This is a genomic window from Micromonospora sp. NPDC004540 (assembly GCF_040610095.1).
Taxonomy (GTDB): Bacteria; Actinomycetota; Actinomycetes; order Mycobacteriales; family Micromonosporaceae; genus Micromonospora.
In genome coordinates this window covers 1-52,754 of record NZ_JBEXLR010000036.1, presented here as the reverse complement: position 1 = coordinate 52,754, position 52,754 = coordinate 1, and the positions used below count along the sequence as shown (strand labels likewise).

Here is a 52,754-nt window from a genome sequence, read left to right as displayed (position 1 = left end):
ACCCGCCGTTCGGGACGACCAACTGGGGCGATGAGGAACTCGGGCACGACCCCCGCTGGATCGTCGGCACCACCCCGCGTACCGAACCTGAGCTCACCGTGCCGGTGACCTGGCGGCCGGTGGGGTCGGTGAGGCGGATCAGGTCGGCGCTGACCAACAGGGTCGCCGGGCGGCCGGCGGCGCCCCGGATCGGGCGCGGGTCGTCCCGGACCACCAGCTCGGCGGTGACCAGGGTCCGCTCCGCCACGAGCGCCCGCACGGGGGCGGCGTCGCGGACCGCGATGCGGGCGGCGGTGGCGGTCGCGCCGCAGACCACCCCGAGCAGCACGGCGACCGCGATCCAGCCGTAGCGGCGGACCGGGCCGGCCGGGGGGCCGAGCAGGCCACCCAGGTGCGCGCCGGTGAGCAGCGCCAGGCCGGCGGCGACGGCGGCCAGCGTGGCGCTCGCCGTCACGGTGGCGTGCAGGCCGGCCAGTGCGGCGAGCCAGGCGGCCACGGCCAGCCCGGCCAGCCGCAGGTCGGGCACTCCCCCGTCGACCACGCTGCCGTCGACGTCGCGGGGCGGCTCGGCGGTGTTCACACCGTCACCAGTTCCTTGAGCTGTTCGTAGCGGGCGTCGCCGATGCCGTCGACCTGCCGCAGGTCGGAGACCGAGCGGAACCCGCCGTGCTGCTCGCGGTGGTCGAGGATCCGCTGGGCGAGCACCGGGCCGACGCCGGGCAGCGCGTCGAGCTCGGCCAGGGTGGCGGTGTTCAGGTTGACCGGGCCGCCTCCCGGCGCCGCGCCGCCGGCCGCGGGTCCGCCGCCTCCTGCCGAGGGACCGGCCTGGCCGGGTGGGGCGGTGACGCCCACCAGGATCAGTTCGCCGTCGGTGACCTTGCGGGCCGGGTTGAGCAGGGCGACGTCGACGCCGGGCAGCGCGCCGCCGGCCGCCTCGATGGCGTCGGCCACCCGCGCGCCGGCCGGGAGACGGACGAGGCCGGGGCGGCGCACCTTGCCGGCCAGCGCCACCACCACCTGACCGGCCGAGCCGGTGGGCGCGGGCACGGAGGTCTCCGGTGCGGCGACCTCCGCGACCGGGCGGACCGGCTCGGCCTGCGGTCGGGACCGCCAGGCCCAGACTGCCGCGACCAGGACCACCACGGCAGCCACCACCGCGAGGGCGCGGACGCCTCGCCGGCCAGGATCGAAGGCGCCCGGCCCGGGCAGCCGGGACGCCAGGGATCGCTGCCCACCACCGGCATCGTCGGCAGCGGTCGGTGGCGCCTCGTCAGTCGGACTCGCCAACGGCCACCTCTCGCCGGTGCCGGGGCCCGGGCCCACCGGATCGGGCTCGGACGCAGAGCCAGCCGCACGCTCGGGCACCGGCGCCCGGACCGCTCTGAGTTGTTGAGGATCAGGAGAGGAAGCCCGCGCGGGCCATGGAGGGCCAGGCTCTACCTCCCGACCTGGCCGGAGGCCCGCCGGCATGGCGGCACGGCCGGGCGGGGCGAGACCGTCGACCGGCTCGAACAGCCGGGACAACCGCCGCCGCACCGTCTTCTCCTCGTCGTCTGGCACGGTCGGAAGCTACGGCGTCGCAGGGCAGCCAGGCCCGGCCCCAAAGCTCGCCTGTGGACGACGAACTGCCCTGTGGACGAACCGCTGATCGTCCCCCAACTGTGCTAGCAGGCCGGTGGCAGCTCCCGAGCGAGGCGACGTGCATCGTCGGGTGACTGCAGCCGTGGCAGAGAACGGGCCGAGTTGACGCGGCGCGTGGCCAAGGCGATCAAGACGAAGGCTCAGGCAGCCCTAATGGCTCCAGGGGCTCGACGATTTCAGCACTCGTCCGGGTCCGTGCCCCGCGCTTGGTGCGGCCGGTGGACCTTGATCCACGCTTCGACGTCCTCTACCAACCACACCGCTCCCCCGGCCAGCCGATCGAAGGGCTCGGGAAAGTCGGGCCGGCTCGTGATCTGCACGACGCGGGCGCGGGACACCTGGAGGCGCTCCTGTAGCTCGGCGCTGCCGTACAGCCTGCGGACCATGCATCGACGCTATGCAACCCGAAACTGTTATATATGACAGCTGTCATACTTGACACTGACGGGTACGACAGGGAACGGTCTTACATGAGCCCGCACAGACAGCAGCCGGGCGGGCGGGCTCCCAGTAAGCGGTCCGGCTACCTGATCAGGGATCGGTGGCCGGACCTGCCCCTTCCTGGAGTTAGTCATGATCGAGCGGGAAGCGCCACGATCGGAGTGGGTCCCCGAGTTGGCGAAGCGAATCATCCGGCGGCACTGGATCCTGGGCCACTGCGAGCGATGCCAGGGGCAGACCGAACCGTGCGGGTCGCTGCGGTGGGCCCGCGACCGGATCAAGGCGCGCCGCCTGGCCGACAACCAGCCCGACCGGTATTGAGCGGGACGCCCCGCCGCGACTCTGCGGCGGGGCGGGCAGTTGCGGCTGCCACTGACCGCGGGCAAAGCGGGTGATCGCCCCGCCACGGGACGATCCACAGTGCTCAGTCTGCCTCCGGGTCCAGGCCGAGCGCCGCGCGACCCCCGTCGACCGGCAGGGTCACCCCGTTGACGAAGGCCGCTCCCGGCGACAGCAGGAAGGCGACCACCTCGGCGACCTCACCGGTACGCCCGATCCGGCCCACCGGGTGCAGCCGGGCCAGTTCCGCCTCGACCCGGTCCGCCTCGACCGGCTCCAGGCCGGCCAGGAAGGCGCTGTGCCGCTCGGTGCGGATCGACCCGAGGGCGACCGCGTTGGTGCGGATCCCCCGGCCGCCGTAGTCCACGGCCAGCGCCCGGGTCAGCCCCTCGACGGCGGCCTTGGCGGTGGCGTACGGCAGGGCGCCCGGCACCGCCCGGCGGGCCTGGTGGGAGGAGACGTTGACGATCGCGCCGCCGGCGCCGGCGGCCAGGAACCGGCGTACGGCGGTGGCGGCGCCGACCACGGCGGGGCGCAGGTTGGCGGCGATCAGGTCGAACACCTCCCCCGCCGGCGCGCGGTGCAGGGCGGCGTCCCGGAACACGGCGGCGTTGTTGACCCAGCCGGCGAGCGGGGCGGCCGCCTCGGCGAGGTCGGCGGCCCGCCCGGTGACCTCCTCGTCGGCGGCGTCGCCGAGCACGGGGCGCAGCCGGTCGGCGAACGGGTGCCCGGCCAACCAGTCCAGCGCGGCCTCGTCCCGCTCGACCACGACCACCGTGCCGCCGTCGGCCGCCAGCCGCTCGACGATCGCCCGCCCGACACCCCGGCCCCCGCCGGTGACCACGTAGGACCCGGCGGCCGCCCGGCCACCGGCGGACACGGTCATGCGCGCCGGTGGACGACGACGCAGGCGAGGCCGGGGCCTGCGTGCGCGGCGACGACCGCTCCCGCCTCGGAGACGTACGTGTCGTGCAGCCGGTCGCCCAGCCGCTCGGTCAGCGCCGCCAGCAACTGTTCGGCGCGCTGCGGTGCGGCGAGGTGGTGCACGGCGAGGTCGACCTCGGCGTCACCGGCCGCCTCGACCGCCAGGTCGACCAGGCGCGCGACGCCCCGGCTGGCGGTACGGACCTTGTCCCGCACCACGATCGTGCCGTCCGGCATGTGCATGATCGGCTTGACCGAGAGGGCGGTGCCGAGCAGCGCCTCGGCCGCGTTGATCCGGCCGCCCCGGCGGAGGAACTCCAGGGTGTCGACGTAGAAGAAGATGGTGGTCCGGTCGACGGCGTCGAGCGCCGCCCGGCGTACCCCGGACAGGTCCGCGCCCCCGGCGGCGGCCGCGGCGGCGGCGAGCACCGGGAAGCCCAGGCCCATGCCGGTGGAGCGGCTGTCGACCACGGTGACCCGGTCGTCGCCGACCTCGGCGGCGGCCAGCCGGGCCGCCTCCACGGTGCCGGAGAGCTCGGCGGAGAGGTGCACCGAGGCAACCCCGTCGGCGCCGGCGGCGAGCAGGTCCCGGTAGACCTGCGCGAACTGTTCCGGGGCCGGCCGGGAGGTGCTCACGGTGACCCGCCGGCCGCTGAGCACGCGGGTGGCGTCCTCCGGGAACGTCTCGACGCCTTCAAGGCCCTCCGCGCCGTTGAGCACGACGGTCAGCGGGACGACGGTGAGCCGGTGCGCGCGGACCAGCTCGGGTGGCAGGTAGGCGGTGGAGTCGGTGACGACCGCGACGGGCATGCCCGGCACGCTAGCCGATGTGACGGCGGCGCGCCGGGGCCGAACGGCTCAGACCGCGTCGGTGAGTGCGGGCTGGGTGATCAGCCCGACGTTGTGCGCCCGCAGGTGCCAGCCCGGGGAGGTCCGCCGCTGCACGCCGTCGTCGTGGCGCAGCTCGGTCCAGTGGCAGTTGGCCAGCGACCCGACGCTGCGCAGCACCGCGTGATCCCAGCCGAGCAGGTGCCCGACGCCCTGCCGGGCGCCGCCGCCGTGCGTGGCCACCACCACGGTGCCGCCGACGGCCAGGTCGGCCGCCTCCTGGAACGCGGCGCCGAGCCGCTTGCCCAGGTCGTCGAGGCTCTCGATGCCCGCGCCGGGGTCGGGGTCGCCGGCCCGCCAGCGGGCGTACTCGTCGGGGAAGCGCTCGGCGACCTCGGTGAGGGCGAGGCCCTGCCATTGGCCGAAGTGCCGTTCGCGCAGCCGGGCGTCGGAGCGGACCGGCAGCCCGGTCAGCGCGGCGAGCGCGGCGGCGGTGTCGGCGGCCCGGCGCAGGTCACTGGCGACGATGGCGTCCGGGCGCAGCGCGGCCAGCACCGGCGCGGCGACCCGGGCCTGCTCGCGGCCGAGGTCGTTGAGCGGCACGTCGGTCTGCCCCTGGACCCGGCCGGCGGCGTTCCAGTCGGTGTTGCCGTGCCGCCAGATGATCAGGCGGGTCATTCCGCGGCGGCGGTGCCGGCGGCCGAGTCGGCGAGGTCCCGGTCCACGAACGGGATCTGCGGGCAGTCCTTCCAGAGCCGGTCGAGGGCGTAGAACTCGCGCTCCTCGGTGTGCTGCACGTGGACCACGATGTCGACGTAGTCGAGCAGCACCCAGCGGCCGCCCCGCTCGCCCTCGCGGCGGACCGGCTTGGCCTTCTCCGGCAGCTCCAGCAGGCGCTCCTCGATGGCGTCGACGATGGCAAGCACCTGACGCTCGTTCGGAGCGGCGGCCAGCAGGAACGCGTCGGTGATCGCGAGCTGGTCGCCCACGTCGATGATGACGATGTCCTGCGCCTTCTTGTCGGCCGCGGCCTGGGCGGCGGCCATCGCCAGCTCGTGCGCGCGTTCGGAAACTGTCACCGTTCTCCTTCGATCAACCGTGCGACCCTCCAAGCCTCTCACACCCGTCGGGGCGACGACTTGTGAGTTCTGGTCGATTACGCGGACAAACGCCCACGTTCCGGGCGGAATCACCGCTGATACAGCCGCCGTTTGGCGATGTACTGCACCACACCGTCCGGTATCAGGTACCAGACCGGTTCGCCCCGGGCCACCCGGGCTCGGCAGTCGGTCGAGGAGATCGCCATCGCGGGCACCTGCACCAGGCTGACCGAGTCGGCGGGCAGGTGCTTGTCGGAGAGCTCGAAGCCGGGGCGGGTCACCCCGATGAAGTGGGCCAGTTCGAGGACCTCGTCCAGGTCCTTCCAGGAAAGGATGCGCTCCAGGGCGTCGGCGCCGGTGATGAAGAAGAGCTGCACCTTCGGGCCGTACTCGGCCTGGAGGTCGCGCAGGGTGTCGACGGTGTAGGTCGGGCCGCCCCGGTCGATGTCGACCCGGCTGACCTGGAAGCGGGGGTTGGAGGCGGTCGCGATCACCGTCATGAGGTAGCGGTCCTCGGCCGAGCTGACCGGTTCGTCCGCCTTCTGCCACGGCTGCCCGGTGGGGACGAACACCACCTCGTCCAGGCCGAACCGATCCGCCACCTCGCTGGCGGCCACCAGGTGCCCGTGGTGGATGGGGTCGAAGGTGCCGCCCATGATCCCGATCCGCCGGATGTCTTCCTCCACCCCGCGATCGTAGGCCGGGGCCCGCCGAGGGGCCGCTGGGGCCGCCGGGCCGTCCCAGGGACCGCACCGGGCAGGGGGGCTACGCCCCGCCCGGCGCGGTCACCGCGTCAGGCGCCCGCGGCGGCCACCGCCGTCCTGGCGACCAGGGCACGGCGCAGGTCGTCGTCCAGGTCGACGACCCGCCGGCGCAGCCCCGGCGTGAGGTCGTCGCGGGCCAGCAGCGCCGCGGCCAGTTCCCGGGTGGGCTGGGCCACGGCGTAGCGGGGGAAGGCCAGGGTGGCGACCCGGTCGGCCGTCCAGGGGGTACGCAGCCGCGCGGCGGCCGGCATGTCGGCGAAGTATCGCTCGACGTAGCCGGCGGTCAGCTCGGCCTGCTCGGGCTGCCAGAAACCCTCCGCCGTCGCCTCGACAAGGCGGTTGGAGAGTTCGGTGTTGCGGGTGACGATCTCCCAGGCGGCCCGCTTGGCGTCGGCGTCGGGCAGCGCGGCCCGACAGCTCGCGGCCCGCTCCGCCCCGGTGGCGCTGCGGTCGGCCGCTGCCTCGGCGGCGATCTCGGGCTCGCCGGCCGCGCCGAGCACCACCAGCCGGTGCAGCAGGGCCCAGCGCAGGTCGGCGTCGACCGCCAGCCCCTCCGGCACGCCCTCGCCGGCCAGCCAGCCGGCGAGCAGCCCGGTGTCGGTGGTGGCCTCGATCAGCCCGCGGGCCGCGGCGAGTTGCAGCGAGCCGGCGGCCGGGGCGCCGGCCAGCAGCGTGGCGCAGGCCCCGGCGATGCGGAGCAGGGCCGCGTCCCGGGCCAGCGGGTCCAGGTAGCGGTCGACCAGGTTGCGGCTGAGGCTGAGCACGTCCTCCGCGATGATCACCTCGGTCTCGGCCGGCAGCGCCGCCGCGATGAGCGAGACCACCGAGGTCACCGGCCGTTCGCCGTCGGTGGCCGCGTCCAGCGCCTCACCCCAGAGCAGTGCCCGGGCCAGCGGGTCGGCCAGCCCCGGGAGCACCATGGGCACCGCGTCCGCCGAGGCGGAGTCGAGCCGGATCTTGGCGAAGGTGAGGTCACCGGCGTTGGGCAGCAGCAGGCCGGTGGCCGGCTGCCCGACCAGCTCGGCCAGCACGGTGCGGCCCTGGTCGGCGGCCGGGTCGAGGTCGACCTCGAAGCGGTGCGCCGGGGCGTCGGGGGCGTGGCGGGCCACGCCGATGCGGTGCGGGCGCAGCACCGGGTACGCCTCCGGCGCGGTCTGCACCACCGCCGCCTCGGCCCACCGGCCGTCGGCGTCCACCGCGGTCTCCATCCGCAGCGTGTTGACCTGTGGGCGGCGCAGCCAGCGCTCGGCCCAGTCGGCCAGGTCCCGCCCGCCGGCGGCGCTGAGGCTCTCGAGCAGGTCGGCGAGGGTGGCGTTGCCGAAACGGTGCTTGGCGAAGTGGGCGTTCAGGCCGGCCAGGAAGGGCTCGTCGCCGACCCAGGCGACCAGCTGGCGCAGCACGCTGGCACCCTTGGCGTAGGAGATGCCGTCGAAGTTGAGCAGCGCCTGGGCGGCGTCGGCCACCTCCTCGGGGGCCACGGGGTGGGTGGAGGGGCGCTGGTCGGCCGCGTAGCCCCAGGCCTTGCGGCGCATGGCGAAAGTGGTCCACGCCCCGGTGAACCGGGTGGCCTCGGCGGTCACCCGGGTGCCCAGGTACTCCGCGAAGGACTCGTTCAGCCAGAGGTCGTCCCACCAGCGCATCGTGACCAGGTCGCCGAACCACATGTGCGCCATCTCGTGCGCGATGGTGGTGGCCCGCAGCTCCCGCTGCGTGTCGGTGACCGCCGAGCGGAAGATGTAGTCGTCGCGCAGGGTCACCAGGCCCGGGTTCTCCATGGCGCCGGCGTTGAACTCGGGGACGAACGCCTGGTCGTACTTGCCGAACGGGTAGCGCTCGGCGAAGAGCTGGTGGAACCGGTCGAGGCACTGCCGGGTGACGGTGAAGATCTCGTCGGCGTCGGCGTCCAGGTGGGCGGCCAGGGACTTCCGGCAGTAGACGGCGAGCGGGATGCCGTCGTGCTCGTCCTGCCGGACGTGCCAGGGGCCGGCGATCAGCGTGACGAAGTAGGTGGCCAGCGGCGCGGTCGGCGCGAACTCCCAGCGCCCCGGCGCCGGCCGGTCGGCGACCTGGCCGTTGGCGGCCACCGTCCACTCCGGCGGGGCGGTGACCGAGAGGGTCACCGGGGCCTTGAGGTCGGGCTGGTCGAACGCGGCGAAGATGCGCTGCACGTCGTCGAGAAAGGACATGGCGTAGAGGTAGGTCTCGCCGTCGGCCGGGTCGACGAAGCGGTGCATCCCCTCGCCGGTGTTGGAGTAGGCCATCTCGGCGCTGACCGTCAGCGTGTTGGTCGCGGCCAGCCCGGTCAGCGGCAGGCTGTTGTCGTGCAGCAGGGCCGGGTCGAGGTCCTGGTCGTTGAGGCGCACCCCGAGCAGTCGCAGGGGTTTGACCTCGGCGAAGGTCTCGGTGCCGGGGGTCGCCCGGAACCGGATGGTGACGGTCGAGCGGAACCGCTCGGCGTCGCCGGTCAGGTCGAGGTCCACCTGGTAGGACTCGACGGTAATCAACGCGCCACGCGCGGTCGCCTCTACACGGGTCAGGCTCGGCATCCGCTTATCCTGCCCGATGGGGTCCGAGCGGGCTCCCCCGTGGCGCGTGGCGATGGAGGAACAACGATGGGTCAGCACCCCAAGGGCGATTTCGACCTGTCTCGGGCGGTCTGGCAGCGGGCCGAGGGCGACACGTCCGACAGCGCGGTCGAGGTGGCCTTCGTCGGCGACCTGATCGGGATGCGCAACTCGGCCGAGCCGGACGGCCCGGTGCTGGTCTTCACCCAGGACGAGTGGGACGCCTTCGTGGCGGGCGCCCAGGACGGCGAGTTCGACCTGGACTGAGCCGGGGCGGTCAGTCACCGTCGCCCCAGCCGAGCCCGCCCGGACCGGGCGCGTGGTGGAAGCCCGGGTGGCCGGCCACGTCCGCGCAGCGCTCGCCGTCGGGGCCGACCGCCCCGCAGAAGAGCCGCTCCGCGCGGTGCCAGGCGTCGGCCGGGGAGAGCGCCGCCGCGCCGAGCGCCAGCTCCGGGCGGAGCAGGCCGAGCGCCTCGGCGTAGGCGACGGCCAGCTCGCGCGCGGTGGCCGGGTCGGCGGCCTCGAAGCCGAGGTGCACGGTGAAGTGCCGGGGCGGCCGGGCCGCGGCGCGCCGGGCCGGCGCGATCAGTGGCTCCTCCCGGTCGCCGCGCCGCAGCCCGGCCACCGCCCGCCGGTGCCGCCAGTGTGCCGGCCTGTTGTCCCGCATCCGTCCTCCCCGTCGCCGACGGCCGCCCCGCCGGAGTCGCACCGGCGGGCGGGACCGGCCGCCGCCGGCCCCGCCCCGAACACAACCAGCTTCTCCGCGCCCTGGGAGGGGCCAGCTTCCGCGCTCGACGCCGGCCCCTCCCCCCCCGGCGCGCCGGCTCCGCATGCGCGCGGGACGAGCGGGAGTGGCGCGGGTGCGCCGGCGGCGCGGGCGCGCGGAGCCGGGCCGGAGGATTCGCCTGCGCCGGCCCGGGTAGGTAGCGCAGCGACCGTGCAGGGTCGCCGAGCCGCGTCAGGAGCAGCAGATGAGCACCATCCCCAGCGACCGCAGCCCGGAGAGCACGCTGGCGTTCCTCCGCGAGGGCTACCGATTCGTCGGCGCGCGCTGCGCCCGCCTCGGCACCGACATCTTCCAGACCCGGCTGCTGCTGGAACCGACCATCTGCCTGCGCGGCCGCCCGGCCGCCGAGCTGTTCTACGACACCGAGCGCTTCGTCCGGCGCGGCGCCATGCCGATGCGCGGGCAGCGCACCCTGACGGGGGTCGGCGGCGTCCAGGGCCTCGACGGCACGGCGCACCGGACCCGCAAGGCGATGTTCATGTCGATCATGACGCCGGCGGCGATCCGCCACCTCGGGCAGCTCTTCGAGGACGAGTGGCGGGCCCGGATCCCGGCCTGGGCCGAGGCGGGGCCGGTGGTGCTCTACGACGAGGTGGCCCGGATGCTGACCCGGGCGATCTGGGCCTGGTCCGGAGTGCCGCTGGCGGACTCCGACGTGCCCCGCCGGACCGCCGAGATGCACGCGATGATCGAGGGGCCGGCCTCGGTCGGGCCCCGGTACTGGCGGGGCCTGGTCGGCCGCCGCCGCGCCGAGCGGTGGGCCGGCGACCTGGTCGAGCGGGTGCGCTCCGGCGCGCTGCCCGCGCCCGAGGGCAGCGCGCTGCGGGTCATCGCCGCGCACCGGGACGAGCGGGGGAACCTGCTGCCCCGCCGGATCGCCGCGGTGGAACTGCTCAACGTGCTCCGCCCGACGGTCGCCGTGGACCGGTTCGTGGTCTTCGCCGCGCTGGCGCTGCACGACCACCCGCACTGGCGGGACCGGGTCCGCGGCGACGACGCGGCCGCCGAGAGCTTCGTGCAGGAGGTACGGCGCTACTACCCCCTCTTCCCGGTCGCCGCGGCCCGGGTCCGACGCTCGTTCGAGTGGCAGGGGTACGCCTTCCCGCAGGGCCGGCGGGTGCTGCTCGACCTCTACGGCACCAACCACCACCCGCAGCTCTGGCCGGAGCCGGAGCGGTTCCGGCCGGAGCGGTTCGAGGGCTGGCGGGGTGACCCGTTCGGGCTGGTCCCGCAGGGCGGCGGAGACCACTTCACCGGTCACCGCTGCCCCGGCGAGTGGCTCACCATCGAGCTGCTGAAACGGGCGGTCGGCAACCTCACCGGGTCGATGAGCTACCGGGTGCCGCCGCAGGACCTGGCCCTGGACCTCGGCCGGATGCCCGCGCTGCCGCCCAGCGGCCTCGTCATCGACGGGGTACGCCGAACCGCGTGATCACCGCGCCACCGCGAACCGCAGGTCGGTGATCTGCCCCGAGTCGTCGCAGCGGGTCTTGCGGAGCGCCACCGGGCCGAGGTCGGGGCTGTCGAAAAGGCGTACGCCACCGCCGAGCAGCACCGGCACGAGGTGCACGACCAGCTCGTCGAGGAGCCCGGCCCGGATGCACTGCCGCGCCACGTCCGCTCCGAACACGCCCACGTCCCGGTCGCCGGCCGCTTTTCGGGCGAGGTCGGCGGCCTTCCCGACGTCACCGGAGAGGAACGTGACCCCCTTGAGGGGTTCGGCCGGCCGGTTGGTCAGCACGAAGACCGGCCCGGACCAGGCCCCGCCGTAGATCGCACGGGCCCCCGCGCCGGGCCGGTTGCCCAGCTCCAAGCCGCGCCGGCCGGAGAGGATCGCGCCGGTGCGGTGCATGGTCTCCGCACCGAGCGGGCCGGCGGAGCCGAAGCCGAACATCCATTCCACCGAGTCGTCCGGCGGGGCGATGAACCCGTCCAGCGACATGGTGACGTGCCAGATCATCCGCGCCATCGCGCCTCCTCGCGCCGCCCGCCCACACCGGACGGGGCCGGCGCCAGTCTCACCCGGGGGTGCGACAGGCGGTCACTCCGCGACCACGAGCGCCTGCCGGGCGGCCTGCTTCATCCGGGTGCGCAGCCACTTGAGCTGGGTCCCCGCCGGCCACCACCACGGCGACCGCGCTGCCGCCGAAGGCCCGCGCGGCGGGCCGGGACGGCGTCTCATCGATCTCGGCGGGCATACGGATGCTGTACCCCGCCCCGGGATTTCGAATCGACGCGCGTCCCGGTGCTCCCGCGCCCGGTCAGGCCGCCTGCGGGTGCAGCACGGTCCGCAGGCAGCCCTCCTCCTTCTTCTGGAAGATCTCGTAGCCCCGGGCCCCCTGTTCGAGGGACATCGGGTGGGTGGCCAGGTAGCCCGGGTCGATCTCGCCGATCGCGATCCGGTCCAGCAGCATCGGGATGTAGCGCTGGGCGTGCATCTGCCCCATCCGCAGCACCAGCGCCTTGTTCATGGCCGCGCCGAGCGGGAACTTGTCGACCAGGCCGCCGTACACCCCGACGATGCTCACCGTGCCGCCCTTGCGGCACGCCATGATCGCCTGCCGGACCGAGGTCGGCCGGTCGGTCTGCAGCCGGGCCGTCTGCTTCGCGACGTCGTACGCGTAGGTCGGCCCGACGTCGTGCGACTCCATGCCGACCGCCTCGATGCAGGCGTCCGGCCCGCGCCCGGCGGTCAGCTCGCGCAGCGCCTCCAGCACGTCGGTCTCCGCGTAGTTGATCGTCTCCACGCCCAGTCGCTGGGTGGCGGTGGCCAGCCGTTCCGGCAGCCGGTCGATGACGATGACCCGCTCGGCACCGAGGATCTGCGCGGACCGGGCCGCCATCTGCCCCACCCCGCCGGCGCCCCAGACGGCGACCACCTCGCCGCCCTTGAGGCCGCAGAAGTCGGCCGCCATCCAGCCGGTCGGCATGGCGTCGGCGGCGAACACCACCGAGTCGTCCGGCACCCCGTCCGGCACGGTGAACGCGCCGACGTCGCCGAAGGGCACCCGGATGTACTCGGCGTGGCTGCCGGAGTAGCCGCCGGCCGCGTGCGAGTAGCCGAGGATGCCGGCCGGCGAGTGGCCCCAGAGCTTCTCGGTGAAGACCGGCTGCGGGTTGGAGTTGTCGCAGAGCGAGTACTGCTCGGTGCGGCAGTACCAGCAGCCGCCGCAGGCCACCACCGAGCCGACCACCACCCGGTCCCCGACCTTGATCCGCTGCACGTCGGGGCCGGTCTCCACCACCTCGCCCATGAACTCGTGGCCGAGGATGTCCCCCTCCCGCATCGCCGGCAGGTACCCGTTGATCAGGTGCAGGTCGGAGCCGCAGACGCTGCTGGCCCGCACCTTGACGATGATGTCGCCGGCCGCGCGGATGGTCGGCTCCGGCACGTCGCGCACGGCCAGCCGGCCGACGCCCTCCCAGCACAGCGCCCTCACGGCCGGCCTCCCGCCATCAGCTTCTCCCGGATCCGGTCGGTCGCCTCCTCCTGCTTCGGGCTGCGCCCCGATGGGTCGTGCCGGGTGTCCAGCACCTGGCCGGTCTCGATCAGCGACTTGATCCGGCGCAGGGCGCTGCGCAGCGCGAGGTCCGGGTCGTCCCCGCCGGCCAGGCCGAGCGCCCGGCGGATCGGGCCGGACCGCCAGCGCAGGTCGGCGCGGATCTCGGTGCCCCGGTCCTGCGGTGCGGGCGCCAGCACGACCCGTCCCTGCTGCGCCACCGGTCCCTCGGTGACCCGCCAGCTCAGCCGGCCCGGGCCGTCGACGGTGATCTCGGCCCGCCACTCGGTGCCGCCGCCGGCCGGGTCGCTCGCCACGCAGCGCCACCGGTTGTCGTCGAGCTGCTCGAGTGTCGCCCACTCGGCGAGCCCCCGGTCCAGCCGTGCCCGGTCGGTCCAGAAGCCGATCACCGCCTCCATGGGCCGGTCCACCGTGATCCCCCGGTGGACGACGTACCAGCCGTCCGCCCGGTCGGGTTGGTGCCGGCGCCGGCGCCGGGCCACCACCCGGCCGATCCCGAGCGCGGTGACCGTGGCGGCGCCGGCCAGCGCCCATCTCCTCGCGTTGCTGCTCATCACGTCTCCTCCACCGGGGCGCCTCGGACCGCCCGCATCCCGGAGCGCTACCCGGCGCGGCGGCATCGAAACGGCAAAACGGTTTGATCGCCCAAATTTCGGGCACGCTGCCGGCCACCCTGCCAGACCGGAGAGGGGCATGCGTGGCCTTTGACCCGAGCGAGCACGGCCCGCACCTGCCGGCCGGCCGCCACCGCGGGGCGTTCGCCCGCCCCGACGCCGGCGCAGCGTCCACGCCGGACCGCCTCCCGCTGGCGTACGTCCTGCCGCTGCGCGCGACCGGCGACACCGGCCTCGCCGAGCTGACCGGCTACCTGCGCGAGCTGAGCCGCTGGGTGGACGTGATCGTGGTCGACGGCTCGCCACCGGAGCCGTTCGCCCGGCACGCCGCCGCCTGGCGGGGGCTGGTCCGGCACGCCCCGCCCGATCCCGCGCTGCGCGGGTGCAACGGCACGGCGCTCGGCGTGCTGACCGGGGTCGCGCTGGCCCGCCACGAGCACGTCGTGATCGCCGACGACGACGTCCGGTACGACCTCGCGGGGCTGCGCGCCGTGCACGGGCTGCTCGACCGGGTGGACCTGGTCCGGCCGCAGCACCACTTCGACCCGCTGCCCTGGCCCGCCTGGCGGGACACCGGCCGGACACTGCTGCACCGGGCGCTCGGCGGGGACCGGCCGGGCACCCTCGCGGTGCGCCGCAGCACCTTCCTGGCCATGGGCGGCTACGACCCGGACGTGCTCCTCGCGCACCTGGAGCTGGTCCGGACGGTCCGCGCGTACGGCGGCGTCACGGCCACCCCCGCCTGGCTGTACGTGCGCCGGCTACCGCCGACGGCCGCGCGGGCGCGCCGGCAGTGGGCGTACGACGAGCTGGCCCGGCCGCGGCCGCTGCTGGCCGCGCTGGCGGTGCTGCCGGCCGCGGCGGCCGCGCTCGCCGCCCGCCGGCCGGGCCTGCTGCTACGGGCCGGGGTGGCGACGGTGGCCGTGGCCGAGCTGGGCCGGCGACGGGCCGGCGGGGCCCGGGTCTTCCCGGCGCACACCGCACTCGCGGCACCGGTCTGGCTGCTGGAACGCGGGGTCCGCGCCTGGCTCGCCGCGGGCCGGCGGCTGCGCGGCGGGAGGCCCGACGCGGAGGCCCACCCGGTCGCGCACTCCACCCGAACGCTGCGCCGGCGGCTCGCCGAGCGCCGCCCCGACGACCTGGTGCTCTGGGTGGAGACCGGCGCCGCGCCGGCCCCGGCACCGGTGGAGCGGCTGGCGCGCTGAGCCGACGCCCCGCACGCGAACAGCTCGCGGCCACTCCCCGGCGTGCTGCCGGAAGTGGCCGCGAGCTGCGGCGTACGGGTGTCCCGGTCAGTACCGCACCTGGTCGCGGGACTGCTGCGCGGTGTCCTTGACGTCCTGCGCGGCGGACTTCGTGTCGTCCTTGACCGCGTGCACGGCGTCCTGCGCGGTGGCCTTCACCGACTCGGTGGCGTGCTGCGCCGGCTCGCGCAGCTCCTCCTTCAGCTCGCCGGCGACCTCGCTCAGCTTCTCCTTCACCACACCGCCGTGCTCGGCGGCCTTCTCCTTGACCTGCGCGGCGACCTGCTGCTCGCGGCGCGTGGCCGGGATCAGCGAGGAGACCAGCATGCCGACGCCGAAGGCGATCACGCCGGCGGCGATCGGGTTGCCCTCGGACTTCTCCCGCAGCACCTGCGGCGCCCGGTGGGCGGCGTCGCCGACGGTCGAGGCGGCGGCGTGCGCCTTGTCGCCGACCGTGGACGCCGCCGAGGAGGCGTGGTCGCCCACCGAGTTGGCGGCGTGACCGGTGCTGTGGCCGAGGTCCGATGCGGTTCCCATCACCTTGTCCTTCACGTTCGTCAGCGCGCTGCGGACGCGCTGCTTGCGGTCGTCGACGATGCGGCTCGGGCTGACCTTGTACGCCAGGGCGTCCACGTCCGAGCTCAGGTTGGTGCGAGTGGCTTCGATCTCCCGGCGGATCTGGTCGGGATCGGTGCTCATCGGGTGACTCCCTCCGGGTGCGGCTTGAGCGCGTCGGGGATGCGCTGCACGCTGTCGTTGGTCTGCTTGAGGCCGCGGATCCGCTCGGCGTTCTTCTTGGCCATCGAGTAGAGGACCGCGGCGATCACGGCCCAGATCACGGCCACGATCAGCGCGGCCAGGCCCGAATCCATCACGTTGTCCAGGAACTGCCACAGCGCGATGGAGACGAAGAGCGCCACCATGTAGCCACCGAAGCCGGCGCCGCCGAAGAGGCCGGCGGCCTTGCCCGCCTTTTTCCCCTCCTGGCGGATCTCGGCCTTGGCCAGCTCGACCTCCTGGCGCATCAGCGTGGAGAGGTCCGTGGTGACCTGACGCATCAGCTCGCCGATGGAGCTGCCCCGGACCTCGTCCGCGGTGTGCGGCGCGCCCGCCGCCTGGTAGCCGGAGTCCAGTCCGGACCCCTGCGTCGGCATGCTCATGCCGTCGCCTCCCTTCTGCCGTTCAGGCCGGTCACGGACGGTTGACGCCGCTCGACGGCACGCCCGGCAGGGGGTCGGTCCGGCTCGGCGGGGGCAGCGGCTGCCCGGTGCCACCCTCCGGGTCGGCCCAGGTGTTCGGGGCGCCGCCGCCCGGGTAGGTCGCGCCCGGCGCGGAGTAGCCCGGGTCCGGCTCGGCGTACGTGCCGGGGGTCGGGTCGAGGTAGCCGCCCGGCGGCACCTGCTCCGGCACCGCCCGCGAGGTCGGGATGACCGCGGTCCGGTCCGGGTCGTACGACGACCGGACGCCGTCGGCGCCGTCGCCGACCGCCGCGATGTTCCGGGTCAGCCGGCCGGCGACCACGCCGAGCAGGGCGGCGCCGACCAGGAAGGTGCCCGGGTTGCGGCGGGCGTAGCTCTTCACCTCGTTGAGCAGGTCGCCCGGCTCGCGCTGCTCCAGCCAGCCGGCCACGCCGTGCACCCGGTCGGCGGCCTGGTGGGCCAGTTCGGTGACCGGACCGCCGCTGCCGCCGTTCTGCGCCATCGAGCGCACTTCCTCGGCCAGCGACCGCAGCCCGCTCGCCGCGCGCTGCTGCTGCTGGCTGGTCTGGGCGGTGACCTGGTTGCGGGCCTCGCCGTAGAGGTTGCGGGCCTGGCGCTTGGCCTCGCCGACGACCTCCTGGCCCTGTTCCTTGGCGGTCTGGGCGACCGTGCCGCCCGCGTTGGCGGCCTCGTTGCCGACCTGGCGGGCCTGGTCACGGACCCCGCCGCCGTTGGTCGACTCGGACGTGCCGGACGTGGATGAGAGATCGTAAGTCATGATGTCCCTTCCGCTCGGAGTTCGTAGCGGTTGTGCTCGGGGGATCACGCCGACGTTGCTGTCGGCGTGTCGAATTCCCTACCCCCCGTCGCCGGGTCCATGCCTGATTCGTCATTTCTCTGCGGAAGCGGCCCGTGCCGGTCACACAATGGAGGGTCTGCCCGCCCGGGCGGCGGGAAGCTCCACGGAGGTGACAGCGATGGCACGTGACGTGCGCGGACGCGCCGGGGCCCGGCCCCGGCCGCCGATCCAGAAGGTCGCCCTCGCCGTGTCCGCCGTCTTCGTGCTGATCGGTGTGCTCGGCTTCGTCCCCGGCTTCACCACCCACTACGGCGACCTGCGGTTCGCCGGCCACCACTCCGAGGCGAAGCTCATCGGCCTGTTCCAGGTGTCGATCCTGCACAACCTGCTGCACCTGCTCTTCGGCCTGGTCGGCCTGGTGCTGGCCCGCCGGATCGCCGGGGCACGGCTGTTCCTGGCCGGTGGCGGCGCGGCCTACCTGGGCCTCTGGCTCTACGGCTTCGGCATCGACCGGAAGACCGCGGCGAACTTCGTGCCGTTCAACGACGCCGACAACTGGCTGCACCTCTTCCTCGGCTTCGGCATGCTCGCCCTGGGCCTGCTGCTCAACAACGAGGTGGGCACCGGCGGGCGGCCGGACACCCCCTTCGACCGGCCCTGACCGGCCCGGTCACCCGATCGGGCGGGGTCGGCCGCGACACACCGGCACGGCGTTTGCCCGATCAGCGCCGGGGGCACCAGGACCACCACGGGGAGTGACCCCGGCGGGACGAGGAGGTCCGGCGATGCCACGGTGGTTGCGCGACAACGCGCTCTCGGTCGCCATGCTCGGCGCGTTCGTGGTCTTCCTGTTGTTGCAGAGCGTGTTCGGCTGGCAGGTGCACAACGAGGAGCTGGCGGAGTACGGCGCCGCGCCGCTGAGCTGGTGGACGTACCTGGGCACCGGGCACTTCGCCGAGGCGGTCTTCGAGAACTGGGAGTCGGAGTTCCTCCAGATGGGCGGCTACGTGCTGCTCACCGCGTACCTGGTGCAGAGGGGCTCGGCCGAGTCGAAGCCCGAGGGCCAGACGGACCGGCCCGAGGACGACCCCCGGCACGGCACCCCGGACTCCCCCTGGCCGGTGCGGGCCAGCGGCCTGCCGCTGGTGATCTACCGGAACAGCCTCTCCATCGCGCTGTTCATGATCTTCGCGGGCTCGTTCCTCGGGCACCTGTTCGGCGGCGTGGCCGCCTACAACGAGGAGCAGGCGCTGCAGAGCGGGGCCGCACCGATCAGCGCCTGGCAGTTCCTGGGCACCAGCGACTTCTGGTTCCAGTCGATGCAGAACTGGCAGAGCGAGTTCCTCGCCGTGGGCGTGCTCATCCTGCTCAGCATCGTGCTGCGGCAGCACGCCAGCCCCGAGTCCAAGCCGGTCACCGCGGCGCACGCCGAGACCGGGGCGTAGCGGTCCGCTCAGGCGGCGACCGGCAGGCGCTTGGCGAAGCAGACGCTGTACGGGTTGTCCACGTACTCGCCGTACACCGGGATGGGCTGGTAGCCGCAGGACCGGTAGAGCCCGATGGCGGCCGGCAGGTAGGCGCCGGTCTCCAGGCAGACCCTGGTGTGCCCCTGCCGGAACGCCAGCTCCTCCAGGGCGGCCAGCAGCTGCCGGGCGATCCCCCGCCCCCGGTACGCCGGCCGGACGTACATCCGCTTCAGCTCGCCGGTGTCGGCGTCGAGGGCCTGGAGGCCACCGCAGGCGACCGCCCGACCGCCCTCGACCACCGCCAGGTAGCGGATGTCGTCGTGGGTGATCGTCGCCTGCCCGTCCAGGCCGCCGTCGGCCTCGCGCAGCTCGCGCTGCTGGGCGGTGACCAGGGCGGCGATCTCGGGATCGGTGGCGGGACGGGATTCGATCAGCATCCCGTCACGGTAGGTCGGCCGGATTTCACGGAGGTTTCCGGCCAACGTCCCGAACACGGACGGAGCGGAACTACTCCCAGTCCTCGTCGTCGGCGTCGTCCTGCGGGGCGGCCGCCTCCATCTCGTCCGCCGGACGCACCCGGCGCGCCTTGCGGGCGGCCAGCCGCTCGGCGGCGGAGGCGCGGGTCGACTTGTCCTCCAGCCGGACGTCGGTGCCCCGGTTGCCGGGGACGAAGTCGACCCCGGCGTAGAGGGTGGGCTGCCAGTCGAACTCCCGGTCGCCGATCCGGACCAGGTCGCCCGCCTGGGCGCCGGCCTTGGCCAGCTTCTCCTCCACGCCGAGTCGGGCCAGCCGGTCGGCCAGGTAGCCCACCGCCTCGTCGTTGTCGAAGTTCGTCTGCTTGACCCAGCGCTCCGGCCGGTTGCCCCGGACGGTGAAGGAGCCGTCCTCCTCCGCCTCGATGGTGAAGCCGGCGTCGTCGACCGCCTTCGGGCGGATCACGATTCGCGTCGGCTCGGCCGGCGGCGCGGCCCGGCGGGCCTGGTCGACCAGCTCGGCCATCGCGTACGTCAGCTCTCGCAGCCCCTCGCGGGTGGCGGTGGAGACGTCGAACACCCGGAAGCCGCGGGCCTCCAGGTCGGGCCGGACGATGTCGGCGAGATCCCGCCCGTCCGGCACGTCGATCTTGTTGAGCGCGACCAGCCGGGGGCGCTCGGCCAAGCCCCCGTACTGGGTCAGCTCGGACTCGATGGCGTCGATGTCGGCGAGCGGGTCCCGGCCCGGCTCCAGCGTCGCCGTGTCGACCACGTGCACCAGCACGGCGCAGCGCTCGACGTGGCGGAGGAATTCCAGGCCCAGCCCCCGGCCGGTGGCCGCGCCCGGGATCAGCCCCGGCACGTCGGCGACCGTGAAGGTGTGGTTGTCCACCCGGACGACGCCCAGGTTGGGCACGAGCGTGGTGAACGGGTAGTCGGCGATCTTCGGCTTGGCGGCGGAGATCACCGAGATCAGCGAGGACTTCCCGGCGGAGGGGAAGCCCACCAGGCCGACGTCGGCGACGCTCTTGAGCTCCAGCACGACGTCGAGCCGGTCGCCGGGCTCGCCCAGCTCGGCGAAGCCGGGGGCCTTGCGCCGGGCGTTCGCCAGCGAGGCGTTGCCCCGGCCACCGCGCCCGCCCCGGGCCGCCTCGAAGGTGGTGCCCGCGCCGACCAGGTCGGCCAGCACCTCACCGTCGAGGGTCTGCACCACGGTGCCGTTCGGCACCTTGATGATCAGGTCGTGGCCGTTGGCGCCGTCCCGGTTCGAGCCGGCACCGCCCTTGCCGTTCTCGGCCTTCATGTGCGGGCGGAAGTGGAAGTCGAGCAGCGTGGTCACCTGCGGGTCGACGACCAGCGAGACGCTGCCGCCGTGCCCACCGTTGCCGCCGTCGGGGCCACCGAACGGCTTGAACTTCTCCCGGTGGATGGAGACACAGCCGTGCCCGCCGTCGCCGGCCTGCATGTGCAGGACGACCCGGTCAACGAACGTCGTCACGACGCAATCCTTCCAGCGGGGCACGCCCCCGCGCGAGAAAAGACGAAGCGGGCCGGGACACGAGGTCCGCGGCCCGCTTCGCCGGAAAATTACTGCTGCGGCACGATGCTGACGGTCTTGCGACCGCGCTTGGTGCCGAACTGGACCGAGCCGGCGGCCAGCGCGAACAGCGTGTCGTCGCCGCCACGGCCGACCAGGTCACCGGGGTGGAACTTGGTGCCACGCTGACGGATGAGGATCTCACCCGCGCTGACGACCTGACCACCGAAGCGCTTCACGCCGAGCCGCTGGGCCGCGGAATCGCGACCGTTACGCGAGCTGGACGCACCCTTTTTGTGAGCCATTGGAGGACGACCTACTTCCCGCTGGAGATGCCGGTCACCTTGACCTGGGTCAGCGGCTGGCGGTGACCCTGGCGCTTGTGGTAGCCGGTCTTGTTCTTGAACTTGTGGATCCGGATCTTCGGGCCCTTGGTGTGCGCGGCGATCTCGCCGGACACCGCGACCTTGGCAAGCTTCGTCGCGTCGGTCACCAGGTCGTCACCGTCGACGAGGAGCACCGCGGTGAGCTTCACCGCGTCGCCGGGGGCACCGGCGAGCTTCTCGACCTCGATCACGTCGCCCTCGGCGACCTTGTACTGCTTGCCGCCGGTCTTGACGATCGCGTACATCGGAGGCGGACTCCCTGTCGTTGAGGCTGCTAGCGTCTTTTACCCACCGTTACCGGTCGGTCGTTCCCACGGCGTCTCGCCGGGAGCCGTGACACCGGCAGCGCGGGCACGCGGGAACTCGGCACACCAAAGTGCGCCGCAGGCAAGCGTACGCCATACCCGGCCCGCCACCCAAACCGGGCCGCCGATCAGGCCCGACAGCGCTCGTCGAGCCGCCCCTGGAGCCGGTCGGCCAGCTTCAGCACGTACGTCTGCACCGCGGCGGAGCCGGCCTGCTCCGCCCGCGCGCAGACGCGCGTGTCGCCGGTGGCGGTCGGGGCGGGGGTGGCCGCAGTGGGAGGTGGGGCCGGCGGGGGTCGACGGACACGGCAGGGCCCCTGCCCCGGACTCTGTTGCCGGTGCAGGGGCCCCTGCCAAACGTCGTGCAGGTCAGCGGCTCACGGCCGGGTACGCCGCCGGGCGCCGCCGCGCCGGGACCGCCGGCGGGCGGTGCCGGTCTCGGCGCCCTCCTCGTCCCCCTCGCCGAGGGCGTCCGGGTCGTCCGCGGCGGCCAGCCGGGCCGAGTCGCCCTGCTGGCTGTCCGCGACCGCCGGGGCCGCCGCCGTCTCCGCCTCGTAGCGGGACAGGTCGTAGCCCTGGGTGTCGTAGTAGTCGTCCTGGCTGTCGACCACCTCGGCGACGACCTTCTCCGGCGCGGCCGGGGTCGGCTGCTCGGCGGCCTCCGCGGCGGGCTTCTCCGGGGCGGCCTTGCGGCCCCGGCGCCGGCCCTTCTCCTCGGTGGCGGGGGTGGTGACGGCCGAGGCGACCGCCTTGACCTTCTCCCCCGCGCCACCGCCACGCGGCTTCTCCGGCACCGGCTCGGTGTGGATGATGACGCCCCGGCCCTTGCAGCACTCGCAGGTCTCGCTGAACGCCTCCAGCAGGCCCGCGCCGATCCGCTTGCGGGTCATCTGCACCAGGCCGAGCGACGTGATCTCGGTGACCTGGTGCTTGGTGCGGTCCCGGCCCAGGCACTCGGTGAGCCGGCGCAGCACCAGCTCCCGGTTCGACTCCAGCACCATGTCGATGAAGTCGATCACCACGATGCCGCCGAGGTCGCGCAGCCGGAGCTGGCGCACGATCTCCTCGGCCGCCTCCAGGTTGTTCCGGGTGACCGTCTCCTCGAGGTTGCCCCCGGAGCCGGTGTACTTGCCGGTGTTGACGTCGATGACGGTCATCGCCTCGGTCCGGTCGATGACCAACGAGCCGCCCGAGGGGAGGAAGACCTTCCGGTCCAGCCCCTTGAGGATCTGCTCGTCGATCCGGTATTCGGCGAAGACGTCGGTGGTGCCGGCGTGCCGGCGCAGCCGGGCCACGAGGTCCGGCGAGACGTGCGACAGGTAGGACTCCACCAGGTCGTACGCCGACTCGCCCTCGATGACCAGCTCGCGGAAGTCCTCGTTGAACAGGTCCCGCACCACCCGGATGACCAGGTCGGGCTCCTCGTAGAGCAGCACCGGGGCGCCACCCTCGGCCGCCTTGGCCTGGATCTCCTCCCACTGCGCCTGGAGCCGCTTGACGTCCCGGGCCAACTCGTCCTCGCTGGCGCCCTCGGCGGCGGTCCGGACGATCACCCCGGCGCCGTCCGGCACCAGCTTCTTGAGGATGTCCCGCAGCCGCTTCCGCTCGGTGTCCGGCAGCTTGCGGCTGATGCCGGAGGCGTTGCCGTGCGGCACGTAGACCAGGTGCCGGCCGGAGAGCGCGATGTGGCTCGTGAGCCGGGCGCCCTTGTGCCCGATCGGGTCCTTGGTGACCTGCACCAGCACCGAGTCGCCGGACCGGAGCGCCTGCTCGATCGAGCGGGCCCGGCCCTCCAGGCCGGTGGTGTCCCAGTTGACCTCGCCGGCGTAGAGCACGGCGTTGCGGCCGCGCCCGATGTCGACGAAGGCCGCCTCCATGCTGGGCAGGACGTTCTGCACCTTGCCCAGGTAGACGTTGCCGGCCATGGTGCCGGACGAGTTGCGGGTCACGTAGTGCTCGACCAGCACGCCGTCCTCGAGGACCGCGATCTGGGTCCGGTCGCCCCGCTGGCGGACGGCCATCACCCGGTCGACCGCCTCCCGGCGGGCCAGGAACTCCGACTCGCTGAGGATCGGCGGGCGGGTACGCCGCTGCTCGCGACCGTCCCGGCGGCGCTGCCGCTTGGCCTCCAGCCGGGTCGAGCCGGAGACGCCCTGTACCTCGTCGACGGCCTTGCGCGGCTCGCGGATCTTGACGACGGTGGGCACGCCGTCCTCGGCGGCGGTCTCCGCCTCGCCCGCGCCCCGACGGCGGCGCCGACGGCGGCGACGGGTCATCCCCTCGCCCTCGGCCTCCTCCTCGTCCTCGACCTCCGCGGCCTCGGCCTCGGCGGACTCGGCCCGGACGGCCTCCTCGGCCTCCTCGTCCTCCGCCTCCTCGACGCCCCGACCGCGGCCGCGGCCCCGGCGGCCGCGACGACGACGGCGACGGATGGCCGCCTCGTCCTCGTCCTCCTCCGCCTCGGCGATCTCCTCGGCCTCGACGGTCGGCTCCTCCTCGACCTCGACCTCGACCTCGGCCGGCTCGGCCTCGCGGCGGCCGCGCCGGCGGCGCCGGCCGGTCTCCGCCGGCTCCTCGACCGGCTCCTCGGCGACCGGGTAGGTGACCCGGACGACCGGGGCCTCCTCGGGCTGGGGAGGCATGAACAGGACGGTCGGCGCGGACAGTGCGGCCCGGCGGCGACGGGTGGTCGGCGCGGGCTCCTCGGCCGGCTCCTCGGTCGGGCCCGGCACGGCCGCGCCCGGCGACACCTCACCGGTCCGGTCCTCCGGACCGCCGGCACGGGCCAGGCTCGCCTGGTCGTCCGGGGTCGGCTCGTCCTCGGCGTCCTCGCCGACCGCGTCCTCGGGCGCACGCTCGGCGGGCGCCGGGGCGGCCGGCGGCTCGACGTCGGCCTGCGGCTCGGCGACCGCGTGCGGCTCGACCCCCGGACCGGCGGCCTCGGCGGGCGCCTCGGTCGGCGACTCGTCCGCGGCGGCCTCGACGGGCGGCGGGGTGGTCTTGCGGCGGCGGGTACGGGTCACCTTGACCGGCGGCACCACCTCGTCGGAGGCGGCCTCCACCCCGGCCGCGGCCACCGGCTCCTCGGCCGCCTTGGCGGGGGTCGCCTTGCGCCGCCGCCGGGTCTTCGGCGCGGCCTCCAACTCCCCGGCGACCGGGGCGAACACCTCGGCCTGCGGCGACTCGCCGGTGCCGGTCGCCGCGGTCGGCGCCTCGACCGGCGCGTCGATCTGCTCCGGCTGGTTCAGCGGCGCGGCCTTGCGGCGGCTGGCCCGCTTGCGGGCCGGCGGCTTGGTCTCGGCGGTGCTGTCGGTGCTGCTGCTGGCGGTCGCCTCGGCCGGCTCTGCGCCGGTCCGTTCGCCGCCCTCGGGCTCGTTCTCGAGCATGGACGTTCTCCAGTTCTGGCTTCCCCGGGCGCGGGTGAGCGCTGCCACGCAGGGTCGCCGCAAAAGGTGTTTCCGCCGGGCGCGCAGGTGCGCGACCGCCGAAGTCTGCCTGCCAGAACGCTGACCGTCGGTCAGCGCTCTCCGATGGCTGCCCCGTCGCGATCCGCGTCCAACGGATCCACGATCTCGCCCTGCGCGGTCAGCGTGCCCTGCGCCAGCCGGATCACCCTCGGGGAGACCGGCGGCTCCAGGTCGGCCACCACGCGGAGGCCGGAAAGGACGTCATCGGGTCGTACGGAGGGGGTGACCTGCCGCACGACCAGTTCGAGTATCGCACACGGTACGGCCGTCGCCCCGGAAGGCGTCTGGGACGGCGGCAGCGCATCGATGGCGATGACCGCGGCGCGGGCGTCGAAGGTGCGCCGCCCCTGCTTGGTCATCCGCTCGACCTGGATCTCCCCGGCGGCCGTGAACGCGCTCACCGCCCGCTCCAGCGTGGCGGGGTCGACCTCGGGCAGCTCGATCCGCCACCGGGACGCCTCGATCCGGTCGGCCAGGCTGCCGCCGGTGGCCTCCACCGCGTCCAGCACGTCGAGCCCGGGCGACAGGGCGGCGTCCAGGGCCGCCCGCAGCTGCGCCGGTTCGACCGGCTCGCGCAGGCCGATCTCCAGGTATTCCGCCTCGCTGGCCACCCCGGTGGGCGCGGCGGAGGCGTACGAGATCTTCGGGTGCGGGGTGAAGCCCTGGGAGAAGGCGATCGGCACGCCGGCCCGGCGCAGCGCGCGCTCGAAGGCCCGGGCGAAGTCCCGGTGCGAGGTGAACCGCAGCGGTCCACGCTTGGCGTACCGGATCCGGACCCGCTGGACGACCGGCGCCTGGCCGCCCTCGGGTTGAGGCTTTCTGGCGATCGTGAGCTCCTCGGCTGTGCCTTCGTGTCCGTCCCATCCTGGCGCAGCGGCCGGCAGGACCCGCAGCCGGGGCGGCGGGACCGGCCGGACGAACCGGCTGGAACCGGTCAGCGAGGCGATCCCCGCCCCGCCCGGAGACGACGGTGGCCGGCCGGTGACGCGCAGGTCACCCGGCCGGCCACCACGGTTTTCAGGACCGGTTCCCGCCCGGCGGCGGGTACGTCCCCGGCGGCGGCGGAAGGTGCCCGGGCGGCGGGGCGTACGGGTTGACGCCCGGCGGGGCCGGGGCACCCGGCGGGGCGTGGTGGCCGGCCGGGACGGGCGGAGTGCCGTAGCCGCCCCCGGCGCCCTGGTCGAGCAGGTCGTCCGGGACGGCGGCGGCCCGGGCCGCCTCGCGGCGGTAGCGACGCCGGTTCCAGATCAGGAACACCACGAGCGCCACCAGCACCACCAGCGCCACGGCGATGCCGATGCCGATCACCATGACCTGCTGGTCCGTGGGCCCGCCCCGGTCGCCGTGCTCGGTGACGTCGAAGTCGTCGTCCTCCGCCGCCTGCGGCGGGGCCGGGCTGGCCGCGGCCGGTTCGAGCAGCGGGTTCGTCGAGACCGCCGGCACCTTGGCGGTCAGCGCCGCCACCGCGTCGATCCGGCCGAAGCCGTACTGCGGGTCGCGGCCGGGCGGGCCGGCGTCCCGGGCGGTGCGGATGATCCGGTTGATCACGTCGGGGGCGGAGAGGTCCGGATACTTCGACCGGATCAGCGCCGCGATGCCGGAGACGATCGCGGTGGCGTCGGAGGTGCCGTCACCCCAGCCGTAGCCGTGGTCCGGGCCCGCGTTGTAGATGGCGTCGCCGGGTGCGGCCACCACGGCCTCGGGTCCTTGCGCCGAGCCCGACCAGAAGCGCCCGCCCCGGGTGGTGCCGGTCACCGCGATCACCCCGCGGACGTTGGCCGGGCTGGTCACGTCGACCTCGCCCTTGGCCGTGTTGCCCGCGGCGGCCACCACCACCACGTCCCGGTCCAGGGCGTATTTGATCGCGGACTCCTCGTCGGCGGAGGCCGCGCCCATGGCGCCGTAGGACAGGTTGACGACCTTGGCGCCACCGTCGACAGCCATTCGGATGCCCTGGGCCGACGCCGCCTCGCTGACCTCGCCGTCGCCCGGCTTCGTCTTGATCGGCAGGATCCGCACGCCGGGCGCGATGCCGGTCACCCCGTCCGGACCGGCGTTCTTCGCCGCGATGATGCCGGCCATGTGGGTGCCGTGGCCGTCCACGTCGGAGCGTCCGTCGCCGGCGGCGCCGTAGCTGCGGCGACCGGGGAGCACCTGACCGGCGAGTTCCGGATGGGTGGCGTCGACACCGCTGTCCACCACGGCGACGGTGACCCCGCGCCCGGTGGAGAGCCGGTGCACCTGGTCGATGCGCAGCTCGTCCAGATACCACTGCTCGGCCCGTCGCGGCGCGGCGGCCGCCGGTTGGGCGGCCCCCAGCACCATGAGCCCGGCCAGCAGGCCGGCCGCGACCGGTCGGAGCGCGCCCACGTGCAACCTCATCCGTCCGTCCTCAGCGCAGGATGCCCGGGGACGCGGCGTCACCGCTGCCCCACGGATCGTCGTCCTCAGTCAACCACGACGAGTGCTCGGAGCCGCTGCCGCCGTGCCCGCCGCCGCCGTGCCCGCCCATCATCCCGCCGCCCATCATGCCGGCGCCGCCGCGCAGGCCGCCCGCGCCCGCGCCGCTCGCGTTGCGCAGCGCGCTGGCCGCGCTGGTCATCGGGGGCACCTTGCCGTTGCCGCCGCCGACCATGCCGGGGATGCCGCCCATGCCCATGGCGCCGGCCGCGCCGAGACCGCCGCCACCGATGCCGCCGGCCGAGCCGACACCGGCCCCGCCACCGCCGAAGCCGCCGCCTGCGCCGCCGAGCCCTGCGGAGTTGACGCCGCCACCGAGACCGCCGGTGCCGCCGTAGCCACCGCCGATGGTGCTCGGCCCGCCGGCGCCGGCGAGGCCGCTGCCGTAGTCGTGGTCGCCGGTGCCCGGGTAGCCGGCGCCGGTGGACGGCGGGGTGTAGGTGCCGGCGCCGCCGCTGCCCCCGCCGCCGAAGTCGGGACCGCCCGTGGTGGGCGGGGGCGTCAGGGATCCGCCGCCGAAGGAGCCGCCGCCACCACCGCCGCCGACGCCGGTGCTGCCGAGGGAGGGCCCGCCGCCGCCGAAGCCGCCACCCGCGCCACCGCCGCCGGTGCCACCGCCGCCCGGGAGGCCGGACGGCGGCTTTCGGTCGTCGGGGCGGTAGTCGTCACTGTCGCCCCGCGGGCTCGGCACGACCAGCTTGGGCCGCTCCGTCTCCACCGCGGCGGGCAGCGGCGACATCGCCGAGTTGGCCGCCTGCTGGTTGTCCCGGTACCAGTTGTCCAGATGCGACTTGGTGTCCCACCAGCCGCCGCGCTCCTGGTCGGCGGCCTTGCCGTCGACCTTCATGGTCGCCTCGAGGTCGTCGGCCTTGTCGCGGAACGCGCCGTCGGCGTACGAGGCGGGGTTGCTCTGGTAGTCCTTGCGCAGCGCGGCGAGGAAGCCCGAGGCGCTCTCGCCGTCGCGGGCGTCGTCGAGTTCGGTGCCGTTGGGCAGGCTCCACTCGTTCCAGCCGAAGTCGTCCATCAGCGGGACCGGGATGCTCGCCACCGACTTGCGGATGTCACCCTCGATTCGCGACAGTGCCCCGCTGACGTTGCTGGCGTGGGTGATGAGATCCTCGATCTCCTTGCCGATGTCGCCCAGGTGCTCGCGGTAGGCGTCGCCGCCGCTGCCCTTCCAGCCGGCGAGCAGGCCGGGCAGGCCGCCGCTGTGCGGGCGCTCCTGGCCGGGCGCGATCGGTCCGACGAAGGACCGCCCGACGAGCGCGTCGCGCAGGTAGCCCAGCCCGGTGGAGAGGCTGCTCCACCCCACGCCGACCGAGCCGACCGTCTCCGGGTCCGCCGACAGCGTCACCTCGCGGACGCACCGCTCCCACGTTCCTCCAGCCATGACCGTCTCCCCTCAGGCCGTGTACGGGTAGGTGGGCTGCTCGCCCGTCGGCGGCGGCGGGGCGGCGGACTCCAGCATCCGCTCGATCTCCTTGCCGTTGGCGGCGTTGCGCGCCTCGGTGTCCCGGAACGCCTTGGCGATGTCCTCGGTGCCCTGCTTCAGGGTGGCCAGCTTGGTGGAGAGCGCCTTGAGGTGGCCCTCCATGTTCGCCGTCGACTTCGTCAGCGCCTGCCACTGCATCCGGGCGTCCTCGTACGCGCCGAACGGCGTGCCGTTGGGCACGGTCTGCGCGTTGTTGCTGTCGCCCTTCATCCGCTCCTTGATGCGTTCCATCTCGTAGCCGATGGTGTCGTCGACGTACTGCTTGAGGCGCTCGACGTACTCCGCCGCGGCGTCCAGGTCCTCGACGCTGACGTGCAGATCACCGGTGTCCGGCGGCCTGATGTCACCCATGCTGCTGCCCTCCCCGCTGCCGACCCCCGGCCGGTCCAATACGGACGCAGCGTATCGAGTGACGGCCAGTCGAGGCACCCCCACCCCGCGTCACGGGACATCGACGGGCGAGGAGTCCCGGAATGTGACGGAGCGCGGGAACCCCGAGGGGATCCCGCGCTCCGGTGTGCGTCGTTGCCGCTAGTGCTGGGCGCCGGTGGGCAGCTTCAGCCCGTTGACCGGGGTCAACGGCAGAAGCTTCTTGCCGGTGGGGCCGATCTGGATCTCGGTGTCCATGGCCGGGCAGACGCCGCAGTCGAAGCAGGGCGTCCAGCGGCAGTCGTCCTGCTCGTACTCGGCGAGGGAGTCCTGCCAGTCCTGCCAGAGCCAGTCCTTGTCCAGGCCCGAGTCGAGGTGGTCCCAGGGCAGGACCTCCAGCTCGTCGCGCTGCCGGGTGGTGAACCAGTCCAGGTCCACCCCGAAGGACGGCAGCACCTCGGCCGCCGCGTCCACCCAGCGCCGGTAGGAGAAGTGCTCGCTCCAGCCGTCGAACCGGCCGCCGTCCTCCCAGACCTTGCGGATCACCGCGCCGACCCGGCGGTCGCCCCGGGACAGCAGGCCCTCGATCAGCGACGGCTCACCGTCGTGGTAGCGGAAGCCGATCGCCCGACCCAGCGAGCGGTCGCTGTTGATGGCCTGCTTGAGCAGCCGGAGCCGGCCGTCGATGACCTCCGGCCGCTCCATGGCGGCCCACTGGAACGGGGTGTGCGGCTTCGGCACGAAGCCACCGATCGAGACGGTGCAGCGGATGTCCTTGGACCCGGTCGCCGCCCGGCCGGCCCGGATGACCTCGTGCGCCATGTCGGCGATCTCGAGGACGTCCTCGTCGGTCTCGGTGGGCAGGCCGCACATGAAGTAGAGCTTCACCTGCCGCCAGCCGTTGGTGTACGCGGTGACGACCGTACGGATCAGGTCTTCCTTCGACACCATCTTGTTGATGACCTTGCGGATCCGCTCCGACCCGCCCTCCGGGGCGAAGGTCAGGCCGGTCCGCCGCCCGTTGCGGGACAGCTCCTGGGCCAGGTCGATGTTGAAGGCGTCCACCCGGGTCGACGGCAGCGAGAGCGAGACGTTGGTGCCCTCGTACTGCTGGGCGAGGCCGGAGCACATGTCGCCGATCTCGGAGTGGTCGGCCGACGACAGCGACAGCAGGCCCACCTCGTGGAAGCCGGAGAACTCCAGCCCCTGCTGCACCATCTGGCCGACCGTGGTGATCGAGCGCTCCCGCACCGGGCGGGTGATCATGCCGGCCTGGCAGAACCGGCAGCCCCGGGTGCAGCCGCGGAAGATCTCCACCGCGTACCGCTCGTGGACCGTCTCGGCCAGCGGCACGAGGGGCTTCTTCGGGTACGGCCAGGCGTCCAGGTCCATGGTCGTGCGCTTGTGCACCCGGAACGGCACGTCGGGGCGGTTCGGCACGACCCGCTGGATCCGGCCGTCGGGCAGGTAGTCGACGTCGTAGAAGCGCGGCACGTAGATGCTCTCGGTGCGGGCCAGCCGCAGCAGCAGCTCGTCCCGGCCGCCCGGGCAGCCCTCGGCCTTCCAGTCCCGGACGATCGCGGTGATCTCCAGCACCGCCTCCTCGCCGTCGCCGAGCACGGCGGCGTCGATGAAGTCGGCGATCGGCTCCGGGTTGAACGCGGCGTGCCCGCCGGCCACGATCACCGGGTCGGCCTCGGTGCGGTCGGCGGCGAGCAGCGGGATGCCGGCCAGGTCGATCGCGGTGAGCAGGTTGGTGTAGCCCAGCTCGGTGGAGAAGGAGACGCCGAACACGTCGAAGTCGCGCACCGCCCGGTGCGCGTCGACGGTGAACTGCGGCACGCCGTGGGCGCGCATCAGCTTCTCCAGGTCCGGCCAGACCGCGTACGTCCGCTCGGCGAGCACGTCGGGCAGCTCGTTGAGCACCTCGTAGAGGATCTGCACGCCCTGGTTGGGCAGGCCCACCTCGTACGCGTCGGGGTACATCAGTGCCCACCGGACGGTCGCGGCGTCCCAGTCCTTGACCACCGCGCCCAGTTCGCCACCGACGTACTGGATGGGCTTGGTCACCTGGGGCAGCAGCGGCTCCAGCCGGGGCCAAACGGAATTGGCCGCGACCGGGCGCGGCGTCGTCGACGGGGCACTCATGATGCCCAAGGGTACGCGGTCCCCCGCCGCCCACCACGCCGCACCGCTACCCTCACCGGCCCGGCCCGACCAGCGACGAAGCCTCCCCCGGGCGGTTGATCAAGAGGTTTGGTCCCGCCTCCGCCCGATCCGGACGCAAACTTCTTGATCGACACCGGGCGGCGGGTGGGAGGCGGGCGGTGCCGGCGGATTCGTCGGGGGTGGCGGGGCGGTACTAACCTCGCTACGGGCGCGAGAGGAGATTGCCGCGATGTCGCAGCCGCAGCCGGGGGCGGACCGGCCGGCCGACGGGGGCACCCCGGCCACCGGCCGGAACGGGGGTCCGGCGGTCACCGGGTCGCCGGTCGACGTTCCACCGCAGGCCGACCCCACGGCCCCGACCACGACGGACGCGTCGTCCTCGTCGGAATCCGCGCTGCCGGAGCCCGCCACGCCGAGCGCCGAGGCCGAGCCCACCGCGGCCGACCCGCAGCCGACCCCACCGGCCGAGGCCGCCGCGCAGGCGGAGTCCGTTTCGCAGAGCCAGGCCACCGCCCAGGCCGAACCCGAGGCGCAGGCCGAACCCGAGGCGCGGGCCGAACTCGAGGCGCAGGCGACGCGGGACACCGAGGCCGAGGCCGCCCCGGAGGCGGAACCCGAGGCGCAGGCAGCGCCGGAGGTCGAGCCCGCCGCCGTGGCCCAGCCCGAGCCCGCGGCCGCCCCGGACCCGGACCCCACCCCGGTCTCGCCCGCTCATCCCGCCCGCGGTTCCGCCGCCGTGACCGGCCCCGCCCGCGCCGGCGGCTCCGCCCCGCTCGCGCCCCGCCCCGACCCCACCCGCGTCGAGCAGCGCACCGACCCCACCCGGGTCGAGTCCCAGGCCGAACCGCCCGCGCCCCGCTGGAGCGGTTCCGCCGCGGTCCCGCCCCCGCCGCCGCGCAAGCGCGCCTGGGGCGAGTCGGCCGAGCCCACGCCGCCGCCGCCGGCCGACTCGCCGGAGCACCAGGTGCCGGTCGACCCGTGGGCGGGCGTGGACACCACCGGCTGGGACCTGCACTCCGCCGACTTCCCGGCGCTGCCGCCGACGCTTCCCTACACGGCGCCCTACCCGGTGCCGCACCCGCCACCGGCGCAGACCCCGCCCTACCCCGCCCCGCCGATCGCCGCCGCGCCACCACTCAGCCCGCGGCCGGTCAGCCCCCGGCCAGTCGCCCCGACCCCGCCGGTCGCCCCGCCGGTGTCGCCGCCGCCCCCGCCCGCGCCGCCGAAGCAGCGCCGGGGGAAGACCCCGCCGCCGGCTACCGCGCCGCCGGGGTGGCGGCCACCCAAGGGGTACGTGGCCGTGCCGGTCCGCCGCCGGCGCCGCTGGCCCTGGGTGCTGCTGCTCAGCGTCGCCTGCTGCTGCGGCGTGCCGCTCTGGTGGGCGCAGCCGCTCTCCGCCCAGTACCCGGCGAGCGCGAGCCTGCCCGACCAGCTCGGCTCGATGCGGCTGCGCCAGGACGAGCGCAGCCAGGCCGCCGCCGAGGAACTGAAGTCGCAGGTACGCCAGGCGCACCTGCTCGCCGAGGACACCTTCGCGGGCATCTACACCACGGGCGACGGCAAGCGGGTCACCCTCTTCGGCGGCACCGGGTTCCGGCTGAGCCCGGAAGCCGACGCGCAGGCCGAGCTCGACCGCCTCACCGACCGGTACGCCCTCAAGCCCTCGGTGCCGGTGGAGACCGGCGTCCGGGGCCGGTACGAGCGCTGCGCGGTCGGCCGGGCCGACGGTGACACGGTGGTGGTGTGCACCTCCGTCGACCACGGCAGCCTGGCCACCGGCGTCTTCACCCGGCTGTCGGTGGAGGACAGCGGCCGGCTGCTGGACGACCTGCGCCAGCAGGTGGTGATCCCCAAGCAGTCCTGAGCGATCGTCACCGTTCGCAACGTATCGAACACGTAAAGGTTCCGTTTCCCGCGAGGCCGGATCAGCCCGAGGGGTGACAATCGGGACATGTCGCGGCGTTGGCTCTTCGCTGACCAGCTGGGGCCGCACTTCCTCGACGAGCGGAAGCAGCCGGTTCTCCTGATCGAGTCCAAGGCCGTCTTCCGGCGCCGGGTGCACCACCGGCAGAAGGCCCACCTGATTCTCTCCGCGCTCCGGCACCGCGCCGCCGAGCTGGGCGACCAGGCGATCTTCCTGCGCGGCGAGACGTACGGGGAGGCGTTGCAGCAGGTCCGCGAGCCGCTGGAGGTCTGCCATCCCACCTCCCGGCGGGCGCTGGAGTTCGTCCGGAAGCTCGACCGGGTCACCGTGCTGCCGGCCCGGGGCTACGTGACCAGCCTGGAGGACTTCGCCGACTGGGCCGACGGGCGTCGGGGCTCGCTGCGGATGGAGGCGTTCTACCGGTTCGCCCGGGAGCACCACCGGGTGCTGCTGGACGGCCACGACCCGGTCGGCGGCCGGTGGAGCTTCGACACCGAGAACCGCGACCCGCCGCCGAAGGACGGCAAGGTCGACGTGCCCGCCCCGCCGATGCCGAAGGAGGACGACATCGACGCGGAGGTCCGGGCCGACCTGGACCGCTGGGCACGGGAGGGCATCCGGTTCACCGGTCGGGACGGGCCGCGGAGGTTCCCGGCCACCGGCAGGGAGGCGACGTCCCGGCTCCAACACTTCCTGGAGCACCGGCTCCCCGCGTTCGGCCGGTACGAGGACGTCATGCTCTCCACCGACCCGTGGCTGGCGCACAGCACGCTGTCGTCCTCGTTCAACCTGGGCCTGCTGGATCCCATGGAGGCGGTCCGGGGCGCCGAGCATGCCTACCGACGACAGGGCGCGCCGCTGGCCGCGGTGGAGGGCTTCGTCCGGCAGGTGATGGGCTGGCGGGACTACATCTGGCACACCTACTGGTACTTCGAGCAGGGCTGGCGGAACAGCAACGAACTGGACGCCCGCCGGTCACTGCCGGACTGGTGGCGGGACCTGGACGCGGACGCGGTCGACGCGCACTGCCTCCGGGACGTGCTCACCGGCGTCCGCGACCGGGGCTGGGTGCACCACATCCCGCGGCTCATGGTGCTCGGCAACTACGCCCTCCAGCGCGGCTGGCGCCCGTCGGAGCTGGCCGAGTGGTTCCAGACCCGGTTCGTCGACGGCTACGAGTGGGTGATGACCGGCAACGTCGTCGGCATGAGCCAGTACGCCGACCTGGGCCGGATGACCACCAAGCCGTACGTCGCCGGGGGCGCGTACATCAACCGGATGAGCGACTACTGCGGCGGCTGCCGCTACGACCCGCGCAAGCGGCTCGGCGAGGACGCCTGCCCGTTCACCGCCGGCCACTGGGCGTTCCTGGCCGGCAACCGCAGCCGGATTCCGCGGAGCGCGCGGATGGCGCGGACCATGAAGCAGCTGGCCCGCCTCAGCGACGTGGACGCGGTGGTCGCCCAGGAGCGGCGGCGCGGCGGCGACCCGCCGTGACGCCTCAGGCCGTCGGGTCGGCGGTGGGCTCGACGCGCTTCGGGGCGTAGCGCGGCACGTACTCCTGGCCGGTGAGCTTCTGGATCTCGGCCATCATCTCGTCGGTCATCTCCCGCAGCGAGGTGCGGTCGTCCGACCGGCCGGTGAAGTCCAGCGGCTTGCCGAACCGGATGCTGATCTCCGCCCGCCCGGGCCGGGGCACCCGGGTGCCGATCGGCTGGGCCTTGTCCGTGCCGGTCACGCCGACCGGGATGATCGGCACTCCGGCCGCCACCGCCAGCCGGGCCGCGCCGGTCCGCCCCCGGTAGAGCCGGCCGTCGGGCGAGCGGGTCCCCTCCGGGTAGACGGCCACCAGGTCGCCGGCCTTGAGCACCGGGATGGCGGCGTCGAACGCGGACAGCGCCGCCCGCCCGCCGGCCCGCTCGACCGGGATGGCGCCCAGCCCGGTGAGCACGAACTTGGAGAATGCGCCCTTCACGCCGGTGCCGGTGAAGTACTCGGCCTTGGCCCAGAAGGCCAGGTGCCGGGGCACCACCGTGCCGAGCAGCAGCTCGTCGGCCACGGAGAGGTGGTTGCCGGCGAAGATCGCGCCGCCGGTCGCCGGAATGTGCTCCAACCCCTCCACGTGCGGACGGAAGGCCAACCGGAGCGCGGGCGCCACGGTGAGCTTGCCGATGGTGTAGAGCAGGGGCACGGGTCCTCCGGCGGTCGTACGCGAACAGGCGCTGTCACGGTAGCGGACGGGTCGACACCCGGTGGATCGGGTGGTCAGCCGTCCGCGGGGTGGTCCGGCGGCGCGGACGCCGCCGGACCCGCCATCAGAACCTCATACCCGCCGGACGGCCACCGTCACCCGCTCGCCCTCGCCGACCTCGCCGGCGAAGCCGTCGACGCCCTCGGCGAAGTCGACCGTGTCGGCCAGCACCTCCCGGGCCACGAACTCGCGGTACGCGGCGACCGCCGCGCGGACCTCCTCCGAGGCGGAGACGGCCACCACGATCCGGTCCGAGACGTCCAGGTCGGCGTCCCGGCGGGCCTGCTGCACCACCCGGACCACGTCCCGGGCCAGCCCCTCGGCGGCCAGCTCCGGGGTGACCTCGGTGTCCAGCACGACCACACCCTCGCCGCCGGGCAGCGGCGCGGAGTGCTCGGCGTCGGCCGCGACCAGGCGCAGCTCGTACTCGCCCTCGGCCAGGGTGATCCCGGCGGCGACCGGGGCGCCGTCGTGAAGCTCCCACTCCCCCGCCTTGACCGCCTTGATCACCTGCTGGACCGCCTTGCCGACCCGCGGGCCGAGCGCCCGGGGCACCACGGTCAGCACCTGCTGGCAGTAGGCCGACACCTCGTCGGTGATCTCCACCGCCTTGACGTTGACCTCGTCGGCGACCAGGTCGGCGAAGGGCCGCAGCTGGGCCGCGACCGGGGAGGCCACGGTCAGCTTCGACAGCGGCAGCCGGACCCGCAGCCCCTTGGCCTTGCGCAGCGACAGCGCCGCCGACGCGACCGCCCGGACGTTGTCCATGGCGGCCACCAGCTCGTGGTCGGCCGGGAACTCCTCGGCCGACGGCCAGTCGGCCAGGTGCACCGACCGCTCGCCGGTGAGCCCGCGCCAGATCTCCTCCGCGGTCAGCGGCGCCAGCGGCGCCACCACCCGGCAGAGCGTCTCCAGCACCGTCCAGAGCGTGTCGAACGCGTCCGCGTCGCCCGCCCAGAACCGGTCCCGCGAGCGGCGCACGTACCAGTTGGTCAGCGCGTCCAGGTAGGACCGGACGGTGGCGCAGGCGCCCGAGATGTCGTACGCGTCGAGCTGCCCCTGGACCGTCGACACCAGCTCGTTCGTCTTCGCCAGCACGTACCGGTCGAGCAGGTGGGTGGAATCCACCCGCCGCTTCGCGGTGTACCCGTCGGCGTTGGCGTAGAGCGAGAAGAAGTACCAGACGTTCCAGAGCGGCAGCAGCACCTGCCGCACCGCGTCCCGGATGAGCGTCTCGGTCACCGCCATGTCGCCGCCGCGCAGCACCGGCGAGGACATCAGCATCCAGCGCATCGCGTCCGACCCGTACGAGTCGAAGACGTGGTAGACGTCCGGATAGTTGCGCAGGCTCTTGGACATCTTGCGCCCGTCGGAGCCGAGCAGGATGCCGTGGCTGAGGCAGTTGCGGAACGCCGGCCGGTCGAACAGCGCGGTGGCCAGCACGTGCATGGTGTAGAACCAGCCACGCGTCTGTCCGATGTACTCGACGATGAAGTCACCCGGGTAGTGGTGCTCGAACCACTCGCGGTTCTCGAACGGGTAGTGCACCTGGGCAAACGGCATCGAGCCGGACTCGAACCAGCAGTCCAGCACCTCCGGCACCCGGCGCATCATCGACTTCCCGGTCGGGTCGTCCGGGTTGGGGCGGACCAGGTCGTCCACCGCCGGCCGGTGCAGGTCGGTCAGGCGTACGCCGAAGTCGCGCTCCATGTCGGCCAGCGAGCCGTACACGTCGACCCGCGGGTAGTTCGGGTCGTCGGACTTCCACACCGGGATCGGCGAGCCCCAGAACCTGTTCCGGCTGATCGACCAGTCCCGGGCGTTGGCCAGCCACTTGCCGAACGAGCCGTCCTTGATGTGCCCCGGCGTCCAGTTGATCTGCTGGTTCAGCTCGACCATCCGGTCCTTGAACCGGGTGACCGCGACGAACCAGGAGGAGACCGCCTTGTAGACCAGCGGGGTGTCGCAGCGCCAGCAGTGCGGGTAGGAGTGGGTGTAGGTGTCCTGCCGCAGCACCACCCCCCGCTCCTTCAGCTCCCGGATCACCGGCTTGTTCACGTCGAAGACCTGCTCGCCCTGGTACGGCGGGACCAGCCCGGTGAACCGGGTGTGGTCGTCGACCGTGACGACGGTCGGGATGCCGGCCGCGTTGCAGGTGTTCTGGTCGTCCTCACCGAAGGCCGGGGCCAGGTGGACGATCCCGGTGCCGTCCTCGGTGGTGACGAACTCCGCGCCGAGCACCTGGTAGGCGTTCTCGCCGGCCTGCTCGACCAGGAAGTCGTAGAGCGGGGTGTAGCGGCGCCCGACCAGGTCCCGGCCGTACACGGTGCCGACCTGCTCGTACCCCTCCAGCTCCTTGGCGTACGCGCCGAGCCGCGCGGCGCCGACGACATGGCGCTGCCCGTCGCGCTCCAGCACGGCGTACTCGATGTCCGGGCCGACGGCGAGCGCCAGGTTCGACGGCAGGGTCCACGGCGTGGTGGTCCAGACGCCGAGCCGCACCGGGCCGCGCACCGGTTCGGGGGCCGACTCGTCCGCGGTCAGCTCGAACCAGACGGTGAGCGTCGGGTCGTGCCGGTCCTTGTAGACGTCGTCCATCCGGGTCTCGGTGTTCGACAGCGGGGTCTCGCACCGCCAGCAGTAGGCCAGCACCCGGAAGCCCTCGTAGACCAGACCCTTGTCGTGCAGGGTCTTGAAGGCCCACATGACGCTCTCCATGTAGTCCAGGTCGAGCGTCTTGTAGTCGTTGGCGAAGTCGACCCAGCGGGCCTGCCGGGTGACGTACCGCTCCCAGTCCTGGGTGAACTCCAGCACGGAGGTGCGGCAGGCCTCGTTGAACCGGGCCACGCCGAGGTCGAGGATCTCCGCCTTGGTGGTGATGCCGAGCTGCTTCTCGGCCACCACCTCGGCCGGCAGGCCGTGGCAGTCCCAGCCGAACCGGCGCTCGACGTGGCGACCGCGCATGGTCTGGTAGCGCGGCACCAGGTCCTTGACGTAGCCGGTGAAGAGGTGGCCGTAGTGCGGCAGGCCGTTGGCGAAGGGCGGGCCGTCGTAGAAGACGAACTCGTTCTTCCCGTCCTCCCCGGCGGGCCGGGCCTCCACCGACGCCTCGAAGGTCTTGTCGGCCGTCCAGTGCTCCAGGACCCGGCGCTCGACCGCGGGCAGGTCCGGGCTCGCCGGGACGCCGCCGGCGGTCGGGTCGTGCAACGGATAGGCCATCGGGGGTCGCTCTCCTCAGCAGCTCACATGTCAGTGTGGGTCTGCGAGGACGAGCCTTTTCCGGTACGCCGTGACCGGCGCACCGGGGCAAGGCCCGCGGTACCACCCCGCTTGGCGGTCGAGGTGCGACCGCCCGCTCGTTGGCCGGCTGTGACGGGCCGGTCCCGTCCGGTTCTACTGGGCCGGTCACCCGGCTGTTCTTCCGGAGGCTCGCCGGTGATGGCCGGGTCGTCGCCTGGTCCGTCAAGCGTACTCGACCCGCCCCCCGTCCCGCCCCCGAGTATCGGCCCGGGTCGACCCGCTCACGCGGAGCCGCGGGGAGGCCGGGCGGCCTCGGGTGCGCGGCTAGGCTGCCCGGGTGATCCGGATCGAGTTGGACGAGCCCACGCTGGCCCGCACCCGGATCGCCACCATCCCGCTCTGGGAGGTGATGACCAGCCTCTACGTGCTGAAGCGCCACCCGGAGGAGGTGCCCTGGCCGTACACCAGCTGGGCCCGGCACGCCCGCCGGGTGCTGGCCGAGGTGCCGGAGACGGCACCGGCCCGGCTGCTCACCGCCGACGACCGGGCACCGGATTTCCTCACCCCGGTCCCGCCGTCGCCGGCCCCCACCCTGGCCGAGGAGCTGGCCGTGCTGCGCGCGACCCCGGCCGAGGTGATCGCCGAGCAGATCCCCCGCTACCACGACCCCGACGACCTGCCGGACTGGCTGCGCCCGTTCGTCACCGACCGGCGGGCTGCGCTGGACCGGCTCGCCGGCGGCATCCAGGCGTACTGGGACGCGGCCATCGCGCCGTGGTGGCCGGTCATGCGGGCGGCGCTGGACGAGGAGGTGCTGCACCGGGCCCGGGCACTCGCCGCCGACGGCCCGGGCGCGCTCCTGGCCGACCTGCACGAGCGGGTGCGCTGGGAAGAGCCGGTGCTCACCCTGGTCAAACCCCTGGAGCAGAGCTTCCACGCGGTGGACCAGCGGCTGCTGCTGATCCCGCTCATCTTCTCCCGGGGCGCACTGGCCTGTTCCACCGACCATCCGGAGATCGTCGCGGTCTCCTATCAGGCCCGCGGGGCAGTCGTGCTCGCCGAGGGCGGGCCCACCCCGGCTGCGGACGCTCCCGGGACCGACCGCCTGGCGATCCTGGTCGGCCGGGGCCGGGCCCAGTTGCTGCGGGCGCTGGCCCGGCCGGCCACCACCGCCGGGCTGGCCGCCACCCTCGGTCTGGCCCCGAGCACCGTCTCCGAACACCTCGCCGCGCTGCTCACCGCCGGTGTGGTGCACCGCCGCCGGGTGGGCAGGCGCGTCCTGTACGGCCTGGAGCCCGCCGGCCTGGCCCTGGTCAGCCTGATCGGGGCCGAGCCGAACACCGCCTCCGCCTGAGGATTCGGCCGGCGCCGAATTCGTTTTCCCGCCCCGCCGGCCGTCCCTAGATTCGCGGCCATGAGCGAGCGAAGCGAGCGAATCATCCGGCTCGGTGCGGTGGAGCCGGCATGAGCGAATACGCGATCGAGGCGGTCGGGCTGCGGCGCACCTACCGCACCCGGACGGGATGGCTACGACCCCAGCGCCGGGAGGTGGAAGCGGTCCGCGGCGTCGACCTGACGGTCGGCAACGGGGAGCTGTTCGGCCTGCTCGGACCGAACGGCGCCGGCAAGACCACCACCATCAAGCTGCTGAACACGCTGCTGATCCCGACCGCCGGCAGCGCGCTGATCTGCGGCCACGACGTGGTCACCGAGACCCGGGAGGTACGCCGCCGCATCGGGTACGTCTTCGGCGGCGACCGCGGCCTCTACGAACGGCTGTCCGCCCTGGACAACCTGCGCTACTTCGCCGAGCTGTACGGCGTGCCGGGGCGGGAACAGCAGCGGCGCATCGCCGAACTGCTGGAGCTGGTCCGGCTGGCCGGCCGGGAGCGCGAGCGGGTGGAGGGCTACTCCCGGGGCATGCGGCAGCGCCTGCACATCGCCCGAGGTCTGCTGCACCGGCCGCGGGTGCTCTTCCTCGACGAGCCGTCGATCGGGGTGGACCCGGTGGCCGCCCGGGAGCTGCGGCAGACCGTCGCCGACCTGGCCGCCACCGGCACCACGGTGCTTTTGACCACCCACTACATGGCCGAGGCGGACGAACTCTGCGACCGGATCGCGGTGATCGCCAACGGCACCATCCAGGCGCTCGGCACGCCGGCCGAGCTGCGGCGGCACGCCGACGGCCGGCAGGTGCTGGAGGTCGAGGCGTACGGGGTGGCCGACGCCCAGCTCGCCGCCATCCACGCCCTGCCCGGGGTACGCGAGGCGAGTGTGACGGTCACCGGCGCGGCGCAGGTGCTGACCGTGCAGTCCGACGCGGGGGTGGACGTGCAGGCCGACGTGCTGCGCGAGCTGGACGGCGTACGGCTGGGGCGGGTCGCCGCCCGCCAGCCCACGCTCGAGGACGCGTACGTGGCGATCGTCAACCGGGTCGACACCCCGGCCCGCCCGGTCGAGGCGGTGGCCGCGTGAGCCTGCTCCGGATGATCGGGGTGGGGGCGCTGCTGCACACCAAGCAGCTCAGCCGCTCCCCGTTCGAGATCGCGACCGCGCTGATCGTGCCGGTGGTGCAGGCGACCCTGGCGGTGTACCTCTTCCGGGCCGGCGGCGAGCCGGGCCGGCTGCTGGAGGCCGCGGTCGGCGCCGGGCTGATGGGGGTCTGGTCGTCGGTGCTCTTCGGGTCCGGCGGCGCCATCCAGAACCAGCGCTGGCAGGGCACCCTGGAGATGCTCATGCTGGCGCCGCGCCCGCCCGCGCTGGTGATCTTCCCGATCACGCTGTCCACCGCGGTCACCGGCACCTACGCCATGCTCGCCACCCTGCTCTGGGGCCGGCTGCTCTACGGCGTGCCGCTGACCTTCGCGCACCCGCTGCGCTTCCTGGTCGCGGCGCCCGGCTGCGTGCTCGGCCTGGGCATGTTCGGCCTGCTGCTCGCCAGCACGTTCGTGTTGATGCGCAACGCCAACGCGCTGGCCAACACGCTGGAGTATCCGATCTGGCTGGTCTCCGGGATGCTGGTGCCGCTCACGGTGCTGCCCGGCTGGACCGGCCCGATCGCCGCCGCGCTGCCCACCACCTGGGGCGCCCGGGCGGTGCACGAGGCGGCCAGCGGCGGCCCGGTGTGGCCGTCCCTGGGCATCTGCCTGGCGATCAGCCTCGGCTGCCTGGCCACCGGCGCCCTGATGATGACGTACGTCGAGCGACGGGCCCGCGCCGCGGCGACCCTCGCGCTGGCCTGAGGAGAACGACGATGGCACTCTTCCGGCTGATCGGCACCGGCGGCGTGATCGCCTACCGGGCTCTGTTCAATTGGACCACCCCGGCGATGTTCATCGGCTCGCTGCTGGTGGGGCCGATCTTCCAGCTGCTCTTCTTCGCCTACCTGGGCCGGCAGCTCGGGGTCGCCGACGACCGCTTCTACATCGTCGGCAACGCGGTGCTCGCTGCCTCGCTCTCCTGCGTCTTCGGCGGCACCATGGCGGTCGCCAACGAGCGGCGCTTCGGCACCCTCGGGCACGTGCTGCTCTCCCCGCGCAGCCGCACCGCCGTCTTCCTCGGCCGGGTCCTCCCGTACGCCGGGAACGGCCTGCTCATCGCGGTGAGCACGCTGACCGTCGGCGCGCTCCTGCTCGGCCTGCGGGTGCCGCCGGAGGCCCTGCCGGCGCTGCTGGCCACCCTGGCGGTGGCGGCGCTGTCCTGCGGTTTCTTCGGCCTCACCCTGGGTGCGCTCGGGCTGCGGTTCCGGGACGTCTGGGTGGTCTCCAACGTCTCGGTGGCGCTGCTGCTCCTGCTCACCGGCGTGAACGTGCCGGCCGCCGGGCTGCCCGGCTGGATGCGCGCGGTGGGCGAGGGCCTGCCGATCACCCACGCCGCCCGGGCCGCCCGCCAACTGGTGGCCGGCGAGGGCTTCGCGGCGGCCGCGCCGGCACTCGCCGCCGAGGCCGCCGTCGGACTCGGGTACGCGGTCCTGGCCGCGGTCCTCCTCAAGGTCTTCGAGGCCGAGTCCCGCCGCCGCGCCTCCCTGGACACCATGTAACCCCCACCCACCCCGCTGATCATGAAGTTGGCGGCAGCTACGGAGATCCACATCGCCGTCAACCTCATGATCGACGCGGGCGCGGGGCGGGGGGGCGGGGCAGGCGGGGGTCAGTGGGTGGGGGCGGGGAGGGTGGTGGTCCAGAGGGAGGCGCCGGCGCGGTCGCGGAGGTGGACGGTCAGGGCGGCCGTCTCGCCGTCGATGGCGACCTCGCCGAAGTGCTGGAAGCCCTCGGCCGGGGAGGTGTTGGCGCGGGGCGGGGCGTGCACGAAGACGGCCTGCGGGCCGAACGTGCCGTCCAGGGCGTTCGGGCCGAACGCGCCGGCGTGCGCCGGGCCGGAGACGAACTCCCAGAACGGGGTGAACTCGCCGAACGCCGCCCGCGCCGGGTCGTAGTGGTGGGCGGCGGTGTAGTGCACGTCGGCGGTGAGGAAGACCATGCCCGTCACGCCGGCCCGGTGGGTGGCCCGGAGCACCTCGGCGAACTCCAACTCCCGGCCGGCGGGCGCACCCGGGTCGCCCTGCGCGACGCCCTCCTGGGCCGTGGGGCCGTCGGGGACCACCACGCCGATCGGCAGGTCGTTGGCGATCACCTTCCAGGTCGCCGTCGACCGGGTCAGCTCGCGGACCAGCCACTCCCGCTGCTCCCGCCCGAGCAGGCCGCGACCCGGGTCGGCGTAGGTGTTGCCGTCGTTCGGGTCCTTGTACGTGCGCATGTCGAGGACGAACACGTCCAGCAGCGGCCCGTACGACAGCTTGCGGTAGAGCGGCCCGTCGGCGGGGGCCGGAACCCACTCGTGGAACGCCTGCCGGGCCCGGGCGGCGAGCACGTCGACCCGCTTCTCGGTGTACCGGTCGTCGACGAGGATCTCCCCCGGGTACCAGTTGTTCAGCACCTCGTGGTCGTCCCACTGGTTGACCTGGGGCACCTCCGCGGCGAACGCCCGCAGGTGCTCGTCGAGCAGGTTGTACGCGAACTGCCCGCGGTATTCGGCCAGGGTCTCGGCGACCTTGCTCTTCTCCGGGGTGACCAGGTTGCGCCAGACCCGGCCGTCGGGCAGCGTGACGCTCTCGGTGAGCGGGCCGTCGGCGTACACGGTGTCGCCGCTGCAGAGGAAGAAGTCGGGGCGGCGCTCGCGCATCGACCGGAAGATGGCCATGCCGTCGAAGTCGGGGCTGATCCCCCAGCCCTGCCCGACGATGTCCCCGGTCCAGACGAACCGCACGTCCCGGCGCTGGTGCCGTCCCGGGGCGGTGGCGAACGAGCCGGCCAGCGGCTCGCTGCACAGGCCGGGCCGGTCCAGGCTCTCCACCCGGACGCGGTAGTAGAGCCGCTCGCCCGTCGGCAGGCCGCGCAGCCGGACCCGGCCGGTGAAGTCGCCGCTCGGGTCGAGCACCGGGCCGCGCACCACGCGCGCCCCGCGCAGGTCGGGCCGCCGGCTCAGCTCCACCAGCATCCGGCCGGGCCGGTCCGCGCGGGTCCAGACCAGCGCCGAGTCGGCGGTCACGTCGCCGCTCTGCACGCCGTGGGTGAGCAGCGGTCGCCCGGCCGGCCGCCAGGCGGGGGCGGCGAGCGCGCCGGGCGCGCCGAGCAGGGCGCCGCCGGCGACACCGGCGCCGGTGACCAGGCCGGCGCGGAGCAGCGTACGTCGATCGAATTGCGTCATGGATCCTCCCGGTTCGACAAGTCGCCAGGCCGGTCTACCGGGCGGACGTGACCGGGGGTGCCGAGCGAGGTGACCGGCACCTCAACGACGGCTGTCGAAACCCGGCACCGGTCTCCCATGACCACCGTCACACCCCCGCGCCGTCACACCGCCCCGGGCCGGATCCGTCGTGTGGGCGTACGGACGAGACGAAGGAGGCGGCGATGAGCCGGATGGACACGGCGGCGGTGGCGCCGGAGGCGTACCGGGCGGTGCTCGGGTTGGAGAAGTACGTCCAGAAGAACGTGGACCACACCGTTCTGGAGCTGGTCAAGCTGCGCGCGTCGATGATGAACGGCTGCGCGTTCTGCGTGGACATGCACAGCCGGGACGCGCTGGCGGCCGGGGAGTCCAGCCGCCGGCTGTTCGCCGTCGCGGCATGGCGCGAGGCGCCGTTCTTCGACGAGCGGGAGCGGGCCGCGCTGGCGCTCACCGAGGCGGTGACCCGGCTCGGCGAGCACGGCGTGCCGGACGACGTGTGGGACGCCGCCGCGAAGGTCTGGTCGGAGAAGGAACTGGCCGATCTGCTGATCGCGATCGCCACAATCAACGTGTGGAACCGGATCTCGGTGAGCACCCGTACCGAGCCGCCGGTCGAGGTGTGACCTCCTCCTCGGCGGCGGCGCAGGCGGCCGGTGCGCTCACCGCGCACCGGCCGATGCTGCTCGGGCTGGCGTACCGCCTGCTGGGCAGCCTGCACGACGCCGAGGACGTGCTCCAGGAGGCGTACCTGCGCTGGCTGGCCGTCGACCGGGACAGCGTGGCCGAGCCGCGGCGCTACCTGTCCCGGGTGGTCACCCGGCTGTCCCTGGACCGGCTGCGGGCCCGGCAGGCCGCCCGGGAGACGTACGTCGGGCCCTGGCTGCCCGAACCGGTGCCGACCGACCCGTCGCCGTTCGGCCCGCTGGAGACGGTCGAGCAGCGCGAGACGCTCTCCACCGCCCTGCTGCACCTGCTGGAGCGGCTCACCCCGCCGGAGCGCGCGGTGTACGTGCTGCACACCGCCTTCGCCCTGCCGTACGCCGAGATCGGCGATCTGCTGGACCGCTCCGCGGCGGACTGCCGGCAACTGCACCACCGCGCGGTCGCCCGGCTCGCCGACGGGCGGCGGCGGTTCGCCGCCGACGCGGCCGAGCAGCGGCGGCTGCTCGACGCCTTCCTGGCCGCGGCGCGCGACGGCGACCTGGCCCGGCTGACCGACCTGGTCGCGGCCGACGCCACCGCGTGGAACGACGGCGGCGGCCGAGTCTCCGCGGCCCGCAACCCGGTCCACGGGGCGGACCGGATCGCCCGCTTCTTCGCCGGCCTGTACCACCAGCGCCACCCCGACGTCCGGGGCACCCTGGTCGAGCTCAACGGCGCGCCCGCGCTGCTGCTGACCTGGCCCGGCGCCCGCTACACCCTCTCCGTGGCCGCTGCCGACGGCCGGATCACCGGCTTCTACCTGATCGGCAACCCGGACAAACTGCTCGGCGTGCCGGGCTGAGCACGCGCGACGGCCCCGGCCCGCACGTGCGGAACCGGGGCCGTCGGAAGCCGGGTCAGCCCAGCTCGGGGAACCAGAGGGCGATCTCGCGCTTGGCGCTGTCCACCGAGTCGGAGGCGTGCACCAGGTTCTCCCGGTTGGAGAGGGAGAAGTCGCCGCGGATGGTGCCGGCGGCGGCCTTGCGGCCGTCGGTGCTGCCGATCATCCCGCGGACCACCTCGATCACCTGGTCGCCGGAGAGCACCAGGGCCACCAGCGGACCGCCGGTCATGAACGCCTTCAGCGGCGGGTAGAACGGCTTGTCCACGTGCTCGGCGTAGTGCTGGTCGGCGAAGTCGCCGTCCATGGTGCGGGTCACCAGCGCGTCGATCCGCAGGCCCTTGCGCTCGAAACGGGCGAGGATCTCCCCCACCAGACCGCGGCGGACCGCGTCGGGCTTGATCAGTACGAGCGTCCGCTCGTCCGGGCTGCTGCTGGACACGCTGGTTTCCTCCTGTGCGCGGAACCGGGTCGGGCTGGGTACGGTCAGCGTAGCGACCCGGTCCCGGCGCCGGTGCGGCGGCTGCTCCTTCCCTGGCTCGCCGCGGCGGCCTAGCCTGGCCCTGGAACCCCTGGGAGGTCCACTGTGGCGAATGGCGGGAACCGACCCATCGCGCCGGTACGCAAGCTGATCGGCGCGGTGCTCGGCACCGTGGCCACGTTCGTGATCCTCTTCGGGCTGGGCATGACGAGCTGGGCCATCGTGGCGCTCGGCGTCGCCCTGCTGGTGCTCGCGATCGCCCTGGCCACGGTCCGCGGCGGCGGCCGCACCTGGGTGGTCGGGCTGGGTCACGTGCACAGCGCCTCCGAGCCGCCCACCCAGTACGCCTTCGGCCGCTGCGAGCTGCAACTGGTGATCGACGCGCCCGGCCTGCCGCCCCGGTCCAAGAAGATCATCGAGCCCCGGGTCCCGGTCGCCAAGTGGCCGTCGCTCGGCCAGGCGCTGCCGGTCCGGGTGGCCCTGGACGACCAGCGGCACGTCCGCGTCCTCTGGGACGAGGTGCCCACCCACGCCGAGACCGCCGCCGCGGTGGCCGACCTCCCACCCGAGTACGCCGAGCCGGAGCCGGTCGACGAGGTGCTGATCGGGCAGGAGGCCCCGCCGTGGGCCGACCGGGCCCCGGAGGACGACTTCCGCGACGACTTCCCGCCCGCGCCGGACCCGCTCCTCGACGACCTCACCGTGCTGCCCGAGGAGCGCGAGCCGGTGGTGCTGCGCCAGCGCCCCGGCGGCGGGGTCGTGCTGGAGGGGCAGCTGGTCGAGCCGACCACGGGCGGCCCGCTGCCCCGCCGCGCGCCGGCGCCCCGCCCGCCGGCCGAGGAGCGCTTCGACACCGTGCCGGTGGACCCGATCGACGTCCCGCTGGACGAGCCGGCCGGCGAGGCGCCGCCCACCCCGGAGGAGCTGGACGAGGCGATCTTCGGCCCGGCCGGCGACGAGGAGCCGGCCGAGGTGGCCAGCCCCATCAGCGGGGTCGGCATCACCCTGCTCGTCACCGACCTGGACCGGTCCCTGGGCTTCTACCGGGACCTCGGCTTCACCGAGCTGGACCGGGGCGAGGGCAACGCCGTCCTCGCCTCCGGGCCGACCCGCCTGGTGCTGCGCCGGGTGACCGGGGCCGCCCCGATCAGCCGCCGGCTGGTCCACGTCAACCTCGAGGTCGACGACATCCAGGCGGCGTACCAGCGGCTGCGCCGGTCGGGCGTCCGGTTCACCTACGCCCCGCGGGTGGTCAACCGGGGCACCAAGCTGGAGGTGTGGGCGGCCGCCTTCCGCGACCCGGACGGGCACGGGGTGGCGCTCACCCAGTGGCGCACCCTCGCCGACGCCTGAGCCCCGCCGCACCCCGGCGGCGGGGCGGCTCAGCCGAGGATGACCCGCCGCACGTGCAGCGCGTACGCCCACACCAGGGCGAACATGACGCCGAGGGCGAACAGCGACCAGTGCAGCAGCCCGGCGAGCAGGAGCAGGCCCTGCAGGACCGTGCCGGCGTGCCAGGCCCAGGGCCGCTTCATCTGGCCGGCCAGCAGCACGCAGGCGACGGCCAGCGCGACGATCGCGGCGATGGCGGCGCCGCTCAGGTCACCGCCGACCACCCGGATCGGCTGGATGGCGAGCAGCAGCACGAGCGCCTCCAGGGCGAGCGTGCCGGCACCAAGGCCACGGACCGCCTTGTCGGGGTTGCGCAGCCCGGAGCGGCGCGGCCCGCCGCCGTCGGCAGGGGCGCCCCCGGTCTGCGCGCCCTCGGCCGGGGCGCCCTCGCCGGGGCGCTCGTCCACCGGGCCGGTCATCGCTTGAGCAGCCGGCGGGCGTCGGCCACGGTCACCACCGATCCGGTGATCAGCACGCCCACGCCGGCCAGCTCACCCGGCACGTCGGACTCGGCCTCGGCGACGGCCGACTCGATGGCGTCCGGCATCTCCTCGGCCACCTGCACCCGGTCCGGCCCGAAGACCTCCCGCGCCAGCGCGGCCAGCTCGTCGACGGGCATGGCCCGGGGCGAGCTGTTGGCGGTGACCACGATCGAGTCGAGCACCGGCTCCAGCAGCTCCAGCAGGCTGGCCGCGTCCTTGTCGCCGAGCACGGCGAGCACGCCGACCAGCTTGCTGAACGCGAACTCCTCCTGGAGCGCGGTGACGGTGGCGGCCATCCCGTGCGGGTTGTGCGCGCCGTCGAGCAGGATCGTCGGGGCGGTACGCACCTTCTCCAGCCGGCCCGGCGAGCTGGCCGCCGCGAAGCCCTCCCGGACCGCCTCGATGTCGAGCTGCCGCCGCGCGCCCGCGCCGAGGAACGCCTCCACGGCGGCCAGCGCCACGGCGGCGTTCTGCGCCTGGTGGGCGCCGTGCAGCGGGATGAAGATCTCCTCGTACACCCCGCCGAGGCCCTGGATGGTGAGCACCTGGCCGCCGACCGCCACCGCGCGGCGCAGCACGCCGAACTCGGCGCCCTCCCGGGCGACCGTGGCGCCCACCTCGGCGCAGCGCTCCAGGATCGGCCGGGCCGCCTCCTCCTCCTGGGCCGCCGCGATCACGGTGGCGCCGGAGTGGATGATGCCCGCCTTGTGCAGCGCGATGTCCTCGATGGTGTCGCCGAGCCACTCGGTGTGGTCCAGCCCGATCGGGGTGATCACCGCGACCCCGGCCTGGATCACGTTGGTGGCGTCCTCGGCGCCGCCGAGCCCCACCTCCACCACGGCCACGTCGACGGGGGCGTCGGCGAAGGTGGCGAAGGCCAGCGCGGTGGTCAGGTCGAAGTAGGTCAGCGGCTCGGCCGAGCGCTGGTCGACCAGCTCCGCGAGCGGCGCCACCTCGCGGTAGGTGGCCACGAAGCGGTCCTCGCTGACCGGCTCGCCGTCCAGGCTGACCCGCTCCCGGACCGTCTCCAGGTGCGGGCTGGTGTAGCGGCCGGTGTGCAGCCCGAACGCCCGCAGCAGCGAGTCGATCATCCGGGCCGTCGAGGTCTTGCCGTTGGTCCCGGTCAGGTGGATCGACGGGTACGCCCGCTGCGGGCTGCCGAGCAGGTCGAGCAGGCTCTCGATCTTTTCCAGCTCGAAGTGCATGCGGGTGAAGCCGCGCGCGTTGAGCGCGGCCTCCACCTCGGCGAATTCGGTGCGGTCGGTCACGCGAGTTCACCCTTCGTTCGCGACTGCGGGGCTCGCAACCCCGGCTCACTCCTCGCGCTCACGCTGGCAACGCCTCCAGGGCGGCGTCGATCCGGACCAGGTCCGCCTCGGCCACCGCCAGCCGCTCGCGGATCTTGGCGACCACCGGCTCGGGCGCCTTGCCGACGAACGCCGGGTTGTTGAGCTTCGCCTGCGCCTGCGCGGCCTCCTTCTCGGCGGCCGCCCGGTCCTTGGTCAGTCGGGCCCGCTCGGCGGCCACGTCGATCGAACCCCGGGTGTCCAGCGCGACGCTGACCTCGCCCGGCATGGCGAGGGTGGCGCTGGCCTGGAAGTCGTCGCCGGGCGCGTCGAGCCGGACCAGCGAGCGGACCAGCGGCTCGTGCGCCGCGATGCCCGCGCCGGCCAGGCCGTCGAGCCGGGCCGCCACCCGCTGCGTCGGGCGCAGCCCCTGGTCCGAACGGAACCGCCGGATCTCGGTCACCACCCGCTGGAGGGTGCCGACCTCGACCTCCGCGGCGTCGTCGACCAGGGTACGGTCGGCCACCGGCCAGGCGGCGGTCATCACCGTCTCGCCGCCGGTGAGCGCGGTCCACAGCTCGTCGGTGACGAACGGGATCACCGGGTGCAGCAGCCGCAGCAGCTGGTCCAGCACGTGCCCCAGCACCCGGCGGGTGGCGTCGGCGGCCGGCCCGCCCTCGGCGAGCACCGGCTTGCTCAGCTCCACGTACCAGTCGCAGACGTCGTCCCAGGCGAAGTGGTAGAGCAGGTCGCAGACCTTGGCGAACTCGTACGCCTCGAACTGCTCGTCCACCTCGGCCGTGACGTGCGCCAGCCGGGAGAGGATCCACCGGTCGACGGTCGACAGCTCGGCCGGGGCCGGCAGCGGCCCGTCGGTGTGCGCGCCGTTCAGCAGCGCGAACCGGGTGGCGTTCCAGAGCTTGTTGCAGAAGTTGCGAGAGCCCTGGCACCACTCCTCGCTCACCGGCACGTCCTGACCGGGGTTGGCGCCCCGGGCCAGGGTGAACCGGGTGGCGTCGGCGCCGAACCGGTCGATCCAGTCCAGCGGGTCGACCACGTTGCCGAACGACTTCGACATCTTCTTGCCGTGCTCGTCGCGGACCATGCCGTGCAGGGCGACCACGTCGAACGGCTGCACGCCGTCCATGGCGTAGAGGCCGAACATCATCATCCGGGCGACCCAGAAGAAGAGGATGTCGTAGCCGGTGACCAGCACGCTGGTCGGATAGAACTTCGCCAGGTCCGGGGTGCGCTCCGGCCAGCCGAGCGTGGAGAACGGCCAGAGGCCACTGGAGAACCAGGTGTCCAGGACGTCCTCGTCCTGCCGCCAGCCGTCGCCGGTCGGCGGCTCCTCGTCGGGTCCGACGCAGACGATCTCGCCGTCCGGGCCGTACCAGACCGGGATGCGGTGACCCCACCAGAGCTGCCGGGAGATGCACCAGTCGTGCATGTTGTCGACCCAGGCGAAGTAGCGCTTGGCCAGCTCGGCCGGCTCGATCTTCACCCGGCCGTCGCGCACCGCGTCGCCGGCGGCCTTGGCCAGCGGGGCGGTGTTGACGAACCATTGCAGCGACAGCCGCGGCTCGACCGTGGTCTTGCACCGGGAGCAGTGCCCCACCGCATGCACGTACGGCCGCTTCTCGGCGACGATCTGGCCCTGCTCGCGCAGCGCCGCCACGATCGCCGGGCGGGCCTCGTACCGGTCCAGGCCCTGGAACGGGCCCGGCGCCGTGATGATGCCGCGCTCGTCCATGATCGTCAGCTGCGGCAGATCGTGCCGCTGGCCGATCTCGAAGTCGTTGGGGTCGTGCGCCGGGGTCACCTTGACCATGCCCGTGCCGAAGCTCGGGTCGACGTGCTCGTCGGCGACGATCGGGATCCGCCGGTCGGTGAGCGGCAGGGCCACCTCGGTGCCGATGAGGTGCCGGTAGCGCTCGTCGTCCGGGTGCACCGCGACCGCGGTGTCGCCGAGCATGGTCTCGGCCCGGGTGGTGGCCACCACCACCTCGTCGCTGTAGCGGATCGAGATCAGCTCGCCCTCGTCGTCGGTGTGCTCGACCTCGATGTCGGAGAGCGCGGTGAGGCAGCGCGGGCACCAGTTGATGATCCGGTTGGCCCGGTAGATGAGCCCGTCGTCGAAGAGCTTCTTGAACATGGTCTGGACGGCCCGGGACAGGCCCTCGTCCATGGTGAAGCGCTCGCGGTCCCAGTCGACCGCGTCGCCGAGCCGGCGCATCTGGCCCAGGATGGCGCCGCCGGACTCGGCCTTCCACTGCCAGACCCGCTCGACGAACTTCTCCCGGCCCAGGTCGTGCCGGGACAGCCCCTCGCCGGCGAGCTGCCGCTCGACCAGGTTCTGGGTGGCGATGCCGGCGTGGTCCATGCCGGGCAGCCAGAGCGCCTCGTAGCCCTGCATCCGCTTACGCCGGTTCAGCGCGTCCATGAGGGTGTGCTCGAACGCGTGCCCCATGTGCAGCGAGCCGGTGACGTTCGGCGGCGGGATGACGATGGTGAAGGGGGGCTTGTCGCTCTGCGCCGACGCCCGGAAGTGGCCGGCGGCTACCCACTGCTCGTACCGTCGCTGCTCTACCTCGCCGGGCTGGTACTGGCCGGCAAGGGTCGGGGCGTCGGGGCGCGGGGCATCCAGTCTCTCGGTCACCCTGAAAGTCTACGGAGCGCTTTCGGAGACCCGACGTGCGCCACCTGTTAGTTCGCGTACGGTGGCGGACATGTCCGACGCGCATCTCACCGAGCGTCCGGTCGACGACGGTCCCGAGCCGGTCGACCTGACCGACGAGCCGATCCGGCTCAGCCGCCGCGACCCGGCACTGGAGCCCGAGCGACGCCCCGTCTCCCGGCGGCGGAAGATCGCGCTCGCGGCCGCGCTGGTGGTCGGGCTGGCCGGCGCCGGGGCCCTCGGCCTCGGCGGCTGGCGGGTGCTGGCGGAGAAGGACACCGAGCTGAGCACGCCGGCCACGGTGGCCGGGCTCACCCGGGACGACAGCGACCGGGCCCGCAGCACCGCCGACTATCTGCGCGACGGATTCGCCGCCGACATCGAGCTGGACCGCAGCTTCGGCACGGTCTACACCGACCCGGCGGACGCCAAGCGGTCGGTGCTCCTCTTCGGCGGCACCACCCTGCTCTGGCAGCCGGAGCGGGACCTGGACAGCCTCTTCGGGCTGATGGCCGACGAGACCGGCAAGGTCACCGGCGTGCGCGAAGTGGCCGCCGGCAGCCTGGGCGGCGTCATGAAGTGCGGCACGACCAGCGGGGACGGCGGCGACTTCGCGGTCTGTGGCTGGGCCGACCACGGCAGCGTGGTGATGGGGATGTTCCCGGGCCGGTCCGTGGACGACTCGGCGGCCCTGTTCCGCGAGCTTCGCGAGGGCATCCAGCACCGGTGACCGCCGGCGCCCCTCGGGGCGCCAAAAGCAAGCCTGGAAACGCAGTCAGGGCCACCCCGAAGGGTGGCCCTGACTGGAAGATTGTCCGGCGGTGTCCTACTCTCCCACACCCTCCCGAGTGCAGTACCATCG

General features: G+C 73.9%; 47 protein-coding genes and 2 pseudogenes. 16 read left to right on the top strand and 33 right to left on the bottom strand.

All coding sequences use genetic code 11. The features are described 5' to 3' along the window. The 3 genes and pseudogenes from ABZV78_RS14920 to ABZV78_RS14910 all read right to left on the bottom strand — a co-directional run. Nucleotides 1-580, bottom strand: a pseudogene (locus ABZV78_RS14920) (hypothetical protein); the annotation flags it as partial. Beyond that, a pseudogene (locus ABZV78_RS14915) lies at nt 577-1,209 on the bottom strand (ComEA family DNA-binding protein); the annotation flags it as partial. The pseudogenes ABZV78_RS14915 and ABZV78_RS14920, both read right to left, overlap by 4 nt. A 608-nt stretch (nt 1,210-1,817) precedes the next feature. Continuing rightward, nucleotides 1,818-2,027, bottom strand: coding sequence for a DNA-binding protein (locus ABZV78_RS14910; protein ID WP_355638804.1), 210 nt, complete (start codon nt 2,025-2,027; stop codon nt 1,818-1,820). 187 nt (nt 2,028-2,214) lie between these two features. Here ABZV78_RS14910 and ABZV78_RS14905 point away from each other — a divergent pair, with 187 nt between their 5' ends. Beyond that, entirely contained in the window at nt 2,215-2,403 is a 189-nt protein-coding gene (locus ABZV78_RS14905; protein WP_355638802.1) for a hypothetical protein, read from the top strand. 103 nt (nt 2,404-2,506) lie between these two features. On the opposite strand, the gene ABZV78_RS14900 is transcribed toward ABZV78_RS14905, so the two are convergent. From ABZV78_RS14900 to pepN, 6 genes are all read right to left on the bottom strand, one after another. Then, complete coding sequence (locus ABZV78_RS14900) at nt 2,507-3,307, bottom strand: SDR family oxidoreductase (protein WP_355638800.1); 801 nt, start codon at nt 3,305-3,307, stop codon at nt 2,507-2,509. After that, nucleotides 3,304-4,155, bottom strand: coding sequence for a DegV family protein (locus ABZV78_RS14895; RefSeq protein ID WP_355638798.1), 852 nt, complete (start codon nt 4,153-4,155; stop codon nt 3,304-3,306). Before ABZV78_RS14895 ends, ABZV78_RS14900 begins: the two co-directional genes overlap by 4 nt. 48 nt (nt 4,156-4,203) lie before the next feature. Further along, entirely contained in the window at nt 4,204-4,851 is a 648-nt protein-coding gene (locus ABZV78_RS14890; protein WP_355638796.1) for a histidine phosphatase family protein, read from the bottom strand. Then, complete coding sequence (gene rsfS / locus ABZV78_RS14885; RefSeq protein WP_355638794.1) at nt 4,848-5,252, bottom strand: ribosome silencing factor; 405 nt, start codon at nt 5,250-5,252, stop codon at nt 4,848-4,850. Before rsfS ends, ABZV78_RS14890 begins: the two co-directional genes overlap by 4 nt. Before the next feature lie 110 nt (nt 5,253-5,362). Further along, nucleotides 5,363-5,959 carry a nicotinate-nucleotide adenylyltransferase gene (gene nadD, locus ABZV78_RS14880; RefSeq protein WP_107077808.1) on the bottom strand — a complete coding sequence of 199 codons (597 nt, stop codon included), beginning with the start codon at nt 5,957-5,959 and terminating at the stop codon, nt 5,363-5,365. 107 nt (nt 5,960-6,066) lie between these two features. Further along, nucleotides 6,067-8,583 (bottom strand): aminopeptidase N, encoded by a 2,517-nt coding sequence (pepN, locus tag ABZV78_RS14875; protein ID WP_355638791.1) that lies wholly within the window; start codon nt 8,581-8,583, stop codon nt 6,067-6,069. 66 nt (nt 8,584-8,649) lie between these two features. Between pepN and ABZV78_RS14870 the strand changes: the two genes are divergently transcribed. After that, nucleotides 8,650-8,868, top strand: coding sequence for a DUF397 domain-containing protein (locus ABZV78_RS14870; RefSeq protein ID WP_091269900.1), 219 nt, complete (start codon nt 8,650-8,652; stop codon nt 8,866-8,868). Between the two features lie 10 nt (nt 8,869-8,878). Here the strand turns inward: ABZV78_RS14870 and ABZV78_RS14865 are convergent, their stop codons facing one another. Continuing rightward, nucleotides 8,879-9,268: a hypothetical protein gene (locus ABZV78_RS14865; RefSeq protein WP_355638789.1), complete on the bottom strand. Its 390-nt coding sequence runs from the start codon at nt 9,266-9,268 to the stop codon at nt 8,879-8,881. Nucleotides 9,269-9,572: 304 nt separating this feature from the next. Here ABZV78_RS14865 and ABZV78_RS14860 point away from each other — a divergent pair, with 304 nt between their 5' ends. Further along, nucleotides 9,573-10,820, top strand: a complete 1,248-nt coding sequence (locus ABZV78_RS14860) for a cytochrome P450 (protein WP_355638787.1) — start codon at nt 9,573-9,575, stop codon at nt 10,818-10,820. On the opposite strand, the gene ABZV78_RS14855 is transcribed toward ABZV78_RS14860, so the two are convergent. The 3 genes from ABZV78_RS14855 to ABZV78_RS14845 form a co-directional block, all read right to left on the bottom strand. Next, entirely contained in the window at nt 10,821-11,357 is a 537-nt protein-coding gene (locus ABZV78_RS14855; protein WP_355638783.1) for a dihydrofolate reductase family protein, read from the bottom strand. It lies immediately after the preceding gene. 292 nt (nt 11,358-11,649) lie between these two features. Continuing rightward, the gene (locus ABZV78_RS14850) at nt 11,650-12,828 is read right to left on the bottom strand and encodes a zinc-dependent alcohol dehydrogenase (RefSeq protein WP_355638781.1); all 1,179 of its coding nucleotides are present in this window, start codon (nt 12,826-12,828) and stop codon (nt 11,650-11,652) included. After that, nucleotides 12,825-13,463 (bottom strand): cyclase, encoded by a 639-nt coding sequence (locus ABZV78_RS14845; protein ID WP_355638779.1) that lies wholly within the window; start codon nt 13,461-13,463, stop codon nt 12,825-12,827. Before ABZV78_RS14845 ends, ABZV78_RS14850 begins: the two co-directional genes overlap by 4 nt. A 143-nt stretch (nt 13,464-13,606) precedes the next feature. Between ABZV78_RS14845 and ABZV78_RS14840 the strand changes: the two genes are divergently transcribed. Then, nucleotides 13,607-14,728 (top strand): glycosyltransferase family 2 protein, encoded by a 1,122-nt coding sequence (locus ABZV78_RS14840; RefSeq protein ID WP_355638777.1) that lies wholly within the window; start codon nt 13,607-13,609, stop codon nt 14,726-14,728. Between the two features lie 87 nt (nt 14,729-14,815). Here the strand turns inward: ABZV78_RS14840 and ABZV78_RS14835 are convergent, their stop codons facing one another. The 3 genes from ABZV78_RS14835 to ABZV78_RS14825 are packed head-to-tail and all read right to left on the bottom strand — an operon-like array spanning nt 14,816 to nt 16,744. Next, the gene (locus tag ABZV78_RS14835) at nt 14,816-15,466 is read right to left on the bottom strand and encodes a DUF3618 domain-containing protein (RefSeq protein ID WP_355638775.1); all 651 of its coding nucleotides are present in this window, start codon (nt 15,464-15,466) and stop codon (nt 14,816-14,818) included. Next, nucleotides 15,463-15,927, bottom strand: coding sequence for a phage holin family protein (locus tag ABZV78_RS14830; protein ID WP_355638773.1), 465 nt, complete (start codon nt 15,925-15,927; stop codon nt 15,463-15,465). The genes ABZV78_RS14835 and ABZV78_RS14830 overlap by 4 nt, the downstream gene beginning before the upstream one ends. 31 nt (nt 15,928-15,958) lie before the next feature. Continuing rightward, nucleotides 15,959-16,744 (bottom strand): hypothetical protein, encoded by a 786-nt coding sequence (locus ABZV78_RS14825; RefSeq protein WP_355638771.1) that lies wholly within the window; start codon nt 16,742-16,744, stop codon nt 15,959-15,961. Nucleotides 16,745-16,943: 199 nt separating this feature from the next. Between ABZV78_RS14825 and ABZV78_RS14820 the strand changes: the two genes are divergently transcribed. Together ABZV78_RS14820 and ABZV78_RS14815 are read left to right on the top strand one after the other, a co-directional pair. Then, the gene (locus ABZV78_RS14820; RefSeq protein ID WP_355638769.1) at nt 16,944-17,426 is read left to right on the top strand and encodes a DUF4383 domain-containing protein; all 483 of its coding nucleotides are present in this window, start codon (nt 16,944-16,946) and stop codon (nt 17,424-17,426) included. Between the two features lie 124 nt (nt 17,427-17,550). After that, the gene (locus tag ABZV78_RS14815) at nt 17,551-18,210 is read left to right on the top strand and encodes a DUF6766 family protein (protein WP_355638767.1); all 660 of its coding nucleotides are present in this window, start codon (nt 17,551-17,553) and stop codon (nt 18,208-18,210) included. Nucleotides 18,211-18,218: 8 nt separating this feature from the next. Here the strand turns inward: ABZV78_RS14815 and ABZV78_RS14810 are convergent, their stop codons facing one another. From ABZV78_RS14810 to ABZV78_RS14765, 10 genes are all read right to left on the bottom strand, one after another. Beyond that, nucleotides 18,219-18,668, bottom strand: coding sequence for a GNAT family N-acetyltransferase (locus ABZV78_RS14810; protein ID WP_355638766.1), 450 nt, complete (start codon nt 18,666-18,668; stop codon nt 18,219-18,221). Nucleotides 18,669-18,738: 70 nt separating this feature from the next. Beyond that, nucleotides 18,739-20,202, bottom strand: coding sequence for a GTPase ObgE (obgE, locus tag ABZV78_RS14805; protein WP_355638764.1), 1,464 nt, complete (start codon nt 20,200-20,202; stop codon nt 18,739-18,741). Nucleotides 20,203-20,291: 89 nt separating this feature from the next. Further along, nucleotides 20,292-20,546: a 50S ribosomal protein L27 gene (rpmA, locus tag ABZV78_RS14800; RefSeq protein ID WP_013288010.1), complete on the bottom strand. Its 255-nt coding sequence runs from the start codon at nt 20,544-20,546 to the stop codon at nt 20,292-20,294. Between the two features lie 11 nt (nt 20,547-20,557). Beyond that, on the bottom strand, nt 20,558-20,872 hold the full coding sequence (rplU, locus tag ABZV78_RS14795; RefSeq protein ID WP_151462559.1) for a 50S ribosomal protein L21: 315 nt from the start codon (nt 20,870-20,872) through the stop codon (nt 20,558-20,560). Nucleotides 20,873-21,309: 437 nt separating this feature from the next. After that, nucleotides 21,310-24,318 (bottom strand): Rne/Rng family ribonuclease, encoded by a 3,009-nt coding sequence (locus ABZV78_RS14790; RefSeq protein ID WP_355638762.1) that lies wholly within the window; start codon nt 24,316-24,318, stop codon nt 21,310-21,312. A gap of 131 nt (nt 24,319-24,449) precedes the next feature. Continuing rightward, nucleotides 24,450-25,169 carry a TIGR03936 family radical SAM-associated protein gene (locus ABZV78_RS14785; protein ID WP_355638806.1) on the bottom strand — a complete coding sequence of 240 codons (720 nt, stop codon included), beginning with the start codon at nt 25,167-25,169 and terminating at the stop codon, nt 24,450-24,452. Nucleotides 25,170-25,416: 247 nt separating this feature from the next. Next, complete coding sequence (mycP, locus tag ABZV78_RS14780) at nt 25,417-26,781, bottom strand: type VII secretion-associated serine protease mycosin (protein ID WP_355638760.1); 1,365 nt, start codon at nt 26,779-26,781, stop codon at nt 25,417-25,419. Nucleotides 26,782-26,791: 10 nt separating this feature from the next. Further along, entirely contained in the window at nt 26,792-28,249 is a 1,458-nt protein-coding gene (locus ABZV78_RS14775) for a hypothetical protein (protein ID WP_355638758.1), read from the bottom strand. 12 nt (nt 28,250-28,261) lie between these two features. Then, nucleotides 28,262-28,702, bottom strand: coding sequence for a hypothetical protein (locus ABZV78_RS14770; protein WP_355638756.1), 441 nt, complete (start codon nt 28,700-28,702; stop codon nt 28,262-28,264). Nucleotides 28,703-28,882: 180 nt separating this feature from the next. Continuing rightward, nucleotides 28,883-30,868: a TIGR03960 family B12-binding radical SAM protein gene (locus ABZV78_RS14765; protein WP_355638754.1), complete on the bottom strand. Its 1,986-nt coding sequence runs from the start codon at nt 30,866-30,868 to the stop codon at nt 28,883-28,885. A gap of 250 nt (nt 30,869-31,118) precedes the next feature. Between ABZV78_RS14765 and ABZV78_RS14760 the strand changes: the two genes are divergently transcribed. Then, nucleotides 31,119-32,753 carry a hypothetical protein gene (locus ABZV78_RS14760; protein WP_355638752.1) on the top strand — a complete coding sequence of 545 codons (1,635 nt, stop codon included), beginning with the start codon at nt 31,119-31,121 and terminating at the stop codon, nt 32,751-32,753. Between the two features lie 87 nt (nt 32,754-32,840). Then, nucleotides 32,841-34,310 (top strand): cryptochrome/photolyase family protein, encoded by a 1,470-nt coding sequence (locus ABZV78_RS14755; protein ID WP_355638750.1) that lies wholly within the window; start codon nt 32,841-32,843, stop codon nt 34,308-34,310. 4 nt (nt 34,311-34,314) lie between these two features. On the opposite strand, the gene ABZV78_RS14750 is transcribed toward ABZV78_RS14755, so the two are convergent. Both ABZV78_RS14750 and ileS read right to left on the bottom strand, forming a co-directional pair. Continuing rightward, a complete protein-coding gene (locus ABZV78_RS14750; protein ID WP_355638748.1) occupies nt 34,315-35,004 on the bottom strand; it encodes a lysophospholipid acyltransferase family protein in 690 nt (229 codons plus the stop codon). A gap of 132 nt (nt 35,005-35,136) precedes the next feature. Then, complete coding sequence (ileS, locus tag ABZV78_RS14745; protein WP_355638746.1) at nt 35,137-38,283, bottom strand: isoleucine--tRNA ligase; 3,147 nt, start codon at nt 38,281-38,283, stop codon at nt 35,137-35,139. Nucleotides 38,284-38,641: 358 nt separating this feature from the next. On the opposite strand from ileS, the gene ABZV78_RS14740 reads away from it, so the two are divergent. The 4 genes from ABZV78_RS14740 to ABZV78_RS14725 all read left to right on the top strand — a co-directional run bounded on the left by ABZV78_RS14740 (nt 38,642) and on the right by ABZV78_RS14725 (nt 42,343). Next, complete coding sequence (locus tag ABZV78_RS14740; RefSeq protein ID WP_355638744.1) at nt 38,642-39,658, top strand: ArsR family transcriptional regulator; 1,017 nt, start codon at nt 38,642-38,644, stop codon at nt 39,656-39,658. A gap of 110 nt (nt 39,659-39,768) precedes the next feature. Beyond that, the gene (locus ABZV78_RS14735) at nt 39,769-40,779 is read left to right on the top strand and encodes an ABC transporter ATP-binding protein (RefSeq protein ID WP_355638742.1); all 1,011 of its coding nucleotides are present in this window, start codon (nt 39,769-39,771) and stop codon (nt 40,777-40,779) included. Beyond that, complete coding sequence (locus tag ABZV78_RS14730) at nt 40,776-41,546, top strand: ABC transporter permease (RefSeq protein ID WP_355638740.1); 771 nt, start codon at nt 40,776-40,778, stop codon at nt 41,544-41,546. Before ABZV78_RS14735 ends, ABZV78_RS14730 begins: the two co-directional genes overlap by 4 nt. Before the next feature lie 11 nt (nt 41,547-41,557). Beyond that, complete coding sequence (locus tag ABZV78_RS14725; protein WP_355638738.1) at nt 41,558-42,343, top strand: ABC transporter permease; 786 nt, start codon at nt 41,558-41,560, stop codon at nt 42,341-42,343. Between the two features lie 110 nt (nt 42,344-42,453). Here the strand turns inward: ABZV78_RS14725 and ABZV78_RS14720 are convergent, their stop codons facing one another. Continuing rightward, nucleotides 42,454-44,010, bottom strand: a complete 1,557-nt coding sequence (locus tag ABZV78_RS14720) for an alkaline phosphatase D family protein (RefSeq protein WP_355638737.1) — start codon at nt 44,008-44,010, stop codon at nt 42,454-42,456. A 203-nt stretch (nt 44,011-44,213) separates the two neighbouring features. Between ABZV78_RS14720 and ABZV78_RS14715 the strand changes: the two genes are divergently transcribed. After that, a complete protein-coding gene (locus ABZV78_RS14715; protein WP_355638735.1) occupies nt 44,214-44,654 on the top strand; it encodes a carboxymuconolactone decarboxylase family protein in 441 nt (146 codons plus the stop codon). Further along, entirely contained in the window at nt 44,651-45,535 is an 885-nt protein-coding gene (sigJ, locus tag ABZV78_RS14710; protein WP_355638733.1) for an RNA polymerase sigma factor SigJ, read from the top strand. Before ABZV78_RS14715 ends, sigJ begins: the two co-directional genes overlap by 4 nt. A 55-nt stretch (nt 45,536-45,590) precedes the next feature. On the opposite strand, the gene ndk is transcribed toward sigJ, so the two are convergent. After that, a complete protein-coding gene (ndk, locus tag ABZV78_RS14705; protein WP_355638731.1) occupies nt 45,591-46,016 on the bottom strand; it encodes a nucleoside-diphosphate kinase in 426 nt (141 codons plus the stop codon). Nucleotides 46,017-46,160: 144 nt separating this feature from the next. Here ndk and ABZV78_RS14700 point away from each other — a divergent pair, with 144 nt between their 5' ends. Beyond that, nucleotides 46,161-47,408 carry a VOC family protein gene (locus ABZV78_RS14700; RefSeq protein ID WP_355638730.1) on the top strand — a complete coding sequence of 416 codons (1,248 nt, stop codon included), beginning with the start codon at nt 46,161-46,163 and terminating at the stop codon, nt 47,406-47,408. 29 nt (nt 47,409-47,437) lie between these two features. Here ABZV78_RS14700 and ABZV78_RS14695 read toward each other — a convergent pair whose 3' ends face one another. Genes ABZV78_RS14695 through ABZV78_RS14685 form a run of 3 tightly spaced genes read right to left on the bottom strand, consistent with a single transcriptional unit; the run spans nt 47,438 to nt 51,874 of the window. After that, complete coding sequence (locus ABZV78_RS14695) at nt 47,438-47,866, bottom strand: DUF4233 domain-containing protein (RefSeq protein ID WP_355638728.1); 429 nt, start codon at nt 47,864-47,866, stop codon at nt 47,438-47,440. Continuing rightward, the gene (locus ABZV78_RS14690; protein ID WP_355638726.1) at nt 47,863-49,197 is read right to left on the bottom strand and encodes a folylpolyglutamate synthase/dihydrofolate synthase family protein; all 1,335 of its coding nucleotides are present in this window, start codon (nt 49,195-49,197) and stop codon (nt 47,863-47,865) included. Before ABZV78_RS14690 ends, ABZV78_RS14695 begins: the two co-directional genes overlap by 4 nt. Nucleotides 49,198-49,255: 58 nt before the next feature. Beyond that, entirely contained in the window at nt 49,256-51,874 is a 2,619-nt protein-coding gene (locus tag ABZV78_RS14685; RefSeq protein WP_355638724.1) for a valine--tRNA ligase, read from the bottom strand. Nucleotides 51,875-51,944: 70 nt separating this feature from the next. Between ABZV78_RS14685 and ABZV78_RS14680 the strand changes: the two genes are divergently transcribed. Continuing rightward, the gene (locus tag ABZV78_RS14680) at nt 51,945-52,622 is read left to right on the top strand and encodes a hypothetical protein (protein ID WP_355638722.1); all 678 of its coding nucleotides are present in this window, start codon (nt 51,945-51,947) and stop codon (nt 52,620-52,622) included. Nucleotides 52,623-52,754 lie beyond the last annotated feature (132 nt).

Bases quoted from the DNA above. Each gene is read 5' to 3' on its own strand.
- ABZV78_RS14910 (WP_355638804.1), bottom strand. From the start codon at position 2,027: ATGGTCCGCAGGCTGTACGGCAGCGCCGAGCTACAGGAGCGCCTCCAG.
- ABZV78_RS14905 (WP_355638802.1), top strand. From the start codon at position 2,215: ATGATCGAGCGGGAAGCGCCACGATCGGAGTGGGTCCCCGAGTTGGCG.
- pepN (WP_355638791.1), bottom strand. From the start codon at position 8,583: ATGCCGAGCCTGACCCGTGTAGAGGCGACCGCGCGTGGCGCGTTGATT.
- ABZV78_RS14695 (WP_355638728.1), bottom strand. From the start codon at position 47,866: ATGACCGGCCCGGTGGACGAGCGCCCCGGCGAGGGCGCCCCGGCCGAG.
- ABZV78_RS14815 (WP_355638767.1), top strand. From the start codon at position 17,551: ATGCCACGGTGGTTGCGCGACAACGCGCTCTCGGTCGCCATGCTCGGC.
- ABZV78_RS14725 (WP_355638738.1), top strand. From the start codon at position 41,558: ATGGCACTCTTCCGGCTGATCGGCACCGGCGGCGTGATCGCCTACCGG.
- ABZV78_RS14870 (WP_091269900.1), top strand. From the start codon at position 8,650: ATGGGTCAGCACCCCAAGGGCGATTTCGACCTGTCTCGGGCGGTCTGG.
- mycP (WP_355638760.1), bottom strand. From the start codon at position 26,781: ATGAGGTTGCACGTGGGCGCGCTCCGACCGGTCGCGGCCGGCCTGCTG.
- ABZV78_RS14835 (WP_355638775.1), bottom strand. From the start codon at position 15,466: ATGAGCACCGATCCCGACCAGATCCGCCGGGAGATCGAAGCCACTCGC.
- rpmA (WP_013288010.1), bottom strand. From the start codon at position 20,546: ATGGCTCACAAAAAGGGTGCGTCCAGCTCGCGTAACGGTCGCGATTCC.
- ABZV78_RS14830 (WP_355638773.1), bottom strand. From the start codon at position 15,927: ATGAGCATGCCGACGCAGGGGTCCGGACTGGACTCCGGCTACCAGGCG.
- ABZV78_RS14825 (WP_355638771.1), bottom strand. From the start codon at position 16,744: ATGACTTACGATCTCTCATCCACGTCCGGCACGTCCGAGTCGACCAAC.
- ileS (WP_355638746.1), bottom strand. From the start codon at position 38,283: ATGGCCTATCCGTTGCACGACCCGACCGCCGGCGGCGTCCCGGCGAGC.
- ABZV78_RS14790 (WP_355638762.1), bottom strand. From the start codon at position 24,318: ATGCTCGAGAACGAGCCCGAGGGCGGCGAACGGACCGGCGCAGAGCCG.
- ABZV78_RS14820 (WP_355638769.1), top strand. From the start codon at position 16,944: ATGGCACGTGACGTGCGCGGACGCGCCGGGGCCCGGCCCCGGCCGCCG.
- ABZV78_RS14810 (WP_355638766.1), bottom strand. From the start codon at position 18,668: ATGCTGATCGAATCCCGTCCCGCCACCGATCCCGAGATCGCCGCCCTG.
- ABZV78_RS14775 (WP_355638758.1), bottom strand. From the start codon at position 28,249: ATGGCTGGAGGAACGTGGGAGCGGTGCGTCCGCGAGGTGACGCTGTCG.
- ABZV78_RS14715 (WP_355638735.1), top strand. From the start codon at position 44,214: ATGAGCCGGATGGACACGGCGGCGGTGGCGCCGGAGGCGTACCGGGCG.
- ABZV78_RS14680 (WP_355638722.1), top strand. From the start codon at position 51,945: ATGTCCGACGCGCATCTCACCGAGCGTCCGGTCGACGACGGTCCCGAG.
- ABZV78_RS14760 (WP_355638752.1), top strand. From the start codon at position 31,119: ATGTCGCAGCCGCAGCCGGGGGCGGACCGGCCGGCCGACGGGGGCACC.
- rplU (WP_151462559.1), bottom strand. From the start codon at position 20,872: ATGTACGCGATCGTCAAGACCGGCGGCAAGCAGTACAAGGTCGCCGAG.
- ABZV78_RS14770 (WP_355638756.1), bottom strand. From the start codon at position 28,702: ATGGGTGACATCAGGCCGCCGGACACCGGTGATCTGCACGTCAGCGTC.
- ABZV78_RS14865 (WP_355638789.1), bottom strand. From the start codon at position 9,268: ATGCGGGACAACAGGCCGGCACACTGGCGGCACCGGCGGGCGGTGGCC.
- ABZV78_RS14895 (WP_355638798.1), bottom strand. From the start codon at position 4,155: ATGCCCGTCGCGGTCGTCACCGACTCCACCGCCTACCTGCCACCCGAG.
- ABZV78_RS14755 (WP_355638750.1), top strand. From the start codon at position 32,841: ATGTCGCGGCGTTGGCTCTTCGCTGACCAGCTGGGGCCGCACTTCCTC.
- ABZV78_RS14735 (WP_355638742.1), top strand. From the start codon at position 39,769: ATGAGCGAATACGCGATCGAGGCGGTCGGGCTGCGGCGCACCTACCGC.
- ABZV78_RS14855 (WP_355638783.1), bottom strand. From the start codon at position 11,357: ATGGCGCGGATGATCTGGCACGTCACCATGTCGCTGGACGGGTTCATC.
- ABZV78_RS14890 (WP_355638796.1), bottom strand. From the start codon at position 4,851: ATGACCCGCCTGATCATCTGGCGGCACGGCAACACCGACTGGAACGCC.
- ABZV78_RS14860 (WP_355638787.1), top strand. From the start codon at position 9,573: ATGAGCACCATCCCCAGCGACCGCAGCCCGGAGAGCACGCTGGCGTTC.
- ABZV78_RS14845 (WP_355638779.1), bottom strand. From the start codon at position 13,463: ATGAGCAGCAACGCGAGGAGATGGGCGCTGGCCGGCGCCGCCACGGTC.
- ABZV78_RS14720 (WP_355638737.1), bottom strand. From the start codon at position 44,010: ATGACGCAATTCGATCGACGTACGCTGCTCCGCGCCGGCCTGGTCACC.
- ABZV78_RS14900 (WP_355638800.1), bottom strand. From the start codon at position 3,307: ATGACCGTGTCCGCCGGTGGCCGGGCGGCCGCCGGGTCCTACGTGGTC.
- ABZV78_RS14765 (WP_355638754.1), bottom strand. From the start codon at position 30,868: ATGAGTGCCCCGTCGACGACGCCGCGCCCGGTCGCGGCCAATTCCGTT.